This is a genomic window from Arthrobacter sp. HLT1-20 (assembly GCF_054510895.1).
On the sequence record NZ_JBTNDR010000002.1, the window covers coordinates 172,675 to 230,345 of the forward strand.

46 protein-coding genes and 1 pseudogene (2 of these 47 only partly in view) are annotated in these 57,671 nt (G+C 63.1%); 32 read left to right on the plus strand and 15 right to left on the minus strand.

What is annotated here, in order from left to right:
* The 4 genes in view from ACX80Q_RS02095 to ACX80Q_RS02110 are tightly spaced (at most 45 nt apart) and all read left to right on the plus strand, a layout consistent with a single transcriptional unit that may run on beyond the window.
* A protein-coding gene (locus ACX80Q_RS02095) for a hypothetical protein (protein ID WP_459328855.1) crosses the window boundary here: on the plus strand, positions 1 to 496 show its 3' portion. The gene continues 32 nt to the left of window position 1, outside the view; the window shows 496 of its 528 coding nt (coding positions 33–528); its start codon lies off the left edge, out of view; it ends in the stop codon at positions 494 to 496.
* Between the two features lie 16 nt (positions 497 to 512).
* On the plus strand, positions 513 to 1,517 hold the full coding sequence (locus tag ACX80Q_RS02100; protein ID WP_459328856.1) for an asparaginase: 1,005 nt from the start codon (positions 513 to 515) through the stop codon (positions 1,515 to 1,517).
* Positions 1,518 to 1,561: 44 nt separating this feature from the next.
* On the plus strand, positions 1,562 to 1,924 hold the full coding sequence (locus ACX80Q_RS02105; protein ID WP_459328857.1) for a sterol carrier family protein: 363 nt from the start codon (positions 1,562 to 1,564) through the stop codon (positions 1,922 to 1,924).
* A gap of 45 nt (positions 1,925 to 1,969) precedes the next feature.
* Positions 1,970 to 2,293 (plus strand): hypothetical protein, encoded by a 324-nt coding sequence (locus tag ACX80Q_RS02110; protein WP_459328858.1) that lies wholly within the window; start codon positions 1,970 to 1,972, stop codon positions 2,291 to 2,293.
* 166 nt (positions 2,294 to 2,459) lie between these two features.
* Here the strand turns inward: ACX80Q_RS02110 and ACX80Q_RS02115 are convergent, their stop codons facing one another.
* From ACX80Q_RS02115 to ACX80Q_RS02125, 3 genes are all read right to left on the minus strand, one after another.
* Positions 2,460 to 4,370 carry a glycosyl hydrolase family 18 protein gene (locus tag ACX80Q_RS02115; protein WP_459328859.1) on the minus strand — a complete coding sequence of 637 codons (1,911 nt, stop codon included), beginning with the start codon at positions 4,368 to 4,370 and terminating at the stop codon, positions 2,460 to 2,462.
* Positions 4,371 to 4,642: 272 nt separating this feature from the next.
* Complete coding sequence (locus tag ACX80Q_RS02120; RefSeq protein ID WP_459328860.1) at positions 4,643 to 7,237, minus strand: glycosyl hydrolase family 18 protein; 2,595 nt, start codon at positions 7,235 to 7,237, stop codon at positions 4,643 to 4,645.
* 125 nt (positions 7,238 to 7,362) lie between these two features.
* A complete protein-coding gene (locus tag ACX80Q_RS02125; protein WP_459328861.1) occupies positions 7,363 to 9,816 on the minus strand; it encodes a helix-turn-helix transcriptional regulator in 2,454 nt (817 codons plus the stop codon).
* Between the two features lie 309 nt (positions 9,817 to 10,125).
* Between ACX80Q_RS02125 and purF the strand changes: the two genes are divergently transcribed.
* Complete coding sequence (gene purF / locus ACX80Q_RS02130; RefSeq protein WP_459328862.1) at positions 10,126 to 11,691, plus strand: amidophosphoribosyltransferase; 1,566 nt, start codon at positions 10,126 to 10,128, stop codon at positions 11,689 to 11,691.
* 23 nt (positions 11,692 to 11,714) lie between these two features.
* The gene (gene purM / locus ACX80Q_RS02135) at positions 11,715 to 12,863 is read left to right on the plus strand and encodes a phosphoribosylformylglycinamidine cyclo-ligase (protein ID WP_459328863.1); all 1,149 of its coding nucleotides are present in this window, start codon (positions 11,715 to 11,717) and stop codon (positions 12,861 to 12,863) included.
* 90 nt (positions 12,864 to 12,953) lie between these two features.
* Here purM and ACX80Q_RS02140 read toward each other — a convergent pair whose 3' ends face one another.
* Both ACX80Q_RS02140 and ACX80Q_RS02145 read right to left on the minus strand, forming a co-directional pair.
* Positions 12,954 to 14,384: a sensor histidine kinase gene (locus ACX80Q_RS02140; protein ID WP_459328864.1), complete on the minus strand. Its 1,431-nt coding sequence runs from the start codon at positions 14,382 to 14,384 to the stop codon at positions 12,954 to 12,956.
* 38 nt (positions 14,385 to 14,422) lie between these two features.
* Positions 14,423 to 15,115, minus strand: coding sequence for a winged helix-turn-helix domain-containing protein (locus ACX80Q_RS02145; protein WP_459328865.1), 693 nt, complete (start codon positions 15,113 to 15,115; stop codon positions 14,423 to 14,425).
* A 151-nt stretch (positions 15,116 to 15,266) separates the two neighbouring features.
* Here ACX80Q_RS02145 and ACX80Q_RS02150 point away from each other — a divergent pair, with 151 nt between their 5' ends.
* Complete coding sequence (locus ACX80Q_RS02150; protein ID WP_459328866.1) at positions 15,267 to 16,187, plus strand: D-alanyl-D-alanine carboxypeptidase family protein; 921 nt, start codon at positions 15,267 to 15,269, stop codon at positions 16,185 to 16,187.
* The gene (locus ACX80Q_RS02155) at positions 16,184 to 16,684 is read left to right on the plus strand and encodes a LytR C-terminal domain-containing protein (RefSeq protein WP_459328867.1); all 501 of its coding nucleotides are present in this window, start codon (positions 16,184 to 16,186) and stop codon (positions 16,682 to 16,684) included. Before ACX80Q_RS02150 ends, ACX80Q_RS02155 begins: the two co-directional genes overlap by 4 nt.
* Before the next feature lie 203 nt (positions 16,685 to 16,887).
* Here ACX80Q_RS02155 and ACX80Q_RS02160 read toward each other — a convergent pair whose 3' ends face one another.
* Positions 16,888 to 17,118 carry a DUF3073 domain-containing protein gene (locus ACX80Q_RS02160; RefSeq protein WP_103463796.1) on the minus strand — a complete coding sequence of 77 codons (231 nt, stop codon included), beginning with the start codon at positions 17,116 to 17,118 and terminating at the stop codon, positions 16,888 to 16,890.
* Positions 17,119 to 17,446: 328 nt separating this feature from the next.
* On the opposite strand from ACX80Q_RS02160, the gene ACX80Q_RS02165 reads away from it, so the two are divergent.
* On the plus strand, positions 17,447 to 19,090 hold the full coding sequence (locus ACX80Q_RS02165; protein WP_459328868.1) for a hypothetical protein: 1,644 nt from the start codon (positions 17,447 to 17,449) through the stop codon (positions 19,088 to 19,090).
* A 74-nt stretch (positions 19,091 to 19,164) separates the two neighbouring features.
* Here the strand turns inward: ACX80Q_RS02165 and clpB are convergent, their stop codons facing one another.
* A complete protein-coding gene (clpB, locus tag ACX80Q_RS02170) occupies positions 19,165 to 21,810 on the minus strand; it encodes an ATP-dependent chaperone ClpB (RefSeq protein ID WP_459328869.1) in 2,646 nt (881 codons plus the stop codon).
* Between the two features lie 162 nt (positions 21,811 to 21,972).
* On the opposite strand from clpB, the gene ACX80Q_RS02175 reads away from it, so the two are divergent.
* From ACX80Q_RS02175 to ACX80Q_RS02200, 6 genes are all read left to right on the plus strand, one after another.
* On the plus strand, positions 21,973 to 22,779 hold the full coding sequence (locus tag ACX80Q_RS02175) for a MerR family transcriptional regulator (RefSeq protein ID WP_459328870.1): 807 nt from the start codon (positions 21,973 to 21,975) through the stop codon (positions 22,777 to 22,779).
* A gap of 121 nt (positions 22,780 to 22,900) precedes the next feature.
* Positions 22,901 to 23,788 carry a DUF4031 domain-containing protein gene (locus ACX80Q_RS02180; RefSeq protein WP_459328871.1) on the plus strand — a complete coding sequence of 296 codons (888 nt, stop codon included), beginning with the start codon at positions 22,901 to 22,903 and terminating at the stop codon, positions 23,786 to 23,788.
* A gap of 32 nt (positions 23,789 to 23,820) precedes the next feature.
* Positions 23,821 to 24,246, plus strand: coding sequence for an ASCH domain-containing protein (locus ACX80Q_RS02185; protein WP_459328872.1), 426 nt, complete (start codon positions 23,821 to 23,823; stop codon positions 24,244 to 24,246).
* A gap of 42 nt (positions 24,247 to 24,288) precedes the next feature.
* Entirely contained in the window at positions 24,289 to 24,573 is a 285-nt protein-coding gene (locus ACX80Q_RS02190) for a hypothetical protein (protein WP_459328873.1), read from the plus strand.
* 46 nt (positions 24,574 to 24,619) lie between these two features.
* The gene (locus tag ACX80Q_RS02195; protein ID WP_459328874.1) at positions 24,620 to 25,279 is read left to right on the plus strand and encodes a pentapeptide repeat-containing protein; all 660 of its coding nucleotides are present in this window, start codon (positions 24,620 to 24,622) and stop codon (positions 25,277 to 25,279) included.
* Positions 25,280 to 25,297: 18 nt separating this feature from the next.
* Entirely contained in the window at positions 25,298 to 26,908 is a 1,611-nt protein-coding gene (locus ACX80Q_RS02200) for a sialidase family protein (protein WP_459328875.1), read from the plus strand.
* Positions 26,909 to 26,933: 25 nt separating this feature from the next.
* On the opposite strand, the gene ACX80Q_RS02205 is transcribed toward ACX80Q_RS02200, so the two are convergent.
* A complete protein-coding gene (locus ACX80Q_RS02205; RefSeq protein WP_459328876.1) occupies positions 26,934 to 27,437 on the minus strand; it encodes a PspA/IM30 family protein in 504 nt (167 codons plus the stop codon).
* 9 nt (positions 27,438 to 27,446) lie between these two features.
* Positions 27,447 to 28,022: a hypothetical protein gene (locus ACX80Q_RS02210; protein WP_459328877.1), complete on the minus strand. Its 576-nt coding sequence runs from the start codon at positions 28,020 to 28,022 to the stop codon at positions 27,447 to 27,449.
* 138 nt (positions 28,023 to 28,160) lie between these two features.
* Here ACX80Q_RS02210 and ACX80Q_RS02215 point away from each other — a divergent pair, with 138 nt between their 5' ends.
* The 5 genes and pseudogenes from ACX80Q_RS02215 (at position 28,161) to ACX80Q_RS02235 (ending at position 31,645) form a co-directional block, all read left to right on the plus strand.
* Positions 28,161 to 28,562 carry a YccF domain-containing protein gene (locus ACX80Q_RS02215; protein ID WP_459328878.1) on the plus strand — a complete coding sequence of 134 codons (402 nt, stop codon included), beginning with the start codon at positions 28,161 to 28,163 and terminating at the stop codon, positions 28,560 to 28,562.
* A 62-nt stretch (positions 28,563 to 28,624) separates the two neighbouring features.
* Positions 28,625 to 28,858 (plus strand): hypothetical protein, encoded by a 234-nt coding sequence (locus ACX80Q_RS02220; protein WP_459328879.1) that lies wholly within the window; start codon positions 28,625 to 28,627, stop codon positions 28,856 to 28,858.
* Positions 28,858 to 29,448, plus strand: coding sequence for a HutD/Ves family protein (locus ACX80Q_RS02225; protein WP_459328880.1), 591 nt, complete (start codon positions 28,858 to 28,860; stop codon positions 29,446 to 29,448). The genes ACX80Q_RS02220 and ACX80Q_RS02225 overlap by 1 nt, the downstream gene beginning before the upstream one ends.
* Positions 29,449 to 29,620: 172 nt before the next feature.
* Entirely contained in the window at positions 29,621 to 30,397 is a 777-nt protein-coding gene (locus ACX80Q_RS02230; RefSeq protein ID WP_459328881.1) for a hypothetical protein, read from the plus strand.
* Positions 30,398 to 30,506: 109 nt separating this feature from the next.
* Positions 30,507 to 31,645 (plus strand): annotated as a pseudogene (locus ACX80Q_RS02235) (cation:proton antiporter).
* Positions 31,646 to 31,759: 114 nt separating this feature from the next.
* Here ACX80Q_RS02235 and ACX80Q_RS02240 read toward each other — a convergent pair.
* Positions 31,760 to 33,481: a DEAD/DEAH box helicase gene (locus tag ACX80Q_RS02240; RefSeq protein WP_459328882.1), complete on the minus strand. Its 1,722-nt coding sequence runs from the start codon at positions 33,479 to 33,481 to the stop codon at positions 31,760 to 31,762.
* Between the two features lie 372 nt (positions 33,482 to 33,853).
* Here ACX80Q_RS02240 and trmB point away from each other — a divergent pair, with 372 nt between their 5' ends.
* The 7 genes from trmB to ACX80Q_RS02275 all read left to right on the plus strand — a co-directional run bounded on the left by trmB (position 33,854) and on the right by ACX80Q_RS02275 (position 47,109).
* Entirely contained in the window at positions 33,854 to 34,786 is a 933-nt protein-coding gene (gene trmB / locus ACX80Q_RS02245; protein WP_459328883.1) for a tRNA (guanosine(46)-N7)-methyltransferase TrmB, read from the plus strand.
* Positions 34,787 to 35,442: 656 nt separating this feature from the next.
* Positions 35,443 to 39,156: a nitrate reductase subunit alpha gene (locus ACX80Q_RS02250; protein ID WP_459328884.1), complete on the plus strand. Its 3,714-nt coding sequence runs from the start codon at positions 35,443 to 35,445 to the stop codon at positions 39,154 to 39,156.
* A complete protein-coding gene (narH, locus tag ACX80Q_RS02255; protein ID WP_459328885.1) occupies positions 39,156 to 40,871 on the plus strand; it encodes a nitrate reductase subunit beta in 1,716 nt (571 codons plus the stop codon). The genes ACX80Q_RS02250 and narH overlap by 1 nt, the downstream gene beginning before the upstream one ends.
* Complete coding sequence (gene narJ, locus ACX80Q_RS02260; RefSeq protein ID WP_459328886.1) at positions 40,868 to 41,500, plus strand: nitrate reductase molybdenum cofactor assembly chaperone; 633 nt, start codon at positions 40,868 to 40,870, stop codon at positions 41,498 to 41,500. Before narH ends, narJ begins: the two co-directional genes overlap by 4 nt.
* A 3-nt stretch (positions 41,501 to 41,503) precedes the next feature.
* Positions 41,504 to 42,250, plus strand: a complete 747-nt coding sequence (gene narI / locus ACX80Q_RS02265; protein ID WP_459328887.1) for a respiratory nitrate reductase subunit gamma — start codon at positions 41,504 to 41,506, stop codon at positions 42,248 to 42,250.
* A gap of 18 nt (positions 42,251 to 42,268) precedes the next feature.
* Positions 42,269 to 43,498 (plus strand): MFS transporter, encoded by a 1,230-nt coding sequence (locus tag ACX80Q_RS02270; RefSeq protein WP_459328888.1) that lies wholly within the window; start codon positions 42,269 to 42,271, stop codon positions 43,496 to 43,498.
* 233 nt (positions 43,499 to 43,731) lie between these two features.
* A complete protein-coding gene (locus ACX80Q_RS02275; protein ID WP_459328940.1) occupies positions 43,732 to 47,109 on the plus strand; it encodes a DEAD/DEAH box helicase in 3,378 nt (1,125 codons plus the stop codon).
* An 86-nt stretch (positions 47,110 to 47,195) separates the two neighbouring features.
* Here ACX80Q_RS02275 and ACX80Q_RS02280 read toward each other — a convergent pair whose 3' ends face one another.
* From ACX80Q_RS02280 to dnaK, 4 genes are all read right to left on the minus strand, one after another.
* Positions 47,196 to 47,636 carry a heat shock protein transcriptional repressor HspR gene (locus ACX80Q_RS02280; protein WP_459328889.1) on the minus strand — a complete coding sequence of 147 codons (441 nt, stop codon included), beginning with the start codon at positions 47,634 to 47,636 and terminating at the stop codon, positions 47,196 to 47,198.
* A 64-nt stretch (positions 47,637 to 47,700) separates the two neighbouring features.
* Positions 47,701 to 48,693, minus strand: a complete 993-nt coding sequence (locus ACX80Q_RS02285) for a DnaJ C-terminal domain-containing protein (protein WP_459328890.1) — start codon at positions 48,691 to 48,693, stop codon at positions 47,701 to 47,703.
* A gap of 94 nt (positions 48,694 to 48,787) precedes the next feature.
* Entirely contained in the window at positions 48,788 to 49,345 is a 558-nt protein-coding gene (locus ACX80Q_RS02290) for a nucleotide exchange factor GrpE (protein ID WP_459328891.1), read from the minus strand.
* Positions 49,346 to 49,347: 2 nt separating this feature from the next.
* A complete protein-coding gene (gene dnaK, locus ACX80Q_RS02295; RefSeq protein ID WP_459328892.1) occupies positions 49,348 to 51,216 on the minus strand; it encodes a molecular chaperone DnaK in 1,869 nt (622 codons plus the stop codon).
* A 385-nt stretch (positions 51,217 to 51,601) separates the two neighbouring features.
* Here dnaK and ACX80Q_RS02300 point away from each other — a divergent pair, with 385 nt between their 5' ends.
* The 3 genes from ACX80Q_RS02300 (at position 51,602) to ACX80Q_RS02310 (ending at position 55,287) form a co-directional block, all read left to right on the plus strand.
* A complete protein-coding gene (locus tag ACX80Q_RS02300; protein ID WP_459328893.1) occupies positions 51,602 to 52,426 on the plus strand; it encodes a methyltransferase domain-containing protein in 825 nt (274 codons plus the stop codon).
* A 56-nt stretch (positions 52,427 to 52,482) separates the two neighbouring features.
* On the plus strand, positions 52,483 to 53,103 hold the full coding sequence (locus ACX80Q_RS02305; RefSeq protein ID WP_459328894.1) for a LysE family transporter: 621 nt from the start codon (positions 52,483 to 52,485) through the stop codon (positions 53,101 to 53,103).
* An 84-nt stretch (positions 53,104 to 53,187) separates the two neighbouring features.
* Positions 53,188 to 55,287 carry a chorismate-binding protein gene (locus ACX80Q_RS02310; RefSeq protein ID WP_459328895.1) on the plus strand — a complete coding sequence of 700 codons (2,100 nt, stop codon included), beginning with the start codon at positions 53,188 to 53,190 and terminating at the stop codon, positions 55,285 to 55,287.
* A gap of 83 nt (positions 55,288 to 55,370) precedes the next feature.
* Here ACX80Q_RS02310 and cls read toward each other — a convergent pair whose 3' ends face one another.
* Complete coding sequence (gene cls / locus ACX80Q_RS02315) at positions 55,371 to 56,849, minus strand: cardiolipin synthase (RefSeq protein WP_459328896.1); 1,479 nt, start codon at positions 56,847 to 56,849, stop codon at positions 55,371 to 55,373.
* Positions 56,850 to 57,004: 155 nt separating this feature from the next.
* Between cls and ACX80Q_RS02320 the strand changes: the two genes are divergently transcribed.
* Together ACX80Q_RS02320 and ACX80Q_RS02325 are read left to right on the plus strand one after the other, a co-directional pair.
* Positions 57,005 to 57,616: an HdeD family acid-resistance protein gene (locus ACX80Q_RS02320; protein WP_459328897.1), complete on the plus strand. Its 612-nt coding sequence runs from the start codon at positions 57,005 to 57,007 to the stop codon at positions 57,614 to 57,616.
* 10 nt (positions 57,617 to 57,626) lie between these two features.
* Positions 57,627 to 57,671: the 5' portion of an aminodeoxychorismate lyase gene (locus ACX80Q_RS02325; protein ID WP_459328898.1), read on the plus strand. 855 nt of this gene lie beyond the right edge of the window; only the first 45 of its 900 coding nucleotides appear in the window; its start codon is at positions 57,627 to 57,629; its stop codon lies off the right edge, out of view.

Below are 57,671 nucleotides of genomic sequence, written 5' to 3' on the forward strand. Positions count from 1 at the left end.
CGCAGCCACCATGAGCGGAGCCCTGGGTATGAGCGGATGTGGCACACCAGCGGATCCGCCAAGGCAGGCCCCTGCCCAGACAGCCAGTGATGCCGATACCAATGCCCTGCTGGTGCTCAATGAAACGCTGCGGGCCCAGCTTGGTGATTCCTATGCCGATTCCTGGATTGAAGGCAATAAGCTGCACATTGCCGTGACCAACCAGGCTGCTGCAAAGATTGTCACGTCGGCCGGTGCAGTGGCGAAGCTGGTCGCGGTGGATGCTGCCGCCTTGGAGGCAGCCCTGCAGGCCGTCTCAGCCTGGCGTGCCACACTCCCCGTTGAACAGGGCACAGCCATTCACAGCATCATCCCGGATGGCCGCACGGGAACCCTGACCATTTCCGTTGCCGCCGGGCAGCTCGACGCCGTCACCAAGGCAGTGTCCGCGGCCAAGCCAGCCGGGGCGATTGCTGTGATCGTCAAGGTATCCGCCGGCCTACCAACACCTCTTTAGTCGCTAGGATGACACCATGATCCATACTTTCCGGGCGCACGACGCCGTTGAACTCGCCGTCCTGGAACGCAGCGGATTTGTTGAGTCAGTCCACATCGGCTCGGCAGTTGTGGTGGCCGGCGACGGCTCGGTGGTCACCGAACTCGGAGACATCAACGCACCCATTTATCCGCGCTCGGCCATGAAACCGTTTCAGGCCCTGGCCGCGATGCAGTCCGGCGTGCCGCTCCGCGGAGCTCAGGTGGCCATCGCCGCCGGGAGTCACGCGGGGTCGCTGGAGCATATGGACGTGGTCTCCGGCATGCTCAAGGCGGCCGGCCTGAACGAGTCACATCTGGGCTGCCCGGCAGCCTGGCCCCGAGATGCCGAGGCCCGTGCCTGGCTGGTGCGCACCGAACGCGGCAAATCCAAAATTGCCATGAACTGTTCCGGCAAGCACGCGGCCTTCCTCTGGGCCTGCACCGAAAATGGTTGGGACACCGCCGGATACTTGGAACCCAACCACCCCATGCAGCGCGCCGTGCGCACAGTGGTGGAAGAGTACACAGGCGATGCGGTCATGCATACAGGCGTTGACGGCTGCGGCGCTCCCGTCATGGCTGTCACCTTGACCGGTTTGGCGCGCGGTTTCAGCACTCTCGCCAAGGCGCCGTCGGACAAGTTCGCCAACGCCCGGGCGGCCACCATTGCTACGTCCATGCTGGATTACCCGTGGGCCGTGGAGGGCCACGGGCTGCCCAACACTGTAGTCATGGAGGAGTTGGGCATTCTGGCAAAGATGGGGGCCGAGGGTGTCCTGGCCATGGCCACACCCACCGGCGCCAGTGTTGCCGTCAAGGTTCTGGACGGCAACGGCCGGGCAGCCACCCTGGTTGCCCTGACACTCCTGGCCGCCGCTGGCGCGCTAGATATTCCGGAGGTGGCCACCGTGCTGGCCCGCGTGGTTCCCCCCGTCATGGGCGGCAACAGCCCCGCCGGCAGCCTGCGCCTGGGCCGGGCCATCAGCGCCCTCCTGGACTAGTCTCCACGCCTTCCCAAACGATCAACTTCAACAAGGAGCAGGACATGAGTGCCCGGCGTCGTATTGACATTGCTGAGGGACAGGCGGCCCTGGCCGCCTGGCAGAACGGGGAGACTGCCCGGGCGGTCACCGCCACAGCCGTGCGCTACTCACTGGAGGAATTGGCTGCGAGGGCACCCGGCAACTCCGTCGAGGTGCGGGTGCCGCCCTTCGGCGTAACCCAATGCATCCCCGGCCCCCGGCACACCCGCGGCACGCCGCCCAATGTTGTGGAGTGCGACGCCGGAACCTGGCTTGCGCTGGTGACCGGTGCGACCGCCTGGGCTGACGCCGTCGAACGCGGGCAGGTGGCGGCCTCCGGACTGCGCGCAGACCTGTCCGCAGAACTGCCCCTGCCGCTGAGCTGACAGCCTCCTAGCATTCTTGCCAGCTTGGGCAGGTACCCTAGGGGCATGACTTCCCAGCCTGAATCCACCCCCGGAGAGCCCCGCAAACTCACTGTGCGCCGCGCCCCTAAGTATGTCCCCTTCATGATCGCCGGCGCCTTGGCCGGCATCGTGACGGCAGCAATTTTCACCTCCATCGCCCCGCCCAGCGAGCAATTTGAAACATCAAGTATTTTTGGCTTCTTTGCCGTGTTGATGGTGTTGCCCGGCGCAGGACTTGGCGCCATTGTGGCATTGGTGCTGGACCGCGCCAGCACCCGCCGCAGCAAAACGCTGTTGGTGACGTCCCTGCCCGATGATGACAGCAACGCCGACGCCGAAACTGCCTAGTCCTGCTGCAGCGTCAGCGGACCAGCTAGAAACTTGTCCACTTCTGCAGGAGCGTCGACAAGCGAAGGTCCCGCCCAACCGTGAAATTCGGCTGGCCGGGACCTTCGATCGGGCGTCCGCCCACACTCGTCAGCCGCGAATTCCGGCATGCAGGGGGACCCCAGGCCTAGCTGCAGGCTCCTGTGTTTTCCCAGGCGCCCCACTGCGAAACGCCGGGTTTCTCACCCGCGGTCCACCACTTGGCCTTGTAGCTGATGCCGGCAAGGGAGACCTTGGAACCGCCAGCGTACGTCGCGGTGGCGTTCCACGCATCACCACAGCTCGAAGCTGCGGGGGGTGTTGTGGGAGCGCCCGTCGGGGCCATGCTCGGAGTGGGCGTCGGAGACGGGTCCGTGGGGATTCCCGCGCAGTCGGCCAGCTTCTGCCAAACCCCATCAGCTCCCGGGGCGTTGCCTTGAGTCCACCACTTGGCCTTGTACTCAACGCCGTTGTAACTGACCACAGCGCCGCCGCTGTAGACAGCGGATGCGGACCACACCGCTGCCGAGCATTCTCCCGGCAGGGAAGGACCTGTGGGCATCGGGGTTGTCGTTGCACTCGGCGTGGGGGTCGGGGTCGGGTCGGTGGTCGCCGGAGGGGCTGCCTCAGTGACCGGGCCCGGCGCTGCTGCCCGGAACTTGTCAGACATGGCACCAATCAGTTCACCATTGCGGTCGCCGGAGAGCTCCCACCACATGCCGCCGCCAAGACCCTTGCTGACAATGTAGTCAGTCTTTTGCTTGGTAGTCGCGATGTTGTCATAGCTCCACCACTGGGTGCCGTCATAGCGCCAAGCTGCGCCGGTTGCGGCGTTGTAATGATCCGTGCCAAGCGTCTTTAGCTTGTCGTAGTCCTCGTTGGCCTTTTCGTAGGTACCTGGAGCGCCATCAGTGGCTGGCCCCCACGGGGCAACGCTCGTGGCACCTGTCCAGCCGCGACCGTATGCCGCCAGTCCCAGGCCCAGCTGCTTCGGGTCAATGCCGGCGGCAAGGTACTTCCTCACCGCTTTGTCGGCACTGAACTTCTTGCTGGGCTCCCGGGGATCGGCCGGGTCATCGTACAGGTTAGCCTGATGGCCGGTGAGCGTGGGGTTCCACGCACCATGCAGGTCATAGCCCTGGATGTTGCCGAAGTCCAAGGACTTGAAGTTGTCCGGGTCATCCCAGCCGCCGGCATCAATGTCTTCGGGGTTGGCGGGCAGGAAGGCGCTCAGGACGTACTTTTTTCCACTCGTTGAGCCGTACGCGTCGAGCTGACTGCGGAACTCGGCCAGCAGGGCCTTGAAGTTTGCGCGGTCGTTGACTGTGTCGACACCGTTGCCTTCCAGCCCGGAGTTCGTGCCCGGCCATTCCCAGTCAATGTCGATGCCGTCAAAGATACCTGCAGCCGCACCCGCGCCGCCGCGTCCTTCAAAATTGGGCAGGTTGCCCTTGATGTAAAGGTCTATGCAGCTGGAAACCAGCTTCTGGCGGGACTGCTGGGTGGCTGCTGCCTTCGAGAAGTTCTTGGACCAGGTCCAGCCGCCCAGGGAGATCATGACCTTCAGTTTGGGATTCTTGGCCTTCAGCTGCTTGAGCTGGTTGAATGAACCGGCCAACGGCTGGTTCCAGGTGTCTGCCGCGCCGGAGACGGACTTGTCTGCCGCATAGCCCATCCCGAAGTCGGCCCAGGCGTCGCCAGCACCGTCGGAGCCGGCGGGTCCAGTACCCTGTGCCTTGTTGGCCATGAAACAGGTCAACGTCTGATTGTTGATGTTGCCGAAGGAGTAGTTGATGTGGGTCAGATCTTTCGCAGTGCCTGAGACGTCGAGCTGCTTTGCCTGAAACGCGCGTCCGTACACTCCCCATTGCGCAAAGTAGCCAACGTTGCGATAGCCGTTGACAGTGGAGGCGAGAGGGGCTTCGACCCCAGTGTCCGCAGGTGCTGCATTGGCCCCGAGGACTCCCACCCCACCTGCCAATCCAGCAACCATAGTCCCTGCGGCAACAGCAGCCCACACTTTTGTGAGGCGCCTGCGCCGGTTGATATGTTCTGACATTCACAATCCTTTGAACAGTGAGGTGCGCTGATCGCACCGTCGTCCAGTAGAGAACGCTAGTCTTTGGTGGCCCATGTCACATCAGCATGTTCCACATACTTTCTGGGGCTGCAAGCCACCTAAGTATCTACACTTAGATGATTGTGAGTTCCGATTTCCTTCGCTTTTTTCGCGACTGCGCAGCCACAAAAATGGCGGAACTCCGAAGAACTCCGCCATTTCACTTTGCATTGTTACGTTGGTGCCGGCGTTTTAGACCCTTTGAGGTGGCCTCACTTGCCGCACTGGATAGGACTTCCCCAAGCGTTGGCAGAACCGGAACCGGGGACTTCTCCCTGGGTCCACCACTTGGCTTTGTAGCTGGCGCCTGCATGAGTGACAACGGCCCCGCCTGTGTAGACGGCTGCAGAGGACCAGGCTACTTCTCCGCTGCAGCTCTCAGCAGGACCCCCACCAGTGCCGCCGCCAACACCCGCGGAGGGTTCTACGACGGATACCCCGCGGGGATAGTCTGCCAAGAGGGCGTACGTTTCCGAACCGATGCCGACCCGGAAGTTGGAGATCATGGAGGTGGGCAGCGTCCACGCCAGCTTGGTGCTTACCGTTGCGCCTGCCGGAATACCGCCAGATGGCACCTTGATGGTGTAGGTATGGAAGTCGCCCTTGAGCCCTCCGACGTTGTTGCCAGTATGGTCCCCGGAAATCTTGGTGATGGACCAGCCGCTCTGCTCTTTCATCTCACCGGTGTCGCTTGTCGCACTGTCGAAAGTGATCGTTGCACCGGCGGGGACAGCGGTCTTGGAGTTATTGGTGAAGTGCGCTTCCGGGTTGATGGGGTAGTTGTTGTCACCCAGGGCGAAGTTTTTCAGTTCCACACCAAGATCAATGGCCTTGGTGGGCATCTTCACATTGGCTTTGGTGGCACCGTAGGGTGTGGAAGCAGACAACTTCGAGTGGATCTTGTTCACAAGTGTTGACCCCATCTCGAACTGTCCCTTGTCACCGTTGTACTGGTAGTCACCGGCTAGCTCCCAAATCATGACCCCACCCAAACCCTTATCGGCAACGTAGTCGACCTTGGCTCCGATGGCCTGGTCGGCATCGCCCGAGAGGAAGGTCTTGGTGGTCTCATTCCACCACCACTCGTTCTTGGTGACGCTGTCAAAATGGTGCGTGTAGGTGCCTTTGAGGGCGCCCGTCGGGGATCCGTAGGAAGCCGCGTAGTCACCTACAACACCCCTTTGTAGGTTCAGGACGTGCCAAATAGGGTTGGCCCCGGCCGGCAATTCGGCTCCCATCGGGTCGCTGTCATGCCAAAGGTTATCGATACCCGAAGCGCCGGCGCCACACTTGGAGTTTCCGCCAGCCTTGGGCCCGGTTCCGGGCGCACACTGGTTCTGATCTGCAAGTACGGAGCTACCGTAGAGGCCGTTGGTGCCACCCTGCACGTTGGTCCAGCCGCGGGTATAGAACGGCACACCGAGATTGATGCGACCAGCCGGCATGGCGCCACGGAAATAGTGGTAGGCCCAGTCAGAGTTCAGGTAGCCAATCCCCTTGTAGGCGTTGTAGACGCCGCCAGCGGCGAGCTCCGGGTCTTTCCCATCGTCATAAAGGGCCGCGTTTCCGCCGACGTAGCTATTCCATGCACCGTGCAGGTCGTAGCTCATCATATTGACGAAGTCGAGGTACTTGACCACCTGATGCGCTTCCATACCACGTAGCAACCATCCTGATGCTGGGGCAGCGACGGTGAGCTGGTAGTAGGTGCCGTCAGCAACACTGGCTTTGTCGAGCTTCTCGCGCAGGCTCTTCATCAGTTTCATGTAGTTTTCGAAGAGTACCGCACGGCGAGGTTCAGAGATGGCGAAGTCATCGGGGTTGCCCGCCTTGGAATTGCTCGTGGCGTACTCGTAGTCGATGTCCACACCGCTGAAGCCATACTTGCGGATAAACTCCACAGCCGAATCGGCGAACGTGTCGATCTTGGCTTGGGATTCGGTCAGCGTATAAAAGCCACCATCACCAACACGGGTTCCATCAGCAGCAAAGTAGCCACCGGTCTCGGCCCAACCACCCACCGAAACCAGGGTCTTCACGCCAGGGTTTTCCTTCTTGAACTTCTTTAACAGATTCAAGTGCCCCTCGTACGGCAGCGTTGAGTCCATCTCTGCCCCAGCAACACCGGGCCAGGTTAGATTGGTCGCGGCATTGCCGGGCGCCTCTGCACCCACCGAGACCTTGTTGTTGCCATCAATGTGGGCAAAGGCGTAGTTGATGTGGCTGAGCTTGTTCCAGGGGATGTCACTGGCGAGGTAGCGGGGGGCGCCGTTCTCACCGGTGCGCCAGCTTGTGAAATAGCCAATGACACGCTGGTCCAGGCCGTTGGGAAGCAGTTCCCGGCCCGCCTCGTCATAGACGGAGCAGTAGGGAACGTTTACACCGGGCGTCTGGTACAGGCCATCTGGCCGGCATTTCTCATCCGGGTTGGACGTCCATGGCGTACCGGGGGCCGGAGTTGCCGTGGGAGCCGCCGTTGGCGTGGGAGTGGGAGCCGGAGTGGGAGTGGGAGTCGTCACCTTGCCACAGGCGCCTTGACTGCTCCACGGCCCCCACTGGTCAGCACCCGGGACGTTGTTTTGCGTCCACCACTTGGCTGCGTAGTTCACGTTTTGGTGCGAAACAACTGCATTTCCCGTATAGGCGGTAGATGGGGCCCAGGCCGCGGCGCACGCCGTCGAAGGTGTGGTTTCTGACGGGGAAGCGTAGGCCATCTGGGTCGTTATGCCGATCGAGGCAACGAGGGCGAACCCCGTCACAATGGCGGTACTTCGATGCCGCCATTGAGGCAATGTTGGTGTCTGCATGAATTTCCTGTTCTGCTGTGCGAATTTGACCGCTGCAGCGCAGGAAGTAAGCTCCTACGCTTGCTGGCCCAAGGCTATCCACGCCCATAGCCACCGCACATCAGCACAACTACGCATAGGTGCGACTACGTATCGGCCTGCAGCCAGTCGCTCCCCATGCGGTGCGCCAAAACACTCAGCTCTACACGGGAACGCACGCTCAATTTAGCGAAAACATGGCCCAGGTGGACCTCCACTGTCCGCACAGAAACATGCAACTGTGCGGCCACCTGGCGATTTGGTGCACCACCTGCAACCAACATGGCTACCTCGAGTTCTCGCTCAGTCAGCAGTTCACCCCACACCTGACGGCAGAGTTGCAGCGGGCCTTCGCCGCGCACCGTCCCGGGATGGCCGAGCTCCGAAAAACCCCCTTCCGTCTCGCGGCGCTGATCCGCTGCCGTCCGGAACGCCGCTGCCTTCCGTGGCACTGACTTCACATCATTGGATTCCTGCCCCGGGCTGCTGTCCGGTACAGGCAAGTAGACGGCACTCTGGCTTTCCGCCTCTGGCACACCGTCAAGAGTGTTTTCCACGCAACGCAGCCACGCCATGGCGCCCACTTCCCGAAAGAGGTCTGCGGCCACGACAAGATGTTCCCGCGCCATTGCGGCAGTGCCGTGTTTCAGGCAGGCCCGGCCAAGGACGAATTCGGTACGGGCCCGATCATAATGGGACCGCAACGTCACACTGACCTTCACGGCATGCTCATAATCCTTGGCAAACCGGGAATTGTCGGTGGAACACAGCGCCATCCGGGCGGAGCTGGCTCGGCGATGACCCGATGGCATTCGCGGACCGACAGCAACGCGGTCATTCTGCGAGGCTGCCCCAGCATCGTAGGCGGCACGTCCGCGCGGTGCCATCTCATCAAAACCGGGCACGTACAGCGGCGACGCTGCACCACGCAACACTCGCTCAGCTGCAAGCCTGCCCAAGGTCGATGCCTCATCGACCTTGCCATCTAGGTATGCGGTCAGCGTCCGGTCCATGAGGTCTCCGGTCCGGATGAATGCAGAGCTGGCAGCGGGATAGCTGACTTCCATGGCATTCGCCACAGTACCGACCTCACCTGTAGTCAACACGTCAAGTCGGCGGGCCAAGATGACACCAAGACCGAAGAACGGCAACCCCACGGGCACGGACGCGGCTGCCTGCCCCAGTTCCGCCGCTGCCCTCGAGACATCTCCTGACCACAACTGGAGCAACGCCGACACAACTGCCCGGTATGCCAGTCCTAGCGGGGTTGGGGCCCCTCGCACTCCGCTGCCGCGGGTTTTGCCTGTCATGGACTGCCCGGCCTCCGGGCTTTCGTGCAACAAGCGCAAACCAGCATCTACATCGTCGTCAAGTCCAAGCGTCAAAGCATCCATGACCACGCGGGCATCGGAAAAATCATGTAGTCCGTCGAGGCATCGGCACGCGCATGCTGACTGCACCACAGCTCCTCCGAAAATAGCGCACAAGTGCCGTGCTGCGCATAGAGGTAAATCGCCAACCTGGTGAACTTCCACAAGCCGTTCGGCCTCGTCCAGCAGCCGCGCTGCCTCGTCGAGCATGCCCCCTGCTGCACATAACCCGGCTGCCAACCCTGTAGCCTTGGCAACTTGGCGGGCAACCGTGGCGAACCCCTCTGAGTCCAGAGCTTCGGCTCTTTTTAGGAAGGCTGCGCCGTGACGGGCCAGCGCCACAGTGTGAGCCTCCCCGGCGAGAAGTGATTCGGCATGGACGAACAACGGCAGCGCCCGGGCAGCCACCCGTACGTCCGGCGATGCCAGAGCCCCGCCAAGCCAGTTGGCAGCATCGTCCACCATCCCGAGGTTGAGTGCAGCAGCTCCGGCACACAGCTGTGATTCATAGAATTCTGGCCCTATGGCATGACTGGCAGCCTCACGGGCAACGGCATGGCCCCAGACAGAGTTATCACCAGCATTCGCTTTACGGGAGAGCCGCAGAAGCGCTGGGACGAGTGACTTGTCGCCCTGAAGGGTCGCCAGAGACTCATGCCAGGTGGACTTGTCCATGTCACCCAGGTCAGCGTAAGCGCGCTGCATTTCGATGTGCGCTTTGGTCCGCTCATCCAAGCTGGCCGAGCCGTGAACCCAGACACGCATGCGCGGGTCAACAAAAGAAAAGCGTCCTGCTACGAAGAGGAGATGCGTACCCAGACGGCTCGCTATCAGTTCGCTCATGGGGGCCTGCTGGTGCGCCAGCAACACTACGGTGCGGTCCTCAACACAGATCGCCGCAGCCAACAATCCTGCTCGCTCCCCGGCGTCGAGCTCGGCACCGGCCGCGCCTACCCGAGCGCTAAGGCCCGGCAGCAACGGCAGCGGATCTGGGAGTGCAGAATGGCCTGAGAGCTGGGAGTGAGTGAGGACCCCAGCTACTTCGAGCATCGCGTCAATGTCGCAGGAAAGGCCCCTGAACAGGGCCGCTGCCACATGGGGTGCCGGGGCGATCCCGTTCTGGGAACAAATCTCCAGCAATTCGGGAACTTTGACCACGGGTGTGTGGGCCAAAAGGAAAACCGGCACCATTGAAGCCCTCCATTCGAGTCAATACCAGTAACGCGCTGGTTGTAGGCTAGCAGCCCAGAAAATATGACCCCGCTACAGTGGCTGCAAAACGGCGGAGAAATCCATGACCTCGCCCCTGATGGACATGCCGAAAGCGCCGATTCCCCGTCACCCCGGCAGGAATGCCGCCACGAGAGCCCAGAACTGGCACCGAATGGCGGACTAGTGAAGAAATCATTACCCAATAATGACCACCGCGCCCTGCCCCGTGCGGCATAACGCACGTCACAGTAGGTCGTGGTGCGCGTCATTACATGAGACAATTTTCAGGTGGCACGCGGAGACGGAAAACTATCCCATGATCTTTTACCCGACGAAAAGGGACCTCAGGACGCTTGTGGCGTTCTGGGTATCTGGGCACCCGGTGAAGAGGTTGCAAAACTAACCTATTACGGACTGTATTCACTACAGCACCGTGGTCAGGAATCGGCTGGCATCGCAACAAGCGATGGCAAGCGGATCAGTGTATACAAGGACATGGGACTCGTATCCCAGGTCTTTGACGAACCCACACTGAACACCCTGACGGGGCACATGGCTGTGGGCCATTGCCGGTACTCCACCACAGGCGCAGCCAACTGGGCCAACGCCCAGCCCACCCTCGGCGCAACCGACAGCGGCACTGTGGCCCTGGCGCACAACGGCAACCTGACCAACTCCGCTGAACTGCATGAGATGGTCATTGCCAAGTACGGCGTCCCCACCTCGGGTGAAATGGCGCAGGGCAACACCACCGACACAGCTTTGGTCACCACCTTGCTGCGCGGTGAAGAAGGCCGTTCCCTGGAAGAAACAGCCATGGAACTGCTGCCCAAGATCCACGGCGCTTTCAGCTTTGTCTTCATGGACGAGCACACCCTGTATGCAGCCCGCGACCCGCACGGCGTCCGCCCGCTGGTCCTTGGCCGCCTCGACAGCGGCTGGGTGGTGGCCTCCGAGGGCGCCGCCCTGAACACCATTGGTGCCACACTCATCCGCGAAATCGAGCCCGGCGAATTCATCGCCATCGACGAAGACGGCGTGCGCACCCAGCGCTTCGCACCCGCCACCCCGGCTGGCTGCGTCTTTGAATACGTTTACCTGGCGCGCCCGGACGCCACCATTGCCGGCCGTTCCGTGTACGAGTCCCGCGTGGAGATGGGCCGTCAACTGGCCCGCGAGAACCATGCCGAGGCCGACCTGGTCATCCCCGTGCCGGAATCCGGAACCCCCGCAGCCATTGGCTATGCCGAGCAGTCTGGCATTCCCTTTGCCCACGGCTTTGTGAAGAACGCCTATGTGGGCCGGACCTTCATCCAGCCCAGTGACACCTTGCGCAAGCTGGGCATCAAGCTCAAGCTCAGTGCTCTGGAATCGGTCATCCGCGGCAAGCGCATTGTGGTTGTGGATGACTCCATTGTCCGCGGCAACACCCAGCGCGCAGTGGTCCGCATGCTCAAGGAAGCCGGCGCCGCCGAAATCCACGTGAAGATCTCCTCCCCACCCGTGCGCTGGCCCTGCTTCTACGGCATCGACTTCGCCTCCCGTGCGGAATTGATTGCCAACGGTGCAGCCATTGACGAGATCGGCAAGTCCATTGGCGCCGATTCGCTGGCCTACATCTCCGAAGACGGCATGATCGAGGCAACCCTGCAGCCGCGCGAGCGTCTCTGCACGGCCTGCTTCACGGGCACCTACCCCATCGAACTTCCCAGCAGCGACCGTTTGGGCAAAAACTTGCTCGAACGCACCCAGCCTGGCAACTCCACCACCTCCACCGGTTGCGATCCGGGACCTGACTCGGAAATGGAAAACCTCCTGACCGACCAGGACCGCACAGCAGCCGACGGTTCTTAAAGCATTCCAAGAAGAGAGACGCCATGACCAACGCCTCAAACGATCCTGCCGCAACGGGAATCACCTACGCCAGCGCCGGTGTTGACACCGAAGCAGGCGACCTCGCCGTTGAATTGATGAAGGAAGCCGTCAAGGCCACCCACGGCCCCAACGTTGTTGGCGGCTTCGGCGGATTTGCTGGCCTGTATGACGTCTCCAAGCTCCTGACGTACAAGAAGCCGTACCTGGCCACCTCCACCGACGGCGTGGGCACCAAGGTTGCCATCGCCCAGGCCATGGACATCCACGACACCATTGGTTTCGACCTGGTGGGCATGGTTGTGGATGACATTGTGGTGGTTGGCGCCGAGCCGCTGTTCATGACCGACTACATTGCCACCGGCAAGGTTGTCCCGCAGCGCGTGGCCGACATTGTCCGCGGCATCGCAGCAGCCTGCAAGGTTGCCGGAACCGCCCTGGTGGGTGGCGAAACCGCCGAGCACCCGGGCCTGTTGGCCCCCGATGAGTACGACGTCGCAGGTGCTTGCACGGGTGTCGTCGAGGCTGACCTGCTGCTGGGTCCGGAACGGGTCCGTGCGGGCGATGTCATCATCGGCATGGCCTCCTCGGGCCTGCACTCCAACGGTTACTCACTGGTTCGCCGCGTCATCAACCACGCAGGCTGGGCTTTGGACCGCCAGGTTTCCGAGCTGGGCCGCACCCTGGGCGAGGAGCTCCTGGAGCCCACCCGCGTGTACGCCGCCGACTGCCTGGATCTGACCCGCTACCTTCCAGTCACGCAGGAAAAAGCCGTTCACGGTTTCAGTCACATCACCGGCGGCGGTTTGGCAGCCAACCTGGCACGCGTTCTCCCGCAGGGCCTCATCGGCACGGTTGACCGTTCCACCTGGAGCCTGCCGGCCATCTTCAACCTGGTGTCCCAGCTGGGCAACGTGCCGCTGGCCGACCTGGAGCGCACGCTGAACCTTGGCGTGGGCATGGTTGCAGTGGTTTCCGCTGATGCCGCCGACGACGCCATTGCACGCCTGAACTCCCGCGGCCTGCCGTCATGGGCCATGGGAACGGTCACCGCCGAGGCCTCCGATTCGGACAAGACCGGTTCTGACTACACCCAGGGCGCCAAGGGCGTCAATGGCGGTGCCGTCCGCCTGGTGGGCAACTACGCTTCTTAAAGGGTTCGGCCATAAAACTGCCGCCGTTCCCGCTTTTTGCCGCAGCTATAGCTGCGGCATTTTGCGGGAACGGCGGCATTTTTCGCGCCCCTAGCGAATGTGCGGCAGCCTGAGCGTGAACGTGGTGGGGTTGGAAACACTGGTGAGCTCCAGCGTCCCGCCGAGCAGCTTGGCGTTTTCCAGGGCCAGCGACAACCCCAGGCCGGTGCCGCCCCGGTTCCGGGATGTGTCCGTCTTGTAGAAGCGGTCAAAGAGATGCCCGGCGCTATCCGCGGGAATGCCCGCCCCGTGGTCGGCCACTTCCACAACTAGCTGCGTGTCGTCCAGAAAAGCCCGCACACTGATGGGCGCCCCGCCATGGGCCATGGCATTCGTGAGCAGGTTGGCCACAATCACCTCAAAACGGCGCGGATCAGTACTGAACTGCAGACCGTCCTGCGTGTCAACGGCCACTTCAGGGCTCAAACCGCGGGATTCAAGGAGTTGCTGTAGTTTCACGGCCACGTCAAAATTCTCCGAATGCACGGTGTTCTGTGCCGCGTCAAAGCGGGAGATCTCCAGGAGGTCTTCCGTGAGCCGATGCATCCGCCGTGCCGCCCGTGCTGTCACGGCGGCCGCCTCTTTGACGTTTGAGGGGTCCCCGCCGCTGAGTTCTAGCACGTCAGCCATGGCCACCATGGCCGTGACAGGTGTCCGAATCTCGTGGGAAACATCCGCCACAAAGCGCCGAGACGCAGCTTCCTTGGCCGTCAGTTCGGCCAGGGTCGCCTGCAGTCTGCTGTTGGCAGCATTGAATGCCTCAACCAGCCCCGTCAGTTCCGCCACCCCGCCCACCTTGACAGCCAAAGTTCCCTGACCGACGTCGAGCTTGTCCACAGCGGAGCGCAGTTGGCGCACGGGGCGGGCTATCCACCGCGCCAGGAGCACGCCCGTCAGTGTTGCAACCATGGCCATGACGGCCACCAACCAGATCGTTGAGGCGGCGAGCGAGTCGATTTGTTGCTGCTGCTTGCCCAGGGGGTAGCTTGCGTACATGATGGCCTGGAGGGTGCGGCTGGACGTGGCGTCGGGACCAGTGGGCGCGGCACCTGACCCGGGCGGATTCTGCGCGTCCCTGACAGGGGCCAGGGTCAGCGTCACCGGCGCACCAATGAGGAATCTGTAGCTCAGCCCCTGGCGTTCGCGCAGCCACGTCACGCTGTCCGAGCTGGTGACCTGGCGTTGAAACGACTGCGGAATCATTTGCATTTGGGCGTAGGCACCAAAATCGTTTCCGTCCCCCAGGGCCAGCAGAACAGGGCCCCTTGCCCCCGACTGGGCCCAGATGAGCAGGTCCTCATCCGTGAGACTTGCACATTCGGCGGGCTGGCACTCCATGGGTGCCGTGGCCTTCTCCGCCGTGGCGGAAAATTCGTCGAAAAGCCTTTCCTGTTCGGCCTGCAAAATGTTGTTGCGGGCACTGCTGTACATCACAGCACCTGTAACCACCACCGCAAAGACAGCTATGAGGGCGCAACTCACGGCAAGCCTGGCCCCTAGGCCGGCAAACAAGCGGCGCATCAGCAAAGGTCGAATCTGTACCCGAAGCCGCGAACAGTAGCAATGATCTTGGGGTCCGCCGGGTCAGCTTCGACCTTGCTGCGCAGCCGCTGGATGCACGCATCCACAATGCGCGACTCATTCAGGTAGTCGGTGCCCCACACCTCTCGCAGTAGTTGCACCCGGCTGCGCACCTGGCCGGGGTGGTTGGACAGCTCCAGCAAGAGCCTGGTTTCCGTGGCCGTCAGCGGCACAGCCTCACCATAGATGGTGGCCACCAAGGACTTGCGGTCCAATCTCAGCGCTCCGCTGCTGACGACGTCGGACTCCCCCACCGGAGCTGCAGGAAGGGAACTGCGCCGCAGCAAGGCCCTGATCCTGGCGTCGAGCAGGTAGGGCTCAACAGGTTTCACCACGTAGTCGTCGGCCCCCGATTCAAGGCCAAGGACCACATCGGCGTCATCGCCCCTGGCCGTCATCATGATGATGGGCACCTGGGAGACTGCGCGGATTTGCCGGCACACCTCCCGCCCGTCAAGGTCCGGCAGCATCAGGTCCAGGACCACCAGGCCAGGAGCGGGGACGGCAGTGGCCAGGGCAACGCCCTCCCTGCCCAGATAGCAGCCAACAACGCTGTGGCCGCGTTGTGAAAGCGCCAGCCGGAATGCTGCATTGATGTCCGGATCATCCTCCACCAGAAGAATGCTTGCCATGGGTCCCCCAGCATGATTGATTCGCGTCCTGACTCCATCCTAGGGGCGCCCCTGTGGGGTAGGGGGCCGTTTATTGGCGCCCCGGGATACTGTGACACGTTGGTGACAAAGCCCGAACATGGCGCAGATATTGGCTGCATAGCGTGAAAAGATGCAAACAATCCCAAAGCGCATCCTTGCCCTGGTGTCCGTGGTGGCCCTTGTCCTGACGGGGTGTTCTCCCGGTGATTCGCAACCCGAGAAGACCATTGCGGCCCTGGACGTTCAGCTGGTCTGGCCCCAGGCGAGCAGCAGCCTGGCAACTCTGGCGGACACCGTTCCCTCGGTCAACCGCCCACAATCCAAGGCCCGGCCCACTGCCAGCACGGCCAAGGTGATCACGGCCCTGGCCGTCCTGGCGAAGCACCCCCTAGCTGCGGGCAATGAGGGCCCGGTTGTGGTGCTGGGCCCCGAGGATGTGACGCTCGCCAATGACTACGCCGCGAGCAGCGGAACCTACCTGCCTGTATATGAAGGCATGAACATGACAGTTCAGGCCATGCTGGAGGCGATGCTGCTGCCCTCGGCCAACAACATTGCCGACACCCTGGCCATCTGGGCTTTTGGTTCCATGGGCGCCTACCGTCAAGCGGCCACCAGCCTTGTGGAGTCTCTGGGCATGCGTTCAACCACCATCGGCTCCGACGCCAGCGGCTATGACCCGTCCACGACTAGCACTGCGGGCGATCTGGCCCTGCTGGCCCGGGCGGCCATGAAGTCCCCGGTCATTGCCCAAATCGCGGGCCTCGAGTCTGCCGTTATTCCCGGCTACGGGCCCGTGACCAATACCAACACCCTGCTGGGCACTCAGGGAATTGTCGGGTTGAAGACAGGAACCAGCCCGCAGGCTGGCGGAGTGTTCCTCTTCGCGGCCAATGCGACCATCAAGGGCAGGCAAACCGTTGTTGTTGGCGCCGTCATGGGTGCCGGCGATTCGTCAGCAGACGCCATGCGGGAGACCGAGGGGCTGCTCAAGTCGCTCCGTGCCGCCCCCGCCACGTCACCGGTCAAGCCCGTGGCGGTGGGACCGTGACGCATCGGTCCCTTGCTCTCGGCGTGACTGCCTTCCTGGGCGCGGCAGCCATTTTGGGTGGCTCCTTGGCCGGCCTGCTTGGGCTGGGGGTGCAGCACGTTGCCGGAGGCCTCCTGCCCGAGCCGCCGGCGGAATGCCCGACGCACGTCGTTGCCCCTGCTCCCCTGGCCGGACTGGCCGTGAAGGTTCATAACTCCGCGAAAGTGGAGGGCTTGGCGGCCAGTACTGCACAGGTACTCAAAAAGCAGGGGGTGAAGGTGGCTTCCCTGGGAAACAAGGCGGCCCCGGAAGCGTCCGGCGAGGGCCACGATGTGATCATTGCCGCCTCAGCCAAACATCTTCCCGAGGCAGTTGCCCTCCAGTCCCTTTTTCCCGCGTCCGTGTTCCTCCTGGACGACGCCGAACCAGAGCCGAGCATCTACCTCACCCGCGCCGATCCCAAGACAAACCCGGCGCCAGCGGCAAGCCGGAGCGCGGTTAGGTGTGCTGCTGGCTGAGCCGACACCTAACACCGGCCGGCACCGCCGGCACCGCGAAAATGCCGCCGTTCCCGCTTTTTGCCGCAGCTATAACTGCGGCATTTTGCGGGAACGGCGGCATTTTTCAAAGTGGTTTGGGGACAACAAAATCCCCACATGACGCTTCAGCATTTTTAGCTGTGCGTCATGCAGGGTTTGTTGCGTTTGGTGTCTAAGCGTTCCTAGCCAATGCGGCGGGAGTCCACGTCGTCGTCGTCCTCAAACTGATCCGCATATTTATCTTCATATGCCGAATAATCCGGTTCTGCAGGAACCTCGATTTGCTGGCTCGGGGCTCGCCGAGTTGTTCCACCGAGCTCTTTCTGCAGAGCTGAATAATCAGTGTTCGGGGAGTAGTACTTAATGTCCCGAGCCTGCTTGGTTGCCTTCGCCTTTTGACGGCCGCGCCCCATGGCGTGACCCCCTTTTTACACTTGGACCGGAGGTGGTCGCTCGGGCTAAGAGCGAGGCTCCGGAATATTCGGTCAATTTGTCGTACTCATAGATTACATGAGTTCTGGAGCAATCGCGGCAGGCATGGGCTGTTCTGCCCATAGCCAAACACCGAATTTGACGGTGCAGGCAGCCAATATTCGATAGAGTCAGCTATAGGCGGAGAATTTGTTCCGCAATGACGGCTTTTTTGAGACCGCCACGGGGACGAAATTCCTTGCCGGCCACCCGCTTCAGTCCATAGATTTTGCGTCAGATCCTTAGCGCAGCACGGAAGGTTTAGTACCCATGAACGAGAGCAGCGACGCCAACGGTCAGGGCGCTGAAGAATTCCCTAAGCCAGCCTCCGGCGAGCCTGAAACTGACAGCGCCGACGCCACGCTTACCGGCACGGTTACCGGCACGGACTACGAGCTGGCCGAGCCCACCCTGGGCGACGCCGAGATCAGCGAGGACGTCGCGGAGAGCGTTGACCTTGAAGCCGCTGAGGCGGAGGCCGCTGCCGTGGAACGCGAGGCCGAACTGGCAACGCGGGGCGTGTCCTCCGGTCTTGGTCAGGACGACGCCGGCACCCCGGCAGCCGATGACCCCGATTGGGACTCCGCCAGCACCGTCTTGCGCACCGATTTTTCCCAGCCGCCGGTAGCCAGCAACCCCTGGACCCAGCCCGCGCCGGACGCTGCGCCGGAACAGCAGGCAACCCCGGAGTCTGCGGAGGTCCCGGCCGCACCTGCGGTTGTCCTGCCACCCGTTCCGGCATCAGCCCCGGGCCAGTTTGACGCCGAAGCCGACGCACCCGCCGCACCCGCAGCTGGCCCCACCCAGGGCGCTGCCGAGACAAGCACTCTTGGTCACAGCGTGGCCGACGGGCACGGCTGGCACCGCCCGGAGACACCATGGCAGCAGTCGGCCACGCCCTGGCAGCCCAAGGCCGGTGCCTGGCAGTCTCCCTCGCAGATTGCCCGTGGTGAGGCCGATGCCGCAGCGGCTGCCGCCGGAGCCGCCGCTGCGGCCGCCACGCCTGAAGGGCAGCCGGAATTCACCGCGGCCAGCCCCACAGCTCCCCCTGTCCCGCAGGCACCTCAGGCCGTCCAGCAGCCTGCTCCCCAAGCTCCTGCTCAGTACGGTCAGATTCCTTACGGTCAGCCTCCTCTGGGCCAGGCCCCGTATGGTCAGCAGGGCTCTCCAGCAGTCGGCCAGCCGCCCTATGCTCAGGCCCAGCCGCCCTACGGCGCACCAACACCCTTTGGCCAGCCATCAACCCCTGGTGGGCAACCCCCCTACGGTGCGCCCGGCATGCCCCCGGTTCCCGGCGGACCCCAGGGTCCCGGCTACCCCGGCGGCCCCCAACGCCCGGGCGGCAACAGTGGCGGCAACGGCAACAAGAAACTCTTCATCATTTTGGGCATAGTGCTCCTGGCTGTTGTGCTGTTGGGTGTGCTGGTGACGCTGCTAATCGGCTTCATCACCTCCAGCCTGAACAATGCCGGACCTGCCCCTGCCCCCACCACACAGTCGCAGGAAGTGCCCAGCGACGATCCCAGCAGTGAGAGCGTGGATCCGGGGGCTGATGTTGTGGTGCCGCAGGCGTCACCGCTGGACTGGATACAGGGCGATTGCCTGCGCGACTTCAAGGGCGTTTCCGCTGCCGCTGACGTTGTGCTGTGCAACAGCCCGCACTCGGCCCAGCTTGTTGGCACGTTTTACTATGGCGACGACGAGACGTTCCCCGGCGGTGACGCCCTCAAGGCCAAGGCGGCCGAGGTCTGCAAGGACGTGCAACTGACCACCGAGGCGGAGAGCATGAAGGACTTGAAGCAGCTCACGGCCTACCCCTCCCAGTCAACGTGGGACGACTCCGGCGACCGCCGTGTGGACTGCCTCATTCAGGACACCAGCGGCAACAGGTTGCTGTCCTCCCTGATCAAATAGCTGCGGCTTAAAAACCTAAAGGGCTGTGGGATTCGTCAAGTACACTTCCGAATCCCACAGCCCTTCTGTTTGCCCTATGGGCGGGCGTCGGCGGGCAGGCTTGCCGCTACCCGGCTCACGCTCAGACCCGCACTGCTGGCCGATTCCACGTCCAACTCCTCAAAGTCGGCCGCAGTGTCCACCAAGACGGTGTCGCCGTCGGTGACACTGCCGGACAGGATCTCCCGGGCCAACCGGTCACCAATCTCGCGCTGCACCAGCCTGCGCAACGGCCGGGCGCCGTAGGCGGGATCATAGCCCGTCAATGCCAGCCAGGCCTTGGCGGCATCGGTGACCTCCAACGTCAGACGGCGTGAATGCAACCGGGTGGACAGCGCCTGTACCTGCAGGTCCACAATGTGGGAGAGCTCTTCCACACTGAGGGCGTCAAACATGACAATCTCATCGAGCCTGTTCAGGAACTCAGGCTTGAACGATGACTCCACCACGCCCATGACGGCCTTGCGCTTTTGCGCATCGGACAAGCTCGGATCCACCAGGAACTGCGAGCCCAGGTTGGACGTCAGCACAATGATCACATTGCGGAAGTCCACGGTGCGGCCCTGCCCGTCGGTGAGCCGGCCGTCGTCGAACACCTGCAAGAGGATGTCAAAGACTTCCGGGTGCGCCTTCTCCACCTCATCCAACAGCACCACCGAGTACGGACGACGGCGCACGGCCTCAGTCAGCTGGCCACCCTCGTCGTACCCCACGTAGCCCGGAGGCGCACCCACCAGGCGGGACACCGAATGCTTCTCGGAGTACTCGCTCATGTCGATGCGGATCATGGCACGTTCGTCGTCGAACAGGAAGTCGGCAAGAGCCTTGGCCAGCTCCGTCTTACCCACACCCGTGGGGCCCAGGAACAAAAACGATCCCGTGGGCCGGTCCGGATCGCTGATGCCAGCCCTGGCGCGGCGGACCGCGTCGGAGACGGCCGTCACGGCCTTGGACTGGCCAATCAGGCGCGAACCCAAGACCTGTTCCATTTGGAGCAGCTTCTGGCTTTCGCCCTGCAGCATGCGCCCGGCCGGAATGCCCGTCCAGGCGGAAATGACCTCGGCGATGTCATCGGCGGTGACTTCCTCGGCCACCATCAGGTCAGCCTTTTCGATGGACTCTTCCTCCGCGGCTGCGGCCTCCAAGTCACGCTGCAGCGCCGGGATTTCCCCGTACAGCACCCGGGAGGCCTGCTCCAGGTCGCCGTCGCGCTGGGCCTTGTCCGCAATGGAACGCAGCTCATCCAGCTTGGCCTTCAAGTCACCCACCCGGTTCAACCCGGCCTTCTCGGCTTCCCAACGGGCATTGAGCCCGGCTAGTTCCTCCTTCTTGTCGGCCATGTCGGCGCGCAACGCTTCAAGACGCTCCACCGATGCTGCGTCCGTTTCACCGCTGAGCGCGAGCTCCTCCATGGTCAAACGATCCACGGCCCGGCGGAGCGCATCGATCTCCTCCGGGGCGGAATCGATCTCCATGCGCAGCCGTGACGCCGCCTCATCGACCAGGTCAATGGCCTTGTCAGGCAGTTGGCGCCCGGTGATGTAGCGGTTGGACAGCGTGGCAGCGGCAACCAGTGCGGAGTCGGCGATGGCCACCTTGTGGTGTGCCTCGTAGCGTTCCTTCAGGCCACGGAGAATGCCGATGGTGTCATCGACGCTGGGCTCGCCCACGAACACCTGCTGGAAACGGCGCTCCAGGGCCGGATCCTTCTCGATGTTCTCGCGGAATTCATCCAGCGTGGTGGCACCAATCAGGCGCAGCTCACCGCGGGCCAGCATGGGCTTGAGCATGTTGCCCGCATCCATGGAGCCTTCAGAAGCGCCGGCACCAACCACCGTGTGGATCTCGTCGATGAACGTGACGATCTGGCCGTCGGAGGCCTTGATCTCCTCCAACACAGCCTTGAGGCGTTCCTCAAACTCGCCGCGGTACTTGGCCCCGGCCACCATGGCGGCAAGGTCCAAGCTGATGAGCGTCTTCCCGCGCAGGGACTCCGGAACATCGCCGGCCACCATGCGCTGGGCCAGACCTTCCACCACTGCCGTCTTGCCGACGCCGGGCTCACCGATGAGCACGGGGTTGTTCTTGGTGCGGCGGCTGAGCACCTGCATGACGCGGCGAATCTCGGAGTCGCGGCCAATGACGGGATCCAGCTTGCCCGAGCGGGCAATGGCTGTCATGTCCACGCCGAACTTTTCCAGCGCCTCAAAGGTGTTTTCCGGATCGGGCGTGGTGACCTTGCCGTCGCCCCTCACGCTAGGCAGCGCGGCGTCCAGCGCGGCCCGGGAGGCACCTGCCTGGCGCAGGGCATTTCCTGTTGCTCCGGCGTCGTTCGCCAGGCCCAAAAGGAGGTGTTCGGTGGAAACGTAGCTGTCCCCCATGGTCTCGGCGGCCTGCTGGGCAGCCTGCACGGCCATCAAGGTGTTGCGGCTGAGCTGGGCCTGGGCCACGGACGTGCCCGACGACGACGGCAGCTCACGGATCGCTGCACTGGCGGCGACGCTGACGGCGTCCGGATCAACTGCGGCGGCCTTGAGCAAGGCGACGGCAACGCCTTGGCGCTGGTCCATCAGGGCCTTGAGGAGGTGCGCCGGCTCCACGGTGGGGTTGCCAGCGGTGGAGGCGTTCATGGCAGCGGAGGAAAGAGCCTCCTGGCTCTTTGTGGTGAATTTGGCGTCCAAGAGGGGTCCTTTCGTTGTGTGTCAACAATGTGTGGCGACTCAGCTTCTACAAAGTTGAGTCTACTACGCTCAACTTACGGTTGAGGGAACTTATTCCGGGATTTCTATTGTTCGCAAAATTTTCTTGACCTTGACGTTGCGTCAACCTTTACCGTGGTGTTTATGGACCTTTCAATTCAGCAGCTGGCCCAATTGAGTGGCACTACAAGCCGCACTCTACGTCACTATGACGAGATAGGGCTACTGCCCCCAAGCCGCATCGCCAGCAATGGCTACCGGCACTACGACCAGGCCGCACTGATGCAGCTCCAGCGCATTTTGTTGCTGAGAGAGCTGGGCCTGGGCTTGCCCGCCATTGCTTCGGTGCTGGACCACGAAACCTCACCCGCGGCGGCTCTGCAGACGCATGTGGCCCTGCTGCGGGCCGAGCAGGCCCGGCTGGTGCGGCTGATTGCGTCCGTCGAAAAGACCATTGCAGCCCAACACGAAGGAGTGGAAATCATGGCACAGAACATGTTCGACGGCTTTGACCACACGCACTACAAGGAGGAAGTGGAACAACGCTGGGGCAAGGATGCCTACGCGAGCAGTGATGCGTGGTGGCGCGGCATGGACGCCGCCGCGCGGCAGGCCTGGAAGGACCGGCTTGCAGCCCTCAATGGAGACTGGCGGGCCGCCGCATCAAGCGGAATGAAGGCCGGTTCGCCAGCCGCACAGGAATTGGCGCGGCGCCACGTTGAGTGGCTGGGCTCGATTCCTGGGACGCCCGGCTCCACGCCCGCCTCCCGTGGCGGCGACAATGCTGGCCTCAACACTGGCCCCACTGTCGGCCCCGCCGTCAAGGACTATGTGCTGGGCCTGGGTGAGATGTATGTGGCAGATCAACGCTTTGCCGCCAATTACGGTGGCACGGCCGGAGCCACGTTTGTGCGGGACGCCCTGGCCGCCTATGTGGAACGTGAACTGTAGCGGGGCGCGGGGGCCGCTGTGGTCATTCGCCTAGGGCCCACCCAGCAGCGAATGTCCGCAACGGCCCCCGGCTGGCAGAAACGAACGACGCCGGCACCCCACCCGGGCCTAAACTGGGCCCATGATCTTCATCGATCCGCCGTATTGGCCGGCCCACGGGACAGTGTTCTCCCATTTGATCTCCGATGCCTCACTGGCTGAGCTGCACGACTTCGCCGCAGCCAACGACGTGGCCAAACGCGCCTTTGACCTAGACCACTACGATGTCCCAGCGCGCCGCTACGACGATCTGGTGGCGGCCGGGGCCGTGGCGGTCTCTGGCAAGGACTTGGCGCGCACCCTCGTGGCGTCGGGGCTTCGCATCAAGGCCAAGTATCGGGTCAAGTCGGCGGGGTCGGTGCTGGAATTGCGCTGGGACGCACTACTGCCGGGGCAGCGGGAGCTGGGGGCTGAGTTGTTGCGCCGCTGGAACGAACCTCACCGCCACTACCATTGCACCAGCCACCTATTGGCCGTTTTGGAGTCCCTGGACCTACTCACCAACAGTTCCCCGCCGCCAGCTGTGGCCCTGGCTGCATGGTTTCACGACGCCATCTATGAGGGCGTTCCGGGGAGGGATGAGGAGCAATCTGCGGATTTGGCTCGGCACTACCTCACGGGGCTGGTGGAGCCTCCCGTGGTTGACGAGGTGGTCCGATTGGTGCGGCTGACGGTGCAACACACCCCTGCCGCCAATGATCACGCTGGAGCTTTGCTGTGCGACGCCGATCTGGCCATCCTGGGTTCGGCACCCTTGCGCTATGGGCAGTATGTAACGGATGTTCGCAAGGACTACGCGCATATTCCCCAGGACCAGTTCAACTTGGGACGGGCAGCTGTGCTCCGGCAGCTACTGGCCTTGGAGCCGCTTTTCCGCACGGATTCGGGGCAACAGCTCTGGGCAGCCCCGGCCCGGAGAAATATGTCCGCGGAATTGGCGCAGCTGAACCTTGCAAACGGCCAAGGGTAAATGTCCAAGGCGAGCGGCACTAGGCTGGCAGCATGACCGCATACACTGACCTGCCCATGTGTGAATTTGCGTTTCCCGGCCCCTTGCGGGACAAGCTCGTCGCAGCCGTTCTGGACGGTTCCAAGACCTCCACCACTGCCACGCGCCTTGAATACGACGTTGAGCAGGTGGCGCTGCCCGTGGCTGGCCTGCAGGAAGTGGTCATCGACTCCGCAGGCAGTCCGGTGGCAGTCATTGAAATGACAGAGGTTCGCACGATCCGGCTCGCTGATGTGGATCTGCAACATGCCATCGATGAGGGCGAGGGTTTCACCACTGTGGCCCAATGGCGGGCCGGCCACCAGGCATTTTGGCATTCGCAAGACATGCGCAACGCCATGGGAGACCCGCACTTCACAGTGGACGACAACACGGAACTGGTACTTCAGCGCTTCAGGGTGGTGGCGCGGCTGCCCTAGCGCCGCTCGGCGCTGGGCCACTATTCTGCGAAGGTGGCAACCATGGGGGTAGTTCGGATGTGGCACGATGAGCAAGGCTGGGGAATCATCGACTCCGAGCCAACACCTGGCGGTTGTTGGGCTCATTTCTCCCGCGTTGCCGTGTCCGGCTACGCGTCACTGAAAAACGGCCAGGCCGTAATTTTGGAGTGGGAGGCAGCGGATCAAGACGGTTTCAAGTTCCGGGCGGCACGGGTGTGGCCCGCGGCCGCGGAGCCAATCACCGCTGAGCACACCCCCGCCGACGGCGCATACTCCTCCAGCCTGGCCATCACCCTTGATGAGTAGCGGGTTGCAGAATTTCGGTGCCGCCGCAGCTGGCTAAGCTGGTGCCATGGCACCGAAAAAAGAACCCCGCGAACCCCGGCTGACCCCGCTTCAGCTACACGACCTGGCGGAGAATGACGATGCCTTCTTTGGCCCGGGCGAGACCTATGATGGGCAGTTCTTCGACAGGCCGTCCTTTGACGATGCAAACCTGACTTCCACGGATTTCCTGGAGTGCCAGCTCAACGGGCCCACCCTGAATAACACGGAAATGCGCGGCGTGCGCTTCCGCGGAACGGTGGTCAATGACAGCTTTGCCCCCGTGATGCACGGCGCGCGCACCAGCTGGCGGGACACTGAAATCATGTCCCCGCGCTGGGGATCGGCCGAGCTTTACGACAGCAGCTGGCAATCGGTGCGTATTGATGGCGGCAAAATCGACTTCCTGAATCTTCGCGCCGCCAAGATCACCGACCTGCTCATCAGCGACGCCATCATCGGTGAGCTGGATCTGGGTGGAGCCACTGTGACCCGCATGGGCCTGAGGAATTGCCGGATTGGCACCCTTGACCTGCAGCAGTCCACGCTGAAGGATCTTGATCTGCGTGGTACTGAATTCCGCACCCTCAACGGCGTGGGTTCCATGTCCGGAGTGGTCCTGGATGACTATCAGCTGGGCCTGCTGGCACCCATTTTGGCGGCGCATTTGGGCATCACCATCGCCTAGCGGTCTAGACTTCACTATGTGAAGCTACGTCCTACCTCATCGGAACATGTCCTTGCCCGCCGCGGAACGGCTGGCCACCGCCAGTACAGGATCCCGGCCCTGGCGGTTTCCCCGCGCGGCACCCTCCTAGCCGCCTATGACGGCCGCCCCAACCTAGATGACCTGCCCAACCCGATCGACCTGTTGATCCGCCGCAGCGTGGACAACGGCGCCACGTGGGAGCCGCAGCAGACCGTCCGCACGGGCACTGGCCTGGACGGCTACGGCGATCCCAGCCTGCTGATCGACACCCAAACGCAGCGCATCTTCATGTTCCATGCAGCGGGCACGCATGCCGGCTTCTTTGAGGCCGTTGAAGGTTTGGCGGACACGGACAGCATCCAGCACGCCGATCTCAGCTTTTCCGACGACGACGGCGTCACCTGGCAACATCGCCGCCTCACCTCCATGCTCAAACGCGAGGGCATGACGGGCCTGTTTGCTGCGGCCGGCGCGGGCATCCAGATCCACACGGGCCCCTTCACCGGACGGCTCGTGCAGCAGTTCGTGGTGCTATTCCGCGGCGAGATTGCCTCCGCCAGTGCGTACAGCGACGACCACGGTGACACCTGGACGCTGGGTGAGTTGATTGCCGGCGGCAATGAAAACAAGGTGGTGTGCCGCACTGACGGCAGCCTGTTGATGCATTCGCGCGCCACCCCGTTCCGGCTCACGGCCGTGTCCACCGATGGCGGCCACAGCTACTCCCCTGCCCAGCCGCACCACGAGCTGCCCGACCCCAGTGACAACGGCTCGGTGGCCCGCTTTGACGGCTTCCCCAACGTCACAGCACTCGCAGGCAAGGAGACGGACCAGTGGCTCATCGCCACCCACAACCACGACCCTCTGCTGCGCCGGAACACCTTGCTGAAACTCTCGCAAGACGACGGCGCAACGTGGCCCCACGCCGTCGTACTGTGCGCGGGAAGTTCCGAGTATTCCACGGCAGCCCGCCTGCCCGATGGCCGGATTGGCGTGCTCTACGAACGCCAGGGCTACCAGGAAATTGTGTTCGTCGCCGTGGATCCCGCGGACTTGTTGGCCTCCCCTGCCGCCGAACTGACGCCCGACGGCGGCACCAGCTACGCCGGTGAACTCGCCTTGGACGTGGTGTTGCGGTCCATTACCCCGGGCCGTCCCGCCGTGTGGGAGAGTGTTGGCGAGCGTTTTGTGCTGACGCAGACCGACGGGGATTGGGATCCTGCCGCGTGGAAGGAAGTGGGGCAGGGCTACTCCGAGGACGCGCCCCAGGTGCTGTCCAACCGTGCATCGCAGGATCTGAACTATGGCACTGTGATTCCCGGCTATAAAGCTGGGGACGTGCTGGCGTTCAGCGGCCGGGTGCGGAACCTCGGCGAAACGCAGGCTTCCGTTTCCGTCGTCCTTGGTGCCGCCGAGATGCTGCTGGCGGCCGAGCCATTGACCCCCGGTCAAGACAGCGGCTTCACGGCGAGCTACACAGTGACGGCTGCGGATATAGCGGCCGGCAGTGCCATCGTGACGTTCACCCTCAATGCTGGCGAAAACGCGTCGGACGCCAAGAAATCCTTTGCCTTCGGGATGGCGACGGGCAACGTCACGGAGTCTTGATGTTGGTTCGGTCACGCACGGTGGCCTAGCGCGCCGGCCCGTCCAGATCATCCAGCGAGCTGGCGATTCTGTGGCGGGCATCGGCCGCCGTGTGCGTGGCTTTGAGAGTTTCCGCCGTGACGTTAAACCCGGCAACCCGGGCCTGCAGCTGAGTCAGGGCGGCAATCAGCATTGTCTCCTGCTCCGCCAGGGCGTCACGCTGGGAGATGAGATCGGCCATTTGTTCGCCCATGATGAGGTGGCGGCCCAGGGCTGTTTGCGCCGCCGCCCCATCCCCCGCGGCCTCAGATTCCTTGGCCTGGGCGGAGAGCTGGTCCATGGCGACTTGCAGGTGGACTGCCTGCAGATCCAGGCGCTGCCTGCTGACAGACACGTCGGCCACGCCTCGGCGCATTTTCTGCACGGCGGCCTGCTGCTTAAGCTGGGCATCCGCCAAGGTGAGCTGGTTGCCAGCGGAGGCTCCGGCGTCGTACGTCTGCTTGGGAGTCTTGAAAGCAAAGAAAGCTGCTATCCGGGCAAAAAAACTCATGGCGGCAGGTTAGTCCTTGCCGAGATCCGTGTAGGTGGTGGACCAGTTCTTGAGCATGGCAGCCTCGATTTCCAGCGTTCGGGTGAGGTCCTTCAGGTCCACATCACCGGCGGGGGCAGCGGCGCTGGCCAAGGCGTTGCGCACGCCCTTGGCCGTCTGGGTGATTTGTTCCACCTGGACGCCGAGGGTTTTGGCATAGAGGCTCTGGACCGCGGGATCGGGCTCCTGCTGGGCCACCAGAAGCTGATGTTCCATGACGGCGCCAGTCTGCTGAAGGGTGTTGAAAATCTGCTCAAGATTTCCCGTGTACTGGCCGGTACTCTGGGCGACTCCCAGGGAACGCCGGGTGGCCTCCAACGACTCTGCCAAGGCCACCCGCTGCTTGAGGATCTCCGCGACGGGCCCGGTGCTTGCCTCGGCCCGCGCCTTGAGGGCACTGCGTTTAGCTGACTCATACTTGGGCTTGGAAATCTTCACCAGGCTCAGCACGCCGCGCCTGGCCAGTACCCCAAGGGTGACCGCCACGCCCAGAACAATGGCGATGATGACCAAGATGACGACCAACACGGCTGTGATGGGATCCATGGTTTCTTCGTTTTCCTGACGTTGAAAATCGCTAACAGTTGGTGCAATTTAGCCTAGCACCGGCCCCTGGGGGCGCTGGGGGAAAGCTCAGGGGCATCCCTGATGCTTTTGTGGGTGTTGGCAGGGCAGAATGGGGTGATGAAGACACTCTTGAACATCATCTGGCTGGTTTTCGGCGGCTTTTGGCTGGCGCTCAGCTACTTCCTGGCCGGAATTGTGTGCTGCATCCTCATCATCACCATCCCATGGGGCATCGCGTCGTTCCGGATTGCCGGGTACGCGCTGTGGCCGTTTGGCCGGACTGTGGTGGACAAGCCCGGTGGCACAGGCGTCGCCAGCACGCTGGGCAACGTCATTTGGATTCTGGTGGCCGGCATCTGGATTGTTATCAGCCACGTCACCACAGCAGTTGCCATGGCCGTGACCATCATTGGCATCCCGCTGGCCATCGCCAACATCAAGATGATCCCCATCTCCTTGATGCCGCTGGGCAAGGAAATCGTGCCCACCAACCAGCCCTTTGTGCGCAGCTACCACTAGCGTTCCTTTCCGGATGACGTCCTTCAACCGACTGCCTGGGCAATGCCGCGTAAGCTGGTGCCATGCGTAATAAGTCCGACTGGCTGGACATCATTGTCAACTTCGCCAGTTTTGCAGCCATGATCCTGGTGCTCACCTTTGCCCGGATCAACCTGCCCCTGAAGATCGTGCTGGCCTTTGCCGTTTCCCTGGCCATCACGGGAGGCTGGTCATACTACAAACGCAAGATCCGCCGTCGCCCCTCAGACCCCAAGCGCCTGCACGTGTACAGCGTCAAGAATGAGGATGAAAAGTAGTGGACATTGTTCGCTACGCCTCGCTCAAGACCACGCCCTGGGCCAACGGCGGCGGGGTGAGCCGGCAGCTTGCCGCGGCTCCGAACGGCGATGGCTTCGACTGGCGTATCAGCATCGCCGAAGTGGCCAAGGCTGGCCCGTTTTCACCCATGCCCGGCATGGACCGGATCATCACCGTGATCGACGGCGAGCTCATTGCCCTGACCGTTGACGGCGCCGAGCAGGCACTGGAGAAGTTCCGCCCGTTCCGCTTTTCCGGCGACTCCCAGACCTCAGCGTCCCTGCCCACTGGCGCCTTGAAGGACCTGAATTTGATCACGCGCCGGGGCGCGTTCAAGGGCTACGCGGCCATCATTGAGCTGTCCAAAAAGCGCCCGCACCCCGTCTTTGCCGGCCAATTTGCCGTGCTGTTGCAGGGCTCTGCCACGGTTTCCCCCGCTTCCCCGGACGACGCCGGAGCCTCCTCCGCTGCGCCGGTCACCTCAGCCGAGGCGCTGGGCAAATTCGACACAGTAGTGGGGTCCGAGGATGCACCCGAAATTTCCGGCCGCGGCTTCCTCGCCATCCTGAGCATCGACCCCGTCGGGTAGCCCCACCCGCTCCGCATCTGACCCGCAGAAAACGCCGAAAATCGCGCCAAAACCGCAATTTTTCGGCGTTTTCTGCGGGTCAGATGCGTAATTCTCCGAGGTCATCCCGTGGTCTGACGCTCGTTGACCCTTGACCGTCCTAGACTGGCCATTCTGGGGAAAGGGTTTGGCTGTGAAAGTTTCGATTCGTGCAACGGTGACTTCGGTGGCACTGGTTGCCTTGTTGGGTCTGGGCGCATGTGCCGCCCCGCCCACCACCACGTACACCAATGACGCGGGCCAAGACGTCACAGTCAACTGGAAAGACTATCCACTGCACGCTTACTCCCTGCCCGAAGACCTGCTGGCGGCACCCGTCAAGGAGAACGTCGAATTCGGGTCGGCGAGACTTTTCGCGGAAATCAAAACTGCTCTCAACAAGGATTTTTCCTTGACCTGGAAATCCGCTGGCGAACCGAGCTGGAACCGTGATTGGGGTAACGGCTACGGCGGCAAGACGATGACCTCCACCTACAACTCCGTTGAGTGGAGCAGCACAACACTTCCCGTATCCACCGCTGAGTGGAAGAAAATCGTCAGAATCGTCAGCCGGGTCACCACGGCACGCGGTCTGGGTCCCGTGAAGCTTACTCAGGACGGCGAATCGTTCAAGAATGACGCCGAGTGGCAAAAGGATCTGGTGGAACAGTACGGCACCGCGGATCCGGAAAAGCTCTGGTGGTGGGACGGGATGGCATCCTCGGGTTCACAGTGGATATCTGTGTACCTGGTCAATGTTGACCGGGACACAACAGGGACGGCGGCCACGGAGTATCAGGAATCCAAGCTCCCAGCACGCTCCATCTCCTACGGAGTCACCACTGTGCCACGGGCTGAGCTGCACGCCTTCAAGGAAGCCTTGGAACCGTTTGTGGGCCTGACTCCGCCAGAGCCCACCACGTCGGACTGAGTGGCCCAGAACCTAGCCTTGCTCACCCGGACCTTGGGCAAATCAGCATCGCCATGCACAATGGGCACATGGAACAGCCACGTTTGCACCGAGCCGCGGGTGCTGCCCCATGACGTTCCCGCTCCTCGCCCTCATTTGTGTGGCCGCCTTGTTGGGACCGCTGTTGGCGCTCCCGGCAAGGTGGCGCATTCCGGTGGTGATCGGCGAGCTACTCGCGGGGATCCTCATGGGCCGATCCGGGCTGGGCTTGGTGGACCCGGCCGAGCCCACTTTCACGTTCCTGGCGGACATGGGATTCGCCCTCATCATGTTCGTGGTGGGCACGCACGTCCCGGTCCGGGACAAGAAAATTCGCGCCGCCCTGGGCAGTGGTGCCCTGCGCCTGGTGGTGGTGGCAGCAGCTGGGGCAGCGGTGGGCATTGGCCTGGCTGCTATTTTTGGCGGTGGACACGCACCGCTCTACCTGGTGTTGCTGGCGTCCTCATCCGCAGCACTGGCGCTGCCCATGATTGGCTCACTGAAATTGTCCGGCCCACCCATTCTTGCCATGACAGCCCAGGTAGCCATGGCGGACACCTTAGCCATCATTGCCCTGCCGCTTGTCCTCAACCCGGCCACGGCGGGCACAGCAGCGCTTGGCTCACTCGCAGTGTTGGCGAGTGCCGGCGTGGTCTATGTGATGTTGCGCAGGGCGGACGCGAACGGCAGCTGGCGCCGAATTCACAAGGTCTCAGAACAAAGGAAGTTTGCCTTCGAACTGCGATTCCAGCTGGTGGTACTTTTGCCTTGGCGGGGCTTGCGGTGTGGAGCCATGTATCCATCATGCTTGCCGGATTCGCCTTCGGGCTGGCGGTTGCGGCGGTGGGCGAGCCGCGCAGGCTGGCCCACCAGCTCTTTGCCATCACCGAGGGGTTCCTGGGCCCGCTGTTCTTCCTCTGGCTTGGCGCATCCTTGGATCTGCGCGAACTGGCCGCGCACCCGCCCATGATCGGACTGGGGCTGGCGCTGGGATTTGGTGCCATAGCGGTCCACTGCGTGACGCGCTTCCTTGGCCAACCGCTGTCCTTGGGCGTGCTCTCCGCCTCGCAGCTGGGAGTGCCCGTTGCCGCCGCAACGATTGGTATTCAGCAAGATCTGTTGGCACCTGGTGAACCAGCGGCGCTGATTTTGGGCGCCCTGGTGACGATGGCGGCAGCCACCATAGCTGCGGGGAGATACGCGGCTGCCGCACCCGCGCGCCGCCGGTGAGTGCCGCCGTCGTGCGCCATGCCCTTAAACACATCTGACCCGCAGAAAACGCCGAAAAAACAAGATTTTCATCGATTTTTCGCCGTTTACTGCGGGTCAGTTCGGAAGGACTAGTTAGCGGCCGCGGCGCTGGTTCGACGCAGGCGCTGACGCGCGGCGGGGTCCGCCGGAGCGTGCACCGCCACCGTTGGAGTTGAAGCTGCCACCGGAGTTGCCGCCAGTGTTGGAGGACCACACTGCGCCACCCTGACCGGCACCGCGTGAGGTGCTGCGCGGGGCGTCGTTGGTGTGTGAGGAGCTGCGCGTTGCAGAACCCTGACCTGCGCGGTTGCCGCGGGCCACGTCGCCGTCGCGCGCCGGGCGGCCCTCGCCGGAACGTGCCGGACGGCCTTCACCGGCTGCACGGGCGGGACGGCCCTGACCGGCAAAGCGGCCGCCGGCAGGCTGGCCTTCACGACGCTCGGACCGGTTCCCGGCAGCTGCCGGACGCTCGGAGGAATCAGCTGAAACGCGGCCTCGTCCACCGCGGCCGCCACGGCCACCGGCTGTGGGGGCTGCACCTGTGCGGGCGCGCTTGCGCTGAGCGTTGGCGCCGGTTGAGGTGCCACCACCCTGGGCCGGCTGCTTGGAAGCGAGCAAGGCTGCACGGGTGCGGGGGTCAATCTTGTCGGCAACATCGCCTACCAGGCCGGCGATGGTCGGTGAGCTGGCGTTGACGCGCTCAAAGTTCACGTCAACTCCGGCTGCCTTCATGAGCTTCTTGACGTCGCTCTGCTGCTCGGGGAGCGTCAGGGTGACAACAACGCCGTCGGATCCGGCACGAGCCGTACGGCCGGAGCGGTGCAGGTATGCCTTGTGCTCTGTGGGCGGGTCAACGTGGATGACCAGTTCAATGTCATCAACGTGCACGCCGCGGGCGGCAACGTCGGTGGCAACCAGGACGCGCACGTCGCCGGTGGAGAACTCGGCCAGGTTCCTATCACGGGCGTTCTGTGACAGGTTTCCGTGAAGATCAACGGCGGGGATACCGGCGTCGGTCAGGGTCTTGGCCAGCTTGCGGGCGTGGTGCTTGGTGCGCATGAACAGGATGCGGCGCCCGGCGCCGGAGGCCAGCTCAACGATGACCTGCTTCTTGATGGTCTGATCGCCAACAACCAAAACGTGGTGTTCCATGGTGGAAACCGTGGCAACCGGCTCATCCACTGAGTGTGTGAGCTGGTTGGAGAGGTAGCGCTGAACAATCTTGTCCACGCCGTTGTCCAACGTTGCGGAGAACAGCATGCGCTGGCCCTGCGTGGGGGTGGTGTCCAGCAGGCGCTTGACGACGGGCAGGAAGCCCAGGTCAGCCATGTGGTCGGCCTCGTCCAAAACAGTGATCTCAACGCTTTCCAGCGAAACGATGCGCTGCTTCATGAGGTCTTCGAGGCGGCCCGGGCAGGCGATGACGATGTCAACGCCGGCGCGCAGTGCCTTTTCCTGGCGGGCCTGGGAGACGCCGCCGTAAATGACTGTGGTGTTCAAGCCCATGGCCTTGGCCAGCGGCTCGATCGTGTTGTTCAGCTGGGTTGCCAGCTCACGAGTGGGTGCCAGCACCAAGCCCATGGGACGGCCGGGCTTGCGGAAGTAAGGGGCTTCGCGCTCGGCCAGGCGGGCAACGAGCGGGATGGCGAAGGCAATGGTCTTGCCGGAGCCGGTGCGGCCGCGACCCAGAACATCGCGACCTGCCAGGGTGTCCGGCAGGGTCTTGATCTGGATGGGGAATGCTTCTTCAATGCCCTGAGCGGCGAGTGAAGCAACGATTTCCTTGGGCGCACCAAGGGCAGCAAAAGTTGTCATGTAAAGAGAGAATCTTTCGTAAGGCGGTTCAACGTCCCACGATCAGTTTTGACCGCGGGTTCGCCGATTCAATGCCAGAGCGTGTCAACCGCGAGTTGCGTAAAGCAAAATCTTTGCGGGACAAGTTGCATGCGTTCATCGACGCAGAATGCGCTTGATGCACATTAAGTATTCCTAGTCTAACAGCGGCACGACGCCGGGCACTCACCTTAGTGCCATATCTCACCTTCTGCTCTGCTCGAATGCTGACCGCAGCCCCGAGCTGCATGGCTGCACACAGCTTTTGGTGGCTACGGTCAGCAATCGCGGTTGGCGGGCGTTCAAACACACCCCGTTCCTTGCCGCCAGAAGAAGCCCGGTACCCTTAAAGGGATGAGTGAAACCCCAGCTTCCGTCCCCGAATCATCCGCACCGGCGGCCAACGCGCCAGCAACTGCGCCCGTTGAGGAGCGCGCACCGCGTTCGCAGGACGGCACAGCGCGCCCCGTCACCCCTGGCAGCCAGGCCGCCGAGGGAACCTACCGCGCCCAGCCGGTGTCCTTTGTGCGCCGCGGCACGCGTTTGCAGGGCCGGCGCCAGCAGGCCTGGGACGACCACTCGGACACCCTGGCTGTGGACGTCCCCCGCCACATTGCCGACACCTCCGTCCACCCGGAATACGTTTTTGACGCCGAGGCCGAGTTTGGCCGCACGGCACCGCTGGTGGTGGAGATTGGCTCGGGCCTGGGCGATGCCGTGGTCCACGCCGCCATGGAGAACCCGGACATGGACTTCCTCGCCGTTGAGGTGTACACGCCCGGCCTGGCACAGACCATCCAAAAGATTGTGGCCAAGGAGCTGAGCAACGTCCGCGTGGTGCAGGCCAACGCGCCCGAGGTGCTGAGCACCATGCTGCCTGCCGGTTCCGTGAGCCAGGTCTGGGTGTTCTTCCCGGACCCGTGGCACAAGTCCAAGCACAACAAGCGCCGCATGGTGAAGGACACGTTCGCCCCGCTGGTTGCCCGCGTGCTGGCCCCGGGTGGCATTTGGCGCCTGGCCACCGACTGGTCCACCTATGCCGAGCAAATGCAGCAGGTGGGTGCGGCGTCAGCTGATTTCACCAACATGCACGACGGCGAGCGCACAGGTTCCGCGAGCCCCCTCACCGAAGCGCGGCTCAGCGGGGTTGACTGCGAGCAAAGTGATGAGCCCGATGCTGTGGGCGGGTGGGCGCCGCGCTTTGACGGCCGCATCCTGACCAGTTTTGAGAACAAGGCCCACAAGGCCGGCCGCGTCATCTTCGACCTGGCCTTCCGCCGCAACTAGTCGCCACGCCGTCCCTCAGCTCGCAAGCTCAGCCAGGGAGCCCTCGGGCGTGGGCCCAACGGCAACCAATACGTAATTGGGGTGGGTTGGGCGGCGTGGATGGGGGTGAGCTCGTCTCCGGGTTGTCTTGGCTTGTTGAGGGCGTGTTGTGGACTGCCTGGGGTCTGCTGGGTGCTCCTTGCTGGGTTATGCGCCAGTCGGGGAGTTGGCGTGGCGCATATCCTGGGGCCACTTTGTGTCTGCGCACGGGGAGTGGCTGGCGTGGCGCCAGTGTTAGAGCAGCGCCGTGTCGACAAGGACGGCTGCGCATAATGCAGGGCAGCCCTGGTTCCTGATGTCGCACCACTGTGAGCAACCACAGGATTCTTGCCTCGCAAGCAACAGTGACGAGCACCAGTGGCGCGGCAACGCCGCCCACCAACTGGCCCGCAGAAAACGGCGAAAATCACGGTAGAACCGTGCATTTTCGGCGTTTTCTGCGGGCCAGTTGGGGTTTAGGGGAGAGCGGCGCACCGCGTCATATTGCCCCACATCCGTGACACAAACGCCGCCACAAAAAATAAAAGTCGCATGAAGTAGGCAACAATTAGCGCAGCGCTTTGTTAACTAATCCAGCGACTGTAGAAAACCGGCCAAACTCACCCTAGGGTGGGGCCATGACTGCTGAACCTTTTGTTGCTGGAGTCGATGGACCGGCGTCGGATGCCATGTTGAAGCTGGGGCGCTTCTTCACCAAGTGGGATGTGAGTGATGACTCCCGCGCGGTTTTCCGGGAGGGCGGACGGGCCGGTGACATCTTTTACCGGGATAGGTGGAGTCATGACAAGGTGGTGCGCTCAACCCATGGCGTGAATTGCACGGGATCGTGTTCGTGGAAGGTGTACGTCAAGGACGGCATCATCACGTGGGAGTCGCAACAGACCGATTACCCCAGCGTGGGTCCGGACAGCCCAGAGTATGAGCCCCGCGGCTGCCCCCGCGGCGCGGCATTCTCCTGGTACACCTACTCCCCCACCCGCGTCCGCTTCCCCTACGCCCGCGGCGTGCTCGTGGAAATGTACCGCGAGGCCAAGGCCCGCCTCAAGGACCCCGTGCTGGCCTTTGCCGAGGTGGCCAGTGACCCGGAGAAGCGCAAGAGGTACCAGAATGCCCGGGGCAAGGGCGGCCTGGTCCGCACCTCCTGGGCCGAGGCGCTGGAAATTGCTGCCGCCGCGCACGTGAACACCATCAAGACGTACGGCCCGGACCGGGTGGCGGGCTTCTCCCCCATCCCGGCCATGTCCATTGTCAGCCACGCCATTGGCACCCGCTTCGTGCAGCTCATTGGCGGGGTCATGACCTCCTTTTATGACTGGTACGCGGACCTTCCCGTGGCCAGCCCCCAAGTTTTTGGCGACCAGACCGACGTCCCGGAGTCCGGCGACTGGTGGGATGCCACCTATCTGATGATGTGGGGCTCCAACGTCCCCGTCACCCGCACCCCCGACGCCCACTGGATGACAGAGGTGCGGTACCGCGGCACCAAGGTCATAGCCGTCAGCCCAGACTATGCGGACAACACCAAGTTCGCCGACGAATGGCTGCCCGCCGCGGCCGGCACCGACGCCGCCCTGGCCATGGGCATGGGCCACGTGATGCTCAAGGAATTTTTCGTGGACCGCCAGGTGCCGTACTTCCAAGGCTACGTCCGCCAGTTCACCGACCTGCCGTTCCTTATCAGGCTGGTGAAGCGCGACGACGGAACGTACAGTCCCGGAAAATTCCTCACCGCCGCGCTGGTCCCCGGCCAGGAACACCAGGAGGATGCGGCATTCAAGACGATGCTCTTTGACCGGGTGAGCGGTAGTGCCATTGTCCCCAACGGCACCCTGGGCCACAGGTATTCCAAAACCGGTGAGGGCAAGTGGAACCTTGACCTGGCGGGCATTGAACCGGCCCTGAGCATGGCCGAGGTGTCCGGCGAATCAGTGGAGATTCTGCTGCCATGCTTTGAGGACCCCGAAGGGACCGGTTCCATCCTCAGGCGCGGGGTGCCCGCCACGATGGTTGAGGGCCATCTGGTCACCACGGTCTACGACCTGATGCTGGCCCAATACGGTGTGGGCCGGCCTGGCCTGCCGGGCGATTGGGCCACGGACTACAACGACGCCGCAACCCCCTACACCCCCGCCTGGCAGGAAGAAATCACCTCAGTTCCCGCCCAGGCGTGCATCCGTATTGCCCGCGAATTTGCCCGCAATGCTGAGCAGTCCAAGGGCCGTTCCATGATCATTATGGGCGCCGGCATCTGCCAGTGGTTCCACGGCGACACCACGTACCGGGCCATTTTGGCGCTGGTCATGCTCACGGGTTGCATGGGCCGCAACGGCGGCGGCTGGGCTCACTATGTGGGGCAGGAGAAGTGCCGCCCCATGACCGGTTGGGTGTCCCTGGCCAATGCCCTTGACTGGTCCCGCCCGCCGCGCACCATGATCGGTACCGGCTACTGGTACATGCACACCGACCAGTGGCGCCAGGACGGCTACTCCGCCGATGCCCTGAAGTCCCCCCTGTCCACGGGCAATTTGGATGGCATGCACACGGCTGACGCGCTGGCACAGTCGGCACGGCTGGGCTGGATGCCGTTTTATCCACAATTTGATGCGAACCCGCTGGATCTGGCGGACCAAGCCATCGCAGCAGTCGCAGCAGGCGAAGCCCCGGATGAGAAGACGTGGGTGGCGCAGTCACTGGCGAACCGGACCATCAACCCGGCCATCGAGGACGTTGACGCGCCGGAAAACTGGCCGCGCACCCTGGTGCTGTGGCGTTCCAACTTGTTTGGTTCCTCGGCCAAGGGCAACGAGTACTTCCTGCGCAACCTGCTCGGCACCCACAACAACGTCATGGGCCAGGACAGCGAGGCCTCCCTCAAGCCCAAGGACGTGAAATGGCATGAGCAAGGCCCCGAGGGCAAGCTTGATTTCCTGGTCTCCGCGGACTTCCGCATGACCAGCACAACCCTGCTGTCCGACGTCGTTTTTCCGGCGGCAACCTGGTACGAGAAGCACGACCTTTCCTCCACCGACATGCACCCGTTTGTGCACGCCTTCACCCCCGCCATTGACCCACCATGGGAGACAAAAACCGACTTTGAGATGTTCCAACTGCTGGCCGAGGAGTTCTCACGCCAGGCGGTGAAGCATTTGGGCACCCGCAAGGACCTGGTCAGTGTCCCGCTCATTCACGACACCGTGGGGCAGATCGCCCAGCCTGGCGGGGTGGTCCGCGACTGGCGTGAGGACGGCATTGACGGTGTACCCGGGCAAAACATGCCCAACTTCATGGTGGTGGAGCGCGACTACACCGCCATTGCCAACAAGCTCACGGCCGTGGGCCCGCTGGCGGACAAGCTCGGGTTCACCGTCAAGGACGTCAACTACAAACTGGACAAAGCACTCACGCACCTCGCCAAGGCGAACGGTGTCATGCTGGGCGGTGCGGCGCACGGACGCCCAGCCATCGACACGGACGCGAAACTGGCCGAGGCCATCCTGACGTTTTCCGGCACCACCAACGGCCAACTTGCCGTCAGCGGCTTCAGGGAACTGGAGAAGCGCACGGGCGTGAAGCTGGTGGATCTGGCCGAGGGCAGCGAGGAAAAGCACATCTCCTTTGCCATGACCCAGGCCGGGCCAGTTCCGGTCATCACCTCCCCGGAGTGGTCGGGCTCGGAGACGGGCGGGCGGCGCTACGCTCCCTTCACCATCAACATTGAGCGACTCAAGCCCTTCCACACGCTCACGGGTCGCATGCACTTTTTCCTTGACCACGACTGGATCATCGACATTGGTGAGGCGCTGCCCATCTACCGGCCACCTCTAGACATGCACAAACTCTTTGGCGAACCCAAGCTGGGCCCCACAGGGGAACAGGAAATTGTTCTCCGGTACCTGACCCCGCACTCCAAGTGGTCCATCCACTCCGAGTACCAGGACAACCTGCTCATGCTCTCGCTCTCCCGCGGCGGCCCAACAGTCTGGCTGAGCCCACAGGATGCCGCCTCCATCAACGTCTTAGACAACGAATGGGTTGAGTGCGTGAACATGAACGGCGTATTCGTGGGCCGGGCCGTGGTCAGCCACCGCATGCCGGTAGGCGTTGCCTACATCCACCACGCCCAGGAGCGCACCATCGACGTCCCCAAGTCGGAGGCCACGGGCCGGCGCGGCGGCATCCACAACTCGGTGACCCGCCTGCTGGTGAAACCCTCCCACCTGATTGGCGGGTACGCCCAGCAAACGTACGCGTTCAACTACCTTGGCCCCACGGGAAACCAGCGGGACAACGTATCCACCATCCGCCGTCGTTCCCAGGAGGTGCAGTACTAATGCGTGTAATGGCTCAAATGGGCATGGTCATGAATCTGGACAAGTGCATTGGCTGCCACACCTGCTCCGTCACGTGCAAGCAGGCCTGGACCAACCGGGCCGGGGTGGAGTACGTCTGGTTCAACAATGTGGAGACCCGTCCCGGGCAGGGCTATCCGCGCCGCTACGAGGACCAGGAAAAGTGGAAGGGTGGCTGGGAGCTGAACAAGCGCGGCCGGCTCAGGCTCAAGGCCGGCGGGCGCGTGAAGAAGCTGTTGGGCCTGTTCGCCAACCCCATCCAGCCAGAGCTCAAGGACTACTACGAGCCGTGGACGTATGACTACAAGACGCTGGTGGATGCGCCCCTGGGCGACGATTTCCCCGTGGCCCGACCCAAGAGCCTGATCACGGGCAAGGACACGAAAATCACCTGGAGCGCCAATTGGGACGACAACCTGGGCGGCACCAGCGAGCTGGGCCATTTGGATCCGATCGTGGAGAAGGTGCGCCGCGAGTCCGAGGACAAAATCAAGTTTGAGTATGAGCAGACGTTCATGTTCTACCTGCCGCGTATTTGTGAGCATTGCCTGAACCCCTCCTGCATGGCTTCGTGCCCGTCCGGCGCAATTTACAAGCGCGTTGAAGACGGCATCGTGCTGGTGGACCAGGACCAGTGCCGCGGCTGGCGCCAGTGCATGACCGGCTGCCCCTACAAGAAGATTTACTTCAACCACAAGACCGGCAAGGCCGAGAAGTGCACCTTCTGCTACCCGCGGATTGAGGTGGGCCTGCCCACCGTGTGCTCGGAAACCTGCGTGGGCCGGCTGCGCTACCTTGGCCTTTTCCTGTACGACGCCGACGCCGTCACCGCCGCGGCCTCGGTCACCGACCCCAGAGATTTGTACCAGTCGCAGATGGACGTTCTGCTGGATCCCAGCGATCCCGCGGTCATCGCGGCTGCCCGCGAGCAGGGAATCGCGGAGGACTGGATCGAGGCCGCCCAAAAGTCGCCCGTTTATGCGCTGACCAAGGTGTACAAACTGGCCCTGCCGCTGCACCCCGAGTACCGCACCATGCCCATGGTTTGGTACATCCCGCCGCTCTCCCCCGTAGTTGACCTGCTCCGCGATCAAGGGCACGACGCCGAAAGTCAGGACGTGCTCTTCGGCGCCATTGACGCCCTGCGCATCCCTGTGGAGTATTTGGCCGAACTGTTCACGGCCGGAGACACCGAGCAAGTCACGCAGGTGCTGCGCAAGTTGGCGGCCATGCGCGCCTATATGCGCGGGATTTCCCTGGGCAATGACCCCGACGAGTCCATCCCGGCCAGTGTGGGCATGGACGGGGCCACCATGTATGAGATGTACCGGCTCATGGCCATCGCCAAGTACAGCGAGCGCTACGTGATCCCCAAGGCGCACGCCGAGCAGGCGCACGACCTTGAGGAGATGGGCTGTTCCCTGGATTTCGACGGCGGACCCGGCATGGGGGCCATGGGCAACTCCCCCTTCGGTGAGGCCAGCGGACGCCCCACACCTGTGGCCGTGGAAACGTTCAACGCGCTCAAGGACAGGCAAAGTTCGGATTCCGTGGCGGGAGCTGACACACTGCGCGGCAGGGTGAACCTGCTCAATTGGGACGGCAACGGTGCGCCGCCTGGCCTGTTCCCGCAAAACCACCCCGGCGGGGCTGCCGACGAAGCCCGGGCGGATGCTCATGACGGCGGTGGCTCATGAGCAGGGCGACGGGCAAGCAAGATCAGGTGTCGTTTTTAGCCGCCGCCTGGTGCCTGTCCTATCCCGATGCCGAACTCGTGGCCAGGGTGCCGCTCATGCGCGCCGCGCTCGGCGAGTTTCCGGGCGCAACCCAGCCGTTCGCCGTCGTACTGGAACTACTGGAGGGCACCGACGTGATGGAGTTGCAAACCCAGTACGTCCGGGAGTTTGACCTGGGCAAGCGCCACGCCCTGCACCTTTCCTACTGGACGGACGGGGACACGCGCCGCCGCGGGGAGGTGCTGGGGGCGTTCAAGAAGGTCTACCGCGGCTCGGACACGCTGGTGGACACCCGTGGGGAACTGCCGGACTATCTACCCATGGTGCTGGAATATGCGGCCACCGTGGACCTGGCCGCCGGCAAGGAATTGTTGCAGCAGTACCGGCCCAGCCTTGAACTGATCAAGTTTGGGCTGCTGCGGGACAATCTGCCCCATAGCGCCATTGTGCAGGCCGTGTGCAACGCCCTGCCCGGGGCGTCGCCGGCGGACGAACAGGCCGTGATGCGGATGGCCGGTTACGGACCGCCCACCGAATCCGTGGGCCTGGACCCCTACGATCCGCGGCTGCTGCCCATGAAAGGAAGCTGAACAATGGACATTTTCCTGTGGGGCGTGCTGCCCTACGTCATGGTGGTCATCCTGGTAGGCGGCTCCATCTGGCGCTACAAATACGATCAATTTGGTTGGACCACCCGCTCCTCCCAGCTGTATGAATCCAGGCTGCTGCGGATCGGTTCCCCGCTGTTCCACTTTGGCTTGCTGGCCGTCATTGCCGGGCACTTTTTTGGCCTGGTCATCCCCAAATCGTGGACCGAAGCTGTGGGCATGACCGAGGACATTTACCACTTCAACGCCTTGTTTGTGGGCTCCATTGCCGGGGTGGGGACCTTGGCCGGCATTGCCTTGCTGATTTACCGCCGCCGCAAGACAGGCCCCGTTTTCATGGCCACGACCAAGAACGACAAACTCATGTATGTGGTGCTGCTGGCCGCCATTCTCTTTGGCCTGTGGACCACGTTGGCCAGCGTGTTCTTTGACGAACACGGGGTGACGTACCGCGACACCGTCTCCCCCTGGTTCCGCTCGCTGTTCATCTTTCAACCGGACGTTGCCGCCATGGCTGCCGCTCCCACGTCGTTCCACCTCCACACGCTGGTGGGCATGCTGCTGTTCATGGTGTGGCCGTTCACCCGGCTTGTCCACGCTTTCACGGCGCCCTTGCACTACTTGTTCCGGCCCTACATTGTGTACCGCTCCAGGGACTTGGGCGCCAGCGCTGCCAACCGTGACGGATGGTCGGACGTGGGCACGCGCGACCGCGACACCCGCAACCGCTAACTGACCCTAGGAGAGACCATGGCACAGACCACGGCAGCACCCGCACTGAAGGGTCAGGCGTTGAACCTGATCCTGGCCACGGCCGCCTCCGTGGTGGGGTTTTGGGCCTGGAACATCATCGCCACCCTCAGTTCCCACTATGCCAAGAACCTTGAACTTTCCGCTGGAACCATGGGCATCCTGGTGGCCATGCCCATCTTTGTGGGGTCCCTGGGCCGCATTGTTGTGGGCATCATGACGGACAAGTACGGCGGCCGGGCCCTCTTTACCTTTGTGCTGGTGGCCACCATCCCCACGGTGTTGCTGGTGGCCCTGGGTGGCGCCCTGAATTCCCTTGCCCTGGTGCTGCTTGCCGGCTTCCTCCTGGGCATTGCGGGGACGGTATTTGCTGTGGGCATCCCCTTTGTCAGCGCCTGGTACCCGCCAGCCCGCCGCGGATTTGCCACAGGCGTTTTTGGCGCAGGCATGGGTGGCACAGCCCTGGCGGCGTTCCTGAACCCGCGCTTGGTGAAGTCCATCGGCTACGTGCCAACCCACCTGGTGGTCGCCGGGCTGCTGGCAGTCATGGCCGTGCTGGTGTGGTGTTTCATGAAGAACGCCCCCGGCTGGCAGCCCAGCACGGCACCGGTCATGCCCCGACTCGTGGAGGCCTCCAAGCTGGCTGTCACGTGGAAAATGTGTTTCCTGTATGCCGTAGTCTTTGGCGGTTTTGTCTCCTTCGCCACCTATCTGCCCACGTATCTGCGCGACGTCTACGCCTTTGATCCGAGTGCTGCCGGCGCGCGGACGGCCGGCTTTGCGCTGGCCGCCGTGATTGCCCGGCCCATTGGCGGGGCGTTGGCGGACAAGATCGGCTCCAAACCTGTTGTTTTGGCTTCCCTGGCGGGTGTTGCGGTCCTGGGATTCCTGGTTGCCCTGGAACCTGCCGCTGATGTTCAGGCGGGACCCATCTTTATTGGCCTGGCGGCGGCACTTGGTTTGGGCACGGGCGGCGTGTTCGCCTGGGTTGGCGTACTGTCCCCCGAGGGCAAGGTGGGGACCATCAGCGGCATTGTCAGTGCCGCCGGCGGCTTGGGCGGGTACTTCCCGCCGCTGATCATGGGCTGGACGTACAACCCCGATGCCGAGCACTACAAGTACGCCATTGGGCTGTCCCTGCTGGTGGTCACGGCCATTGTGGCGTTGCTCTTCGCCTTGTTCCTGGTGAAAACACCCGCCAAGGAAGCCGCGGCACACCCCGCAACTTAAAAACGTTCTCCCACGGCGGGACGCGGCCAGGAACTGCATTGGGGGCAGTTCTTGGCCGCAGTTGTGGGCAAAGGGAATCTTGGGGTAATCACGGTCCCCAATGCTGCGTAAGATTGATAGATGTGGTCCTTGGCCTTGGATCATCCCCAACCGACAGGTGGAAAAGTTCCGTGACGTACTCCTCCGCCGATTCTCGTTTACTAACGCGGGTCGCCGAGTTCACCGAAAATTCCATTGCCGCTGGCCGTGCCTACGCTGATGAGGACCGTGTCGCAGACATTGTCCTGGAACCAGCCACGGGCCTGCTCTCCGGTACGGTATTTGGCGCCCAGAAATACAAGACGACAGCCAAGTTGGTGCGCGAGCACGACGGCGTCATCGCCTGCCGGGTGGGCATCTGCAACTGCCCCGTGCGCCAAAACTGCAAGCACGTTGTGGCGTTGATTGCCGCCGCCGAGGCGGAACAATCATTCACCGACTTCTTTGTTCCGGAGGAAGCCCCCCGCGAACCCACGTATCTTGAAACACTGCTGGCAAAGGCCAAGGGCGGCAAGGCTGCAGCCCCCGCGCCCGCCGAAGCCGGAGCCGAGCTGGCCCCCGATTCCTGGGAAGCGGCGTTGTCTGCCTTGCTGCCACCAACCACCGCGGCCCCCAGCCCCGACACACCCGCCTTGGGTCTGCAATTTGAGCTGCATGTGCCGCCACCGCGGTTCTCCTACCGCGGCCGCGGCAGCACAGTCCCCGCCGAAGCAGTCCTCAACGTTCGCCCCGTGGTCATGGGCAATCGCGGCAAATGGGTCAAGTCCGGCGTCAGCTGGGCCACCTTGGGGTACCTGGCGTACGGCGGCGTGCACGATAAAACCCAGTTGGAATGGCTCAGCGAGTTCCTGTCCTCGCACAGCCCGCGCCAGTACAGCCACGGAAACGCGAGCGCCTGGCTGGCCCTGAATGACTTTGCCGGCCGGAATTTGTGGCAGCTGCTGGCCAGTGCGCACAAAAACGGCATTGCCCTGATCCAGTCTGGAACCGGCGATCCCATCCGGGTGAGCACGGCCGAGGCCACACTGTCCCTTGATGTGACCCGTCCGGAGGCCGGCGGCCTGGATGTTGGGCCACTCATTGAGGTGGACGGCATCACCGTCAAGCAAGAGGTCGTGGGCCGGGTAGGCACCCCCGTCAGCGGGCTGTTCATTAGTGACCAAAGCGAGCCAGTACCCAGCTCGGGCAGCACATCATTGGCGCGCAACGGCGTCGTGCGGGGCAATATCACCGTGGCACCGCTGCCGGCGGACACGTCCGCGCAGCTGCTCGATTTCGCGTTGCGCAAGGAGAACGTGCACGTCCCGGAGCTGGCGCGCGAGAAGTTCCTGACCCAGTTCTACCCGCAGCTCAAGCAGGCGGCGGCCGTGGTTTCCGCTGACCACTCGGTGGAATTGCCGGCGTATGTTGAGCCCACGCTGTCGCTCCTGGCGGCGTACGGCACCGACCACACGGTGCGCCTGCACTGGGAATGGCACTACCCCGTGGGCAGCCGCATCACCTCCCTGCCGCTGTGGCCGGAACTGGGCGAGGCTGCCGTGCGTGACAACGGCGCCGAGGCCAGGCTCATTGCCAGTGTTGGGCAGCCGTGGGAGGAGATCACTGCCATGGGCGTGGCGGCCAACAACGCCTGGGGTGACCCCATTTTGGCGGCCTCCGCGCAGTTGAACGGCCTTGACACCCTCACCTTCACCGAAGTGGTGGCGCCGCGGCTCGCCGAACTGCCCGGGGTCACCGTGGAAACCTCCGGCGACATCGCCAGCTACCGCGAGGTCACCGAGGCACCCGTGGTCACCATCTCCACCAAGGCCACCGACGAGCGCGACTGGTTCGACCTGGGCATCGTGATCACCCTAGAAGGCCAGTACGTTTCCTTCGCCGCCGTGTTCTCCGCCCTGGCCGCCGGGAACACCCGCATGCTGCTGCCCAGTGGCGCCTATTTCTCCCTGGACCGCCCGGAACTCCACCAGCTGCGGGCGCTCATTGAGGAAGCCCGCGGCCTGAATGACAACAAGGATGGCGAGCTGCGGATCAGCCGCTTCCAGGCCGGGCTGTGGGATGAATTGGCCCAGCTGGGCATTGTTGACGAGCAGGCCCAGGCCTGGAGCAAGGCCATTTCCGGACTGCTCGACGGCGGTCCTCCCGTGGCGCTGCCGTCCCCGCCCACACTCAATGCCACCTTGCGCCCGTACCAGCTGGACGGCTTCAACTGGCTGCACTTCCTGTACAGCTTTGGCCTGGGCGGCGTGCTCGCCGATGACATGGGTTTGGGCAAGACCGTCCAGACCCTGGCGTTGATGTGCCAGGTCAAGGCCGAAGACCCCGATTTGAACAAGCCGTTCCTGGTGGTGGCACCCACCTCCGTGGTGGGCAACTGGGCCAGTGAAAGCCTGAAGTTCGCCCCTGGCCTGAAGGTGGTGACGGTCTCGGAGACCTTTGCCAAGAGCGGGCTGATTTCCGCAGACTTCTTCGCCGGCGCCGACATTGTCATCACCTCCTACGCGTTGTTCCGCATCGATTTTGCCGAATACGGGATGCAGCCTTTTGCCGGGCTGATCCTTGATGAGGCCCAGTTCGTCAAGAACCACCAGTCCAAGGCCTACCAGTGTGCCCGCAAGATCAAGGCACCGTTCAAGCTGGCCGTGACGGGTACGCCCATGGAAAACAACCTCATGGAGTTGTGGGCCCTGCTGTCCATCGTGGCACCGGGTCTTTTCCCCAGCCCCAAACGCTTTGCCGAATTCTACCAACGGCCCATCGAGAAGAACGCCGATTCGGAGCTGCTAAGCAAGCTGCGGGCCCGGGTGAAACCGCTCATGCTGCGCCGCACCAAGGAAGCCGTCATTGCCGATCTTCCCGCCAAGCAGGAACAAATCCTTGAAGTGGAATTGAACCCGCGGCACCAGAAGATCTACCAAACCCATCTGCAGCGTGAACGTGCCAAGATCCTTGGTCTGCTGGAGGACGTGAACAAGAACCGGTTCACCATCTTCCAGTCCCTGACCCTGCTGCGTCAGCTCAGCCTGGACGTCTCCCTGGTGGATGAAACGCAGGCAGGTGTGCGCTCCTCCAAGCTGGATGTTTTGTTTGAACAGCTCGAGGATGTGGTGAAGGAAGGCCACCGGGCGTTGATCTTCAGCCAGTTCACCGGCTTCCTGGGCAAGGTCCGCGACCGCCTCGTTGCCGAGGGCATTGACTTCACCTACCTGGACGGCAGCACCCGCAACAGGGCCGCCGTCGTGGATGAATTCAAGACCGGCACGGCGCCGCTGTTCCTCATCAGCCTCAAGGCCGGTGGTTTTGGTTTGAACCTGACCGAGGCCGACTACGTGTTCATCCTTGACCCGTGGTGGAACCCCGCCTCGGAGGCTCAGGCGGTGGACCGTACCCACCGCATTGGCCAGAAGAAGAACGTCATGGTCTACCGGCTGGTCGCCAAGGACACCATCGAGGAAAAGGTCATGGCGCTCAAGGCCAAGAAGTCCCAGCTGTTCTCCGATGTGATGAGCGGGGATTCCCTCTCCAGCGGCGCGTTGACAGCCACCGACCTGGCCGGCCTGTTCCGCGACTAGCCCTTAAACAACTGACCCGCAGAAAACGGCGAAAATGTGCGCTTTTGGCGCGATTTTCGGCGTTTTCTGCGGGCCAGTTGGCGTTGTTAGCGCTGCGGGCGCCAGACCACCATGGCCTGGCTGCGCGGGCGCGGACGCTGGCCGCGGGCCAGGGCAACAATGTCATCGCCCGTGAGGCCAGCAGCAAAAACCCGGCTGCTGGCCCGAAGCGAGCCCGACTGCAGTGCCGTTGTGACAGTTTCGAGCTGCTCGCTGAGTTCAAGCACCTGGGACCGCAAAAGTTCCACCTGGTTTTCCAACTGCATGATCCGGCGGATGCCCTCCAGGGACACGCCGGCCTGCGACAGCCTTTGCACCTCGCGGAGCATGTCCACGTCGTGTTGGGAATACCGCCGGGCCCGGCCAGGGGCGCGGGTTGGCATCACAATGCCCAAGCGGTCGTATTGACGCAATGTTTGCGGATGCATCTCCGCCAACTCCGCTGCAACGGAGATCACAAAGATGGGCGCGTACGGGTCAACATTCATGGCGATCTCCTTCCTTGCTGCGGGTGTGGGCCCAACCGGGGTTGGGCCCACGTGGGCGTGGTTGCTACAGTTTGGCCTTGTCCTTCAACGCGGCCCGGGGGTCGCCGTCGGCGGTGGCTGCCGCAAAGGCGCGGACGGCCTCCTCGGCTTCCTTGCTGAGCTTCTGCGGCACGGCCACGTCAATCGTGACGAGCAAATCGCCGTCGCCCTTGGACGTTTTCACACCGGCACCCTTGACACGCAGGGTCCGCCCGGAAGGGGTTCCGGCAGGAACGCGGACACGCACGGTGTCGCCCGTCAGCGTGGGGACGCTGATGTCTGCGCCCAGGGCCGCTTCGGGGAACGTCACAGGGACGTGGATGCGGATGTTGTTTCCGTCGCGGACAAAGAAGTCGTGCGGCTTGACGTTGACGGTGACCATCAGATCGCCCGGTCCCGCGGCGCCCGGCTGGCCCTTGCCCTTGACCCGGACCTTCTGACCGTCCTTGATCCCGGCAGGAATCCGCACGTCGATGGTCTCACCGTTGGGTTCACGCAGGGCAATTTTGGTGCCGTTGATGGAGCCACCAAAGGAGATGGAGGTCGACGCCGTACGGTCCGCACCCTTGGTGGGTGGCGGGGGTTGGTAGCCGCCGAAGCCGCCACCGCCGCCACCGAAGAGGTCAGCGAATTCCGGCGGAAGATTGGAGCCGTTGAAGCCTTGGGCGCCGCCGCGCGGAGCCCGCCCGCCGCGTCCGCCACCAAAAAGGTCACCGAAGACGTCTTCAAAACCTGCGTTGCCGCCGCCCTGGCCGGCTCCGCCTGCGCTGAAGCGGGCACCGCCACCCATGGCCCGGATGGCGTCGTACTGTTCGCGGTCTTCCTTGCTGGAGAGCACTGAATACGCTTCGGAGACGTCCTTGAAAGTCTTCTCCGCGGTGGGGTCACCGGAGTTGGTGTCCGGATGGTACTTCCGCGCCAGCTTCCGGTATGCCTTCTTGATGTCGGCATCCGATGCATCTTTGGCCACACCGAGAATTTTGTAGAAGTCCTTTTCTGCCCAGTCCTGACTTGCCAAGACGCCTCCTTTCTAAAAGTTTGTGGGTTGGTGCTGGCGGTTGAGCTTGTCGAAACCCACTGGCTTCGACAAGCTCAACCACCGAATTGTGTTGTTACTCGGGTACTGCCACGATCACCTGAGCGGCGCGCAAGATACGCTCACCGGACTTGTAGCCGTTGCGCAGCACCTGGCTGACGGTGTCAATCTCAACATCGGCTGAAGGCTGCTGAATGAGAGCCTCGTGAATGGTTGGGTCGAAGGGAACGCCTGTGGCGTCGATCTTCTCCAAACCGTACGTGGCCAAAGCCGCCTCCAGCTTGCTGGCAATGGCAGCGAACGGGCCATCGACAATATCGCCGTGGGCGCGCCCTGCATCAATGCCATCAAGGACCGGAAGCAGCGAGTTCAGCACACCGATGACTGCCATCTGTCCGGCAACTGCCCGGTCACGCTCAACGCGCTTGCGGTAGTTGACGTACTCGGCTTGCAAGCGAAGAAGGTCGTTCTTCAACTCGGCAGCGTCGTCGGGAGCTGCGCCCTGGGCTACGGCGTCCTCGGCGGGAACCTCAACACCGTTGAGGATCTCTTCCGCCTGGGACAGCGCGTCGCCGTCGGTCTCGACAGGCTCCTGCACCGGCTCGCCCTCTTGGGGGTTTACTGAGTCAGCCATGGTTACTTCTTCTCGTCTGCGTCTTCGTCGATGATCTCGGCGTCAACGATGTCCTCGTCAGCGGCACCGTTCGATGCAGCACCTTCGGAAGCTCCGGCGTCGGCCGGGGCACCCTCAGCGGCGGAGGCGGCGTAGATGGCCTCGCCCAGTGAGGACTGTGAGGCCTGCAGCTTCTCAAACGCAACCTTCACGGCGTCGTCGTCATCGCCGGCAAGAGCTGTCTTGAGTGCCGTGACATCTTCCTTGACCGGGTTCTTGACCTCGTCTGTGAGCTTGTCATCGTTGTCGGCCAGAACCTTGTCCACCGAGTAGTGCAGCTGCTCGGCGCTGTTGCGCAGATCTGCTGCCTCGCGGCGGGCCTTGTCCTCGGAAGCGTGCTCCTCGGCGTCGCGAACCATGCGCTCGATGTCTTCCTTGGAGAGCGAGGAACCACCGGTGATGGTCATGGACTGCTCAACACCTGTGCCCTTGTCCTTCGCGGAGACGTGCACAATGCCGTTGGCATCGATGTCGAAGGTGACCTCAACCTGCGGGACGCCGCGAGGAGCAGGCGCAATGCCTGTCAGCTCGAACGTGCCCAGCGGCTTGTTGTCGCGGGTGAACTGGCGCTCGCCCTGGAAGACCTGGATGGCCACTGACGGCTGGTTGTCATCAGCGGTGGTGAAGGTCTCGCTACGCTTGGTCGGGATGGCCGTGTTGCGCTCGATCAGGTGCGTCATGACACCGCCCTTGGTTTCAATACCCAGGGACAGCGGGGTGACGTCGATCAGCAGAACGTCCTTGCGCTCGCCCTTCAAAACGCCAGCCTGCAGTGCGGCACCAACGGCCACAACCTCATCCGGGTTCACACCCTTGTTGGGCTCCTGGCCGCCGGCGAGCTGCTTGACCAGTTCGGAGACGGCGGGCATGCGGGTGGAGCCACCAACAAGCACGATGTGGTCGATGTCGGAAACCTTGATGCCGGCTTCCTTGATGACGTCGTTGAACGGCTTCTTGGTGCGGTCCAGCAGGTCAGCAGTCAGTTCCTGGAACTTGGCGCGGGTCAGCTGCTCGTCCAAGTGCACCGGACCGTCGGGGGTGACGGAGAGGTACTGGAGTGAAACGCTGGTGCTTGAGGCCGAGGAGAGTTCCTTCTTGGCCTGCTCGGCAGCTTCCTTCAGACGCTGCAGGGCGATCTTGTCCTTGGACAGGTCGATGCCCTTGACCTTGAGCTGGTTCAGCAGGTAGTCAACAACGCGCTGGTCCCAGTCGTCGCCGCCGAGGCGGTTGTCACCGGCGGTGGAGCGAACCTGGATGGTGGAGAAGTTGTCTTCATCCTTGCCAACTTCGAGCAGGGAGACGTCAAACGTTCCGCCACCGAGGTCAAATACCAGGATGAGCTCGTCTTCCTTGCCCTTTTCCAGGCCGTAAGCCAAGGCAGCGGCCGTGGGCTCGTTGACGATGCGCAGCACCTTCAAACCGGCAATTTCGCCGGCTTCCTTCGTGGCCTGGCGCTCGGCGTCGTTGAAGTAGGCCGGGACGGTGATGACAGCGTCGGTGACCTTTTCGCCCAAGTAGGATTCGGCGTCGTTCTTGAGCTTCATCAGGATGCGGGCGGAAATTTCCTGCGCCGTGTACTTCTTGCCGTCGATGTCGACGCTCCAGTCGGTGCCCATGTGGCGCTTGACGGAGGCGATGGTGCGATCAATGTTGTTGACGGCCTGGCGCTTGGCGATTTCGCCAACCAAAACTTCGCCGCTCTTGGAGAAGGCAACAACTGAGGGGGTGGTGCGGCCGCCTTCGGCGTTGGCGATAACCGTGGGCTCGCCGCCTTCCAGGACGGATACAACAGAGTTGGTGGTTCCGAGGTCAATACCTACAGCACGTGACATAAGTGGTTCCTTTCATGAGCCGCTGCCTAAACAATTCCGCAACCGGGGTGGCTGCGGGTTCGCTCAATCAGCGGTATTGAGCGTTCTGCACTCAACTCTACTCAGGCTCGTTTAGATGTCAAGCGAAGTTGAGCGTACATGACTCAACTTTCACTTTAGGCGAACGGGACGACGCCGGACGGCCGGCTTTTGTGCCCCGCGTCACCTGATGCGGGGCCAGGTTGCGGGACGGGCCGCCCAGCTGACTCATCGACTACGCAGATCACGCCCTCATCCGCGGTTTTGAGGGCGTGATCTGCGTAGTCGCGGGACGATTGAGGCACTGGGACGCCCGCAATCTGGATTTCTCTGGCCGCGGGCGCGCTGCGGGCGTACGCTCCCTTCTATGAGTAAGGATTCCGAGAGCAATCAAGGCGATGTTTACACGCATGGACACCATGAGAGCGTGCTGCGGGCGCACGCCTCACGGACGGCCGAAAACTCGGCCGCCTACCTGATCCCGCACCTGAACCACGGGCTTCGTGTGCTGGATGTGGGCTCGGGGCCTGGCACCATCACGGCCGACTTTGCCCGCCTGGTGGCCCCGGGTGAGGTACTTGGCCTCGACCGGGCCCCGGAGGTGGTGGCCGCGGCCACGGCGCTGGCCAGCGAACGGCACCTGAGCAACCTCAGCTTTGACACGGGGGACGTATACAACCTCGATTTCCCGGACAACACCTTTGACGTGGCCCACGCCCACCAGGTTTTGCAACACCTGACGGACCCGGTGGAGGCCTTGCGGGAGATGCGCCGGGTGACCAAGCCTGGCGGCGTGGTGGCCGTCCGGGATGCGGACTTCCATGGCATGTCCTGGTACCCGGAACTGCCCGAACTCGACGAGTGGATGGCCCTATATCAGCAGGTGGCCCGGCACAACCAAGCCCAACCGGACGCTGGCCGGCGGCTGCTGCACTGGGCCAGGGCGGCCGGCTTCACGGACGTGACGCCGTCGAGCGCCAACTGGCTCTACGCAACACCGGAGCAGCGCGCCTGGCTGGCAGGCGTATGGGCTGACCGGGTGGTGGGCTCAGCCTTCGCCGAACAAACTGTGGCCTATGGCTTCGCAACGCCGGCGACCTTATCGCGGATCGCGGCCGGCTGGCGGGCCTGGGGCGCCACGGAGGATGGCTGGTTTGTGATGCCCAACGGGGAGATCATCGCCCGGGCCTGAGACGGTTCAACTGCCAATCCGCAAAACGAGGCGCGCCCGCACCGTAAGCTTGGCAGGTGGAATTTTCTTTGTGGCTGGCCCTTGCCGGCGCCGGCGCCATGATCAGCCTGACTCCCGGCGCGGGCGCCATCAACACCATGTCCAACGCGCTGAGCAGCGGCTTCCGGCGCTCCTTCTGGGGCATCCTGGGCCAGCAGCTGGCGCTCGTGATCCATGTGGTCATCGTGGCGGCGGGCGTGGGCATCCTGGTCTCCAGTTCGCCGTTCCTGTTCATGATGATCCGCTATGTGGGGGCCGCTTATCTGGTGTACCTGGGCATCCGGAAGCTACTGGCCAGGGCTGAAAAAGATTCCGACGCCGATTCTCCCGCCGCTGTGGAGTCCGGGTTCTCCATGTTCCGGCGCGGGTTGTGGGTCAACCTGCTCAATCCCAAGGCCATTGTTTTCTTCCTGGCGTTCATGCCGCAGTTCATCCGGCCCAACGAGCCGTTGCTGCCGCAGTCCGTGATTCTGACGGCAACAGTGGTACTCATCGACATCGTTGTCATGTGGTTCGTCTTCGCTGCGGGCGCCAAACAGCTCAAGCACCTGACCACCAGCGAGCGCGGGCAGCTGATCCTCAACCGGGTCTTTGGCATCCTGTTCATCGGCGTGGGCATCCTGCTGGCACTGGCGTAGCCCTGGGGTTGGGCCCGCGCGTCGATAGACTTATCCAATGACCACTTCCTCCCGGATCAGCACCCACATTGCCGGGGTAACCACGTGAACAGTTCGCAACGTCCGGTGATCATCGCCGTCGACGGCCGCTCCGGGGCTGGGAAAACCACTGTCGCCGTGGAATTGGCAGCCTTGTTGCGCCGTCACCGCACAGTGTCACTATTCCATCTAGAAGACATTTACCCCGGGTGGGACGGACTCGCCGGCGGGGTTGAGCGCTACATCGACCAAGTGCTGGCACCCTTGAGCCAGGGCTCCCCCGCCACCTGGACGGCGTGGGATTGGGAGGCCAAGAACGACGGCGCCTCCCGCACCACCGAGCCTGCCCAGGTGGTGCTCGTGGAAGGGGTGGGGTCAGCACTGGGCCGGGCCGGGCAGTTCCTGGACGCCGCGATCTGGGTGGAGGCCCCCAGCCATGTCCGAAAGCAGCGCGCCCTGGCCCGTGACGGCGAGACGTACGCACCTTTTTGGGACAGTTGGGCCGCACAGGAGGAGGCCCTGCTCGGCGATTCCGGCAGCGCAGCAGCCGCCGACGTGGTGGTTGACGGCACCCACGGCGTGGCCCGTGCCCCGGAGTTTGTCCTTGACGCGCTCACCCAGCTGCCCGCCTTGGAACATGTCCTGAGCCCGGAACTGGCACGCCGCCGCGGCTTGGATTTTTCGGCCGTGCGCATCGATGCGCTGCCCAGTGGAACAGAATTGTTCCAGGCCCTGTACGGGAGCTCCACTAACGCCGTCTGGCTGGACAGTTCCATCGCGGAAAGCGGCACCCCACCCGATGGTGTATCCGCAGCGCAGCCCAACAGGGCCCGTTTTTCCATCATGGCCGATGACTCCGGCTGCTTTGGCCAACTGGCCAGCTACCACCAAAACCTGACAACAGTGCGCTGCGGCCAGGTGACCACCCGCATTCGCGGGCCCTTCTTCCACTGGCTGGACTCCGTCTGGGGCCGCAAGGCAGTCCGCGCACCGCACCACTACCCGGGAGATTTCACCCTGGGGTGGCTGGGCTATTTGGGTTACGAGCTCAAGGCCGAAACAGGTGGAGCGGACACCGTACCACCGGCTGGCGACCCCGCAGTCCTGCCCACCGCCGCGCTGCTCTTTGCGGGCCGCGCAGTGGTGTTGGACCATGAGGACAAGTGCCTCTACGTTTTGACCCTGACTGGCGCCCACCACCTGGCCTCCTCCGAGGAAGCTGCCAACTACGTGGCCTTGGTCCGCCACGCCGTGCTGACCACCGCGCCCGCCCCGCCGCAGGCCGCCGCTGCGCCCAGTGCAGCCACCGCGCCGCGCTTTGTGGCCCGGGACGGCGAGCGCCGCTACAAGGACATGATCGCCGCGGCCCAGGCACAAATCCATGACGGAAACTCCTACGAGGTTTGCCTGACCACGCAATTGATGGCGCACACTCCCGCGAAGGTGGATGCCTTTGCGGCCTACACTGCCCTGCGGCGACGCAGCCCGGCCCCGTTTGCGGCATTCATGCGCCTGGATTCGATCAGTGTCGCCAGCACCTCCCCGGAACGGTTCCTGCGGATTGACGCCGCCGGGCTGATGCGCGCCGAGCCCATCAAGGGCACGCGGCGTCGCGACCCGGACGCCGCCGTGGATGCTGCGCTCAAGGCGGATTTGGCCACCTCTGTCAAGGACAGGGCGGAGAACGTGATGATTGTTGACCTGCTGCGCAACGATCTCTCCCGCTTTGCCCTGCCGCACACCTTGAGCGTGCCGCGCCTGTGCGCCATTGAAAGCTACACCACAGTGCATCAGATGGTCAGCACCATTGAGGCGCAGCTGATCCCGGGCAGTTCGCGCGCCGCTGCCGTGGCCGCGGCCTTCCCGGCCGGGTCCATGACGGGCGCACCTAAAATCAGCACCATGGCCATTCTGGACACCCTCGAGGCCGGGCCGCGCGGCATCTACTCCGGCGCGCTGGGCTACTTCTCCCTCAACGCCGCCATGGACCTCTCCGTGGTGATCCGCACACTGGTCCTGATTGACGCGCACGACGGCGGCACCCACCTTTCGCTGGGTGTCGGCGGCGCCATCACGGCAGACTCCGTGGACGAGGCCGAATGGCAGGAAATCCAGGCCAAGGCCTTCGGCGTCCTCTCCACCCTGGGATCCGACTTCCCGCTTTAACGGCTCATGTGCGGGTTGGCGGCTTGGCTGCGGTTCCTGAACCGCTGACAAGCCGCCAAGCCGCACAATGGCGAGCAAACGTGTTATTGCAGCGTGGCGGTCAGGCGCGCCACGTTGTCCACGTAGCGCGCCAGGACGGGCCTGTTGACCCATTCCGCCAATTTCAGCTCCCGTGAGATGGCCCGGTAGTGGTCTTCCACTGCGCGCATTTGCTGGACCACCTCGCGGTCAATCATCATGACGGTAACTTCAAGGTTGAGGGAGAAACTGCGCATGTCCATATTGGAGGAGCCAATGACGGCAACGTCGGAGTCCACGGTGAAGTGCTTGGCGTGCAGCACCAGCGGCTTGGGGTACAGGTAGATCCGCACACCAGCCTTCAACAGTGACTCATAGTAGGAGCGTTGGGCGTGGTGGACAAGGAACTGGTCGCCCTGTTCGGAGACGAACAGTTCCACCACCACCCCGCGCTGGGCGGCCGTGGTGATGGCGTAGAGCAGTGAATCGTCGGGCACAAAGTAGGGGCTGGAGATGGTGATGCGTTCCTCCGCCGAGTACAGCAAAGTGTTGAAGAGGCGCAGGTTGTTCTCCGTGACGAAGCCCGGACCGCTGGGCACCACCTGACACAGCGAGCCGCCGGCAAAGGAGTCCCAATGGTGAGTGGCCAGCTGCGACTCAAGGTTTTCCTCGGTCTCCGAGGACCAGTCGGTGGCGAACATGACGTTCAGGGTGCCCACGATGGGCCCCTCCAGACGGGACATGAGCTCCACCCACTGGCGCCCAATCTTGTGATTTTTCTTCTTACGGTAGGAGGGCTCAATGACGTTTTGGGAGCCCGTGAAACCTACCCGCCCGTCCACCACAAGAATCTTTCGGTGGTTGCGCAGATCCGGCCGGCGCCACTGGCCCTTGACGGGCAGGAGCGGCAGCATGCGCCGCCACTGAATCTGACTGGCCTTCAGCCGCGTGATCATGTCCCCGTAGCCGGTCACCCGCAGGGAGCCAATGTGGTCAAAGAGCACACGGACCCGCACACCACGCTCCGCCGCCGCCTCAAGTTCCTTAAAGAGCCTGTCGGTGCAGTCATCGGAGCTCATGATGTAAAACTCGGCGTTGACATACTCCGTGGCACGGCTGACCTCATCAGCCATGGCATCCAGGGACTCCTGATAGCCCTCAATGAGCTGCACGGAGTTGCCCCCCAACGCCGGGAAGTAGCCCAAGTTTCTGTTCAGCTCCATGGCGGATTTCACCCATGCAGGGCCCTCATACTCGGGCACCTGGGCAGCAATATCTGCCGTTCCTTCCACAATGCGCAGGTTGACGGCGTCCTGAGTCTCCCGCCGGCGTCGTGAGAGCTTGAAGTTGCCGAACATGAGGAACAGGATCAAGCCAATATAGGGCAGGAAGAAAATGCACAACAGCCACGCCATGGCCGTTGTGGGGCGCCGGTTACCGGGAATAACCCCAAGCACCACAATGCGAATGGCCAGGTCCACCAACAAGATCAGAAAGGAAATCCAGGCGTTGGGTGTTGGCAGGCTAAACGCCGTCCAGATCATGCAGACCTCCCCAGGTTTAGCCGGCTAGTGCCTAAGCCAAGTGACAATAGCCTAACGGTAGTTGACGGCGCGGGCGTTCCTGCCCCTGGGCGTAACCTGCTGGCGCTATGCTGGGCCTGATTTTCCATTCTCGTTTTGACGAAAGAAGTTCAGCCATGAGCAACACCAGCCAACCCGAAGTAAGCGTCGATATTTTCGCCCTCGACCCCCTCAAACTCACCCAACAAGCCGTCAAGGGCCTGCGCATGGCGTTTGCCATCAGCGGCGCCGTAGCCTTGATTTTGGGCATTGTTCTGCTGTTCTGGCCCACCAAGACCCTGGCGGTGGTGGCCATCTTCTTGGGCATTAACTTCCTCATCGCCGGTGGCGTGAAGGTGGCGCTGGGTATTTTCAGCCACGGCCTCTCCACCGGCCTGCGCGTCCTGGACGTGGTCCTGGGCCTGCTGGTCCTGGTGGCCGGCGTGATCATCCTGCGCAACTCCGCGGCAAGCGGCGAGGCACTTTTGCTGTTCACTGTCATCTTCATGGGCATCGGCTGGATCATTGAAGGCATCGTGGCCATTGCCGAAGCCGGCAAGGGAGCCACCCGCACCTGGGCCATCGTCTTCGGTGCGCTCAGCATTCTTGCGGGCATCGTGGTGCTGGTTGTTCCGGTGTGGACGGCGCAGTGGCTGCTGCTCATGAGCGCCATCATGCTCATCATCCTGGGCATTGTTGGCCTGGTCCGCGCGTTCACCTTCGGCAAGGCGATCTTGAAGGCCAGCTAAGCTCTACTGCATGACAGTTTTGGTATTTCTGGATCCCGTTCACCCCGCCGGCCGG

Bases quoted from the DNA above. Each gene is read 5' to 3' on its own strand.
- ACX80Q_RS02100 (WP_459328856.1), top strand. From the start codon at position 513: ATGATCCATACTTTCCGGGCGCACGACGCCGTTGAACTCGCCGTCCTG.
- ACX80Q_RS02105 (WP_459328857.1), top strand. From the start codon at position 1,562: ATGAGTGCCCGGCGTCGTATTGACATTGCTGAGGGACAGGCGGCCCTG.
- ACX80Q_RS02110 (WP_459328858.1), top strand. From the start codon at position 1,970: ATGACTTCCCAGCCTGAATCCACCCCCGGAGAGCCCCGCAAACTCACT.
- ACX80Q_RS02115 (WP_459328859.1), bottom strand. From the start codon at position 4,370: ATGTCAGAACATATCAACCGGCGCAGGCGCCTCACAAAAGTGTGGGCT.
- ACX80Q_RS02120 (WP_459328860.1), bottom strand. From the start codon at position 7,237: ATGCAGACACCAACATTGCCTCAATGGCGGCATCGAAGTACCGCCATT.
- ACX80Q_RS02125 (WP_459328861.1), bottom strand. From the start codon at position 9,816: ATGGTGCCGGTTTTCCTTTTGGCCCACACACCCGTGGTCAAAGTTCCC.
- purM (WP_459328863.1), top strand. From the start codon at position 11,715: ATGACCAACGCCTCAAACGATCCTGCCGCAACGGGAATCACCTACGCC.
- ACX80Q_RS02145 (WP_459328865.1), bottom strand. From the start codon at position 15,115: ATGGCAAGCATTCTTCTGGTGGAGGATGATCCGGACATCAATGCAGCA.
- ACX80Q_RS02150 (WP_459328866.1), top strand. From the start codon at position 15,267: ATGCAAACAATCCCAAAGCGCATCCTTGCCCTGGTGTCCGTGGTGGCC.
- ACX80Q_RS02160 (WP_103463796.1), bottom strand. From the start codon at position 17,118: ATGGGGCGCGGCCGTCAAAAGGCGAAGGCAACCAAGCAGGCTCGGGAC.
- ACX80Q_RS02165 (WP_459328868.1), top strand. From the start codon at position 17,447: ATGAACGAGAGCAGCGACGCCAACGGTCAGGGCGCTGAAGAATTCCCT.
- ACX80Q_RS02175 (WP_459328870.1), top strand. From the start codon at position 21,973: ATGGACCTTTCAATTCAGCAGCTGGCCCAATTGAGTGGCACTACAAGC.
- ACX80Q_RS02180 (WP_459328871.1), top strand. From the start codon at position 22,901: ATGATCTTCATCGATCCGCCGTATTGGCCGGCCCACGGGACAGTGTTC.
- ACX80Q_RS02185 (WP_459328872.1), top strand. From the start codon at position 23,821: ATGACCGCATACACTGACCTGCCCATGTGTGAATTTGCGTTTCCCGGC.
- ACX80Q_RS02190 (WP_459328873.1), top strand. From the start codon at position 24,289: ATGGGGGTAGTTCGGATGTGGCACGATGAGCAAGGCTGGGGAATCATC.
- ACX80Q_RS02195 (WP_459328874.1), top strand. From the start codon at position 24,620: ATGGCACCGAAAAAAGAACCCCGCGAACCCCGGCTGACCCCGCTTCAG.
- ACX80Q_RS02205 (WP_459328876.1), bottom strand. From the start codon at position 27,437: ATGAGTTTTTTTGCCCGGATAGCAGCTTTCTTTGCTTTCAAGACTCCC.
- ACX80Q_RS02210 (WP_459328877.1), bottom strand. From the start codon at position 28,022: ATGGATCCCATCACAGCCGTGTTGGTCGTCATCTTGGTCATCATCGCC.
- ACX80Q_RS02215 (WP_459328878.1), top strand. From the start codon at position 28,161: ATGAAGACACTCTTGAACATCATCTGGCTGGTTTTCGGCGGCTTTTGG.
- ACX80Q_RS02220 (WP_459328879.1), top strand. From the start codon at position 28,625: ATGCGTAATAAGTCCGACTGGCTGGACATCATTGTCAACTTCGCCAGT.
- ACX80Q_RS02240 (WP_459328882.1), bottom strand. From the start codon at position 33,481: ATGACAACTTTTGCTGCCCTTGGTGCGCCCAAGGAAATCGTTGCTTCA.
- trmB (WP_459328883.1), top strand. From the start codon at position 33,854: ATGAGTGAAACCCCAGCTTCCGTCCCCGAATCATCCGCACCGGCGGCC.
- ACX80Q_RS02250 (WP_459328884.1), top strand. From the start codon at position 35,443: ATGACTGCTGAACCTTTTGTTGCTGGAGTCGATGGACCGGCGTCGGAT.
- narH (WP_459328885.1), top strand. From the start codon at position 39,156: ATGCGTGTAATGGCTCAAATGGGCATGGTCATGAATCTGGACAAGTGC.
- narJ (WP_459328886.1), top strand. From the start codon at position 40,868: ATGAGCAGGGCGACGGGCAAGCAAGATCAGGTGTCGTTTTTAGCCGCC.
- narI (WP_459328887.1), top strand. From the start codon at position 41,504: ATGGACATTTTCCTGTGGGGCGTGCTGCCCTACGTCATGGTGGTCATC.
- ACX80Q_RS02270 (WP_459328888.1), top strand. From the start codon at position 42,269: ATGGCACAGACCACGGCAGCACCCGCACTGAAGGGTCAGGCGTTGAAC.
- ACX80Q_RS02280 (WP_459328889.1), bottom strand. From the start codon at position 47,636: ATGAATGTTGACCCGTACGCGCCCATCTTTGTGATCTCCGTTGCAGCG.
- ACX80Q_RS02290 (WP_459328891.1), bottom strand. From the start codon at position 49,345: ATGGCTGACTCAGTAAACCCCCAAGAGGGCGAGCCGGTGCAGGAGCCT.
- dnaK (WP_459328892.1), bottom strand. From the start codon at position 51,216: ATGTCACGTGCTGTAGGTATTGACCTCGGAACCACCAACTCTGTTGTA.
- ACX80Q_RS02300 (WP_459328893.1), top strand. From the start codon at position 51,602: ATGAGTAAGGATTCCGAGAGCAATCAAGGCGATGTTTACACGCATGGA.
- cls (WP_459328896.1), bottom strand. From the start codon at position 56,849: ATGATCTGGACGGCGTTTAGCCTGCCAACACCCAACGCCTGGATTTCC.
- ACX80Q_RS02320 (WP_459328897.1), top strand. From the start codon at position 57,005: ATGAGCAACACCAGCCAACCCGAAGTAAGCGTCGATATTTTCGCCCTC.